This window comes from Mesorhizobium sp. M1399, assembly GCF_040317735.1.
In the GTDB taxonomy this organism is placed as follows: Bacteria; Pseudomonadota; Alphaproteobacteria; order Rhizobiales; family Rhizobiaceae; genus Mesorhizobium.
Genome location: NZ_JAMYKZ010000005.1, coordinates 336,555 through 390,884, shown reverse-complemented (window position 1 = coordinate 390,884; position 54,330 = coordinate 336,555). Strand labels below are relative to the sequence as shown.

The following is a 54,330-nucleotide window of genomic DNA, read 5'->3' as shown; positions in this document are numbered from 1 at the left end:
CCCGGGCGCGTTCGAGATAGCGCGGTGTCGCCAGCCCGCGGATTTCCGGAGCGGCTTCATTGAATACGCCCTCGTGGCGAAACAGGCTGACAAGCGCCAGGAAGGCGCGGCCGGGATGGTCGACGCCGATGAACGAGGCGTGGGCGATGATGTTGAGCGATTGCTTGCCGCGATATTCGGGATGGGCGCGCCAGCCGATATCGGCAAGCAGGCAGGCGGCGTGGCGGTAGCGCGCCTCATCCCTGGTTTCGTCGATGCCGAAGGCAGCGAAGGCCTTACCGGTCCATTCGACAAGCTCATGCGCGTGGTCGACCGATCGCGAGCGCAGGCGGGCAAGCTCTTCCGCCGCCGAGATCAGCGGATCGGCTTTCTGTTCGGCCTTGTCGAGCAGCGAATAGAGAAAGCCCTCGCGCACGCCCAGCGCCGACACGATGATCTTCGACGGCTGCATCGCCGCCATGATCTCCTGCAGCACGATGGCGCCGTAGGGCAGCAGCGAGCGGCGGTTCTTGGAGACGCCCTCGATGCCCTTGACCTTATCGATCTCGGCTTTGGCGACCTGCCGGAGGAAGCTCGCGGCGCTTTCGATGCCGATCTCGTAATGGTGCATGACGCCGAGCGGGTAGTTGGTCATTTCCATGTGCAGACGGGCGAGGTTTCGCCAGGTGCCGCCGACCGTGTAGAAGGCCCTGCCCTGTCCGCCCTTCAGCAATTTCGCCCGCGCCAGTTGCTCGCGCGTGATCTTTGCCGCCTGGGTCAGCGAGTTCTTCGCCATGTCCTGCAGGCGCAAGCCGCCCAACGGCAGGGTGATGCCGTCACCGATCGCCTCGCCGTCGATATCGATCAGTTCGAGGCTGCCGCCGCCAAGATCGCCGGCGATGCCGTTGGCCGGGTGGAAACCGGAGATGACGCCGAGCGCCGAATAATGGGCTTCCTCGCGGCCGCTCAGCACCTGGATCTCGGTCTTGAGTACATCCTCGGCGCGGTGGATGAAGTCGGGGCCGTTGACCGCCTCACGGGCGGCGGCGGTCGCCAACACATACATGCGCTCGGCGCCGGCCTGGTCGGAGAGCGCGCGGAAACGGCGGAACTCTTCCATCGAGCGCGTCACCGCCTCGGGATCGAGCTTTCCGGTCGAAACGATGCCGCGGCCGAGGCCGGCGAGCATCTTTTCGTTGAACAGCAAGGTCGGCGAGCGCGCCAGCCCTTCATAGATGACAAGACGGATCGAGTTCGACCCGATATCGATGATGGACAGCGGTCGGCGGTCCTGAAGCCGGCCCTGGGACGCTGAAATCATCAGCCCGTCGCTGCGTTCTGTTTCTTGCGGCGCTTGAACTGCGCGATGCGCTTGGGCGCATGCGACTTCAACGCATCGCCCCGTCCGGACAGGCTCGGATTGGTCATGAAATATTCCTGCGCGTTGAACGGTTCCTCGCCCTCCTCCAGCACAACGCGCCGGGAGGTTCCGTCAGCCAATACGTCGAAACTTTGCTGGTTGTCCATGATGTTGCCGAGCATGATCTGGCCGAGCACCTGTTCATGCACAGTTGGATTGGTGATCGGCACCATGGTCTCGACCCGGCGGTCGAGATTGCGCGGCATCAAATCGGCCGAGGAGATGTAGACGATCGCCCCGTCCGAGGGCAGGCCGTGGCCGTTGCCGAAGCAATAGATGCGGCTGTGCTCGAGGAAGCGGCCGACGATCGACTTCACCCTTATGTTCTCCGACAGGCCCGGCACCTGCGGTCTCAGGCAGCAGATGCCGCGCACGACGAGATCGATCTCGACGCCGGCGCGGCTGGCATCGTAGAGCGCATCGATGATGATCGGATCGACCAGCGCATTCATCTTCATCCAGATGCGAGCCGGCCTGCCATCCAGCGCGTGGCCGATCTCGTCCGAAATATGCTTGAGGATGCGGTTGCGCAGCGTGAACGGCGATATGGCCAGCCGCATCTGCTCGGCCGGCTCGGCATAGCCGGTGATGAAATTGAACAATTGCGCGACATCGCGCGCGATCGTCGGATCGGTGGTGAAGAAGGACAGGTCGGTGTAGATGCGCGCGGTGACCGGGTGGTAATTGCCGGTGCCGAGATGCACGTAATTGCGTAGCCTGCCATCCTCGCGCCGCACCACCAGCGACATTTTCGCGTGGGTCTTCAGCTCGAGAAAGCCGAAGACGACCTGGACTCCGGCGCGCTCGAGGTCGCGCGCCCAGCGGATGTTGGCCTCCTCGTCGAAGCGCGCCTTGAGCTCGACCAGCGCCGTCACCGACTTGCCGGCCTCGGCGGCGTCGACCAAAGCCCGCACGATCGGGCTGTCGTTGGAGGTGCGGTAGAGCGTCTGCTTGATCGCCACCACTTCCTGATCGGCCATCGCCTGGCGCAGGAACTGCACCACCACGTCGAAGGATTCGTAGGGGTGGTGGACGATGATGTCCTTCTCGCGGATGGCGGCAAAGCAATCGCCACCATGCTCGCGGATGCGCTCCGGGAAGCGCGGATTGTAGGGCGTGAACTTCAGATCGTCGCGAGCGACGGCGACGATCTCCGAGATCTGGCTAAGCGCCAGCGGCCCGGTAAGCACGCTGATGCGGCTGGCCGAGACGCCAAGCTCGCCGGCGACGAAGTCGCGCAATTCGGACGGCATCAGCCTGTCGAACTCGATCCGGATGACCGAGCCGCGGCGGCGACGCTTCAGCGCCGTCTCGAACAGCCGCACCAGATCTTCGGATTCTTCCTCGACCTCGATATCGCTGTCGCGGATGATGCGGAACGTGCCGGAGCCCTTGACCTCGTAGCCGGGGAACAGCTTGCCGATGTAGAGACTGACCGCCTCTTCGAGCGGAACGAAGCGGACGTGATGCTTGCGATCCGGCAAGCGGATGAAGCGCCTCAGCGCTACCGGCAGGCGCAAAAGCGCGCTCATTTCCTCGCCGTTCTTGCGGTGGCGCAATTGCAGCGCCATCGAGAAACCGAGATTGGGAATGAACGGAAACGGATGCGCTGGGTCGATCGACAGCGGCGTCAGGACCGGAAACACCTGCTCCTGGAAATGGTCCTCGAGCCAGGTCTTCTCGTCCTTGGTCAGCGCATCGCGGGTGATGCTCTCGATGCCTTCCTTGTTGAGCTGCAGCATCAGCGCCGAAAGGCTGTTCTGCTGGTCCTCCTGCAGGCGCTCGACCTCGCGCAACAGCTGTTCGAGCTGCTGCTCGGGGGTGCGCCCGTCCGGGCTCTTCAGCACGATGCCCTCGCGCACCTGGCCGGCAAGACCGGCGACGCGGACCATGAAGAACTCGTCGAGATTGGCCGCCGATATCGACAGGAAGCGAACGCGCTCGAGCAGCGGATGATTGGCGTTCAGCGATTCCTCGAGCACGCGCCGATTGAATTGCAGCCAGGAAAACTCGCGGTTGACGAAGCGGTCAGGATTGCCGCCTTCGCGGCTCGCAGCCTCGATGGTGATGAATTCGTTCTGGACCGGCTTCAGTTCGTTCATAGTTCCTGCTCTTCTCACACCCGTCCGCGGATTACGGTGTTAACCGGCTTAACTTATCCTCTGACAGGCTTTTGCGACAGTTTCATTTCATCGATCTTGCAAAGAGACGGGTTATGATCCAGATGCAATCGACAAGATCAGGAGACGACGATGGCAGGCGGTTCCATTCCCCATTTCCAGAACGATGCGGGCTATCCGGCAATCGACATCGGCGTCAAGGAATTCATGTGCACCGGCGCCAATCCGCCTTTCGACCATCCGCATGTATTTCTCGACATGGGCGACGACAATGAAAAGGTCTGCCCCTACTGCTCGACGCTCTATCGCTATTCGCCGAAGCTGAAGGCATTGGAAACGGTGCCGCCGGGCTGCCTTTATATCGACCAGGCCGCCTGATTCTCCTGCGACAAGCCTGATGCAGGAAACGCAGTCCCGGCAGGTCGTCATCGCCGGGGCGGGCGTTGCCGGGCTGACCGCGGCACTGGCCTTCGCCGAGCGCGGCTATCGGATAAAACTGTTCGAACAGGCGCAGCACCTCGAGGCTGCCGGCGCCGGCATCCAGTTGTCGCCCAACGCGACACGCATTCTTCGACAACTCGGCGTACTCGATCGGCTGCTGCCGACGGCGGTGCGGCCGGAGGCGGTTGTGCTCAAGGATGCCGCCACGCTGGGCGAGCTGGCGCGCGTACCGCTTGGCCCGGCCGCCGAAACGCGCTGGGGGGCACCCTATCTCGTCGCCCACCGCGCCGATCTGCAGTCAGCGCTGATGCAGCGGGTTTCGGAGCAGCCCGGGATCGAACTGGTCGCTGGCGCGCGGGTGACCGACATCGCAGCCGGACCGAAAGCTGTTGCCGTCACTGCATCGGCTGATGGCGAAACGGTCGAGGCTGGCTGTCTGCTGATCGGCGCGGATGGCGTCTGGTCGTCGGTGCGAGAACAACTGGCCCGCAAAGCGGCCGAATTCGGTAGTAGCCGGTTTTCAGGTGAGCTGGCGTGGCGCGCCACCGTCGGTGCCGACAGCCCTGCTGGCCAAGCCTTTGCAGCGATCGGTGCGCCCGATTGCGTTACCGCATTCCTCTATCCCGGCTTCCATATGGTCGCCTATCCGGTCAGCCGTGGCACTGCCTTCAACCTCGCCGCCTTCACCAGGGGCGAGCGCATCGCCGAGGGCTGGTCGGGGCATGCCAACCCCGCCATCCTCGTCAGCGCCATGCGCGGTACCGCGCCGGCGCTGGTCCGTCTGGCGAGCGAGGCGGCGCCGTGGACGGCATGGCCGATCCACACCGTCGAGCAGCGGCGGTGGACGACACCGGAAGGCGTCGCGCTGATCGGCGATGCGGCGCATGCGATGACGCCCTTTGCCGCACAGGGCGCGGCGATGGCGATCGAGGACGCGGCGACGCTTGCCGGCTTCGTTGCCACCTCGCCTGCCGATCTCAGCGGCGCGCTTGCCGCTTGGGAACAGGCGCGGCGGCCGCGCGTCGCCCAGGTCGCCCGCCGCGGCGCGGTCAACCGCCTCGCCTGGCACGCGGCCGGGCCGGTGGCGATGGCCCGCAACCTGTTCCTGGCGATGCGCTCACCCGAAAAGCTCGCCGCCGATCTTGATTGGCTTTATGGCTAGCGGGCGCGCGAGTCTGGGGATCGGCGATAAAAAGCTCGATAGGCCGGCGGGACAGCGCCCCCCTCTGTCCTGCCGGACATCTCCCCCACAAGGAGGGAGATTGGCAGTTTCGGCGCCTTGCTAGGTCCTGCAACGTTAGAGATTGGCGAAAGGAGGGCTCGAAGGATCGCGGCGTTGATCAGCCGGAACCCTCTTCAATTGTGAAGCCGCATCGACAGGCCGAGCGAGGCTGGCAGCGGGTTCCACCAGCCGGTGCGCAGCCCGGCCGTGCGCAGTGCCGCCGCCGTCCAGGTGTTGCAGCCGATCAGCGCGTTGAAATGGCCATTGGCTTCGAAGAAACGATCGAAGCGGGAATAGGCCGCATTCTCGATCGGAATGGCCCCGTTCGGCCCCCGCTGGAAGCTTGCTGCAATGAAATCGAGCAGCGCCGCAAAGCGTTCCTCACTTACGTCGAAGCCGGCGACGTCGGGATGCGGCTCGGCGATTTCGCCTGAAATGTCGACATGCATCACCGAAGCATCGACGGTCAGCGCCTTCATCACCGGCACTGCCTTCAGTTCCGACCAGGTCGGCGTCTCGAGATAGAAGGCGCGGCCTCCCCAGCCGAAGACGATGTAGCGGACCTCCGCCATGTCGGCCGGAATGCCGGCATCGACCAGGAAGTGGAAGCGCCGGCGCACGTCGTCGTCGACCGGGATGGCGATGTCGGTGTGGATCGGGTTTTTCAGCACCAGGATGCGGTGGCTTGCGCCGATCGGATCGGCAGCGGCCGCCGGCCAGAGCGGGCGCGGCAGCAGCGTGCCCAGCGCCACCGCAAGGACTGCTGTAACGACCAGCAGGCCAAGAAAACGGGCAAGCTTCTTCATGGGGAAGGCATAGACCAAGCAATGTTCAAGGTGAAGCCTCTCCGGAAATTGCACAGCTGACTTAGAGCTTGACCCGTATCCTCCCCGGGAGGATATGCTGGAGGCATGTCAGATCACCTCCACGCCTCACATCCTTCCATCGTAAAGCGCCTGAAGCGCGCGCAAGGCCACCTTGCGGCGGTGCTGGCCATGATCGAGGCGCATCGCCCTTGCGTTGATCTGGCGCAGCAGCTTCATGCCGTCGAAAGGGCCATCAGCAGCGCCAAGCGCGAGCTGATCAACGATCACATCGAGCATTGCCTCACGGACAGCGTGGAAACCGGCGGCAACTCGCTGGCGGAACTCAAGCAGCTGGCGAAGTATCTATGAATGCCATCGTAGCCCGCATTCTGGACTGGCTCGGGTTCGGCTCGCACGCCGCACATCATCACGGCGATCACGGTTCGCACGGTCACACCCACGGCGTCATCGATGCGACAATTGCTACCACCGACCGGGGCATCTGGGCAATCAAATGGTCGTTCGTAATCCTGGCCATCACCGCGGCGTTGCAGATGGTCGTGGTTGTGCTGTCGGGGAGCGTGGCATTGCTGGCCGACACGATCCATAACATCGGCGATGCGACAACGGCGATCCCGCTATGGATTGCGTTCGTGCTGGCGCGGCGCAAGCCGTCGCGGACCTTTACCTATGGCTTGGGCCGGGTCGAGGATCTGGCCGGCATCATCATCGTGCTCATCATCCTGTTCAGCGCTGTTGTCGCCGCCTACCAAGCCATCGACAGGCTGATCAATCCACAAGTAGTGACACACCTCGGCTGGCTGACGGCGGCGGGCATTGTCGGCTTCCTCGGCAACGAGGCGGTTGCCGTGTTCCGTATCCGCGTCGGCCGCGAAATCAACAGCGCGGCACTCATTGCCGACGGCTACCACGCCCGCACCGACGGACTTACCAGCCTTGCCGTGGTCATCGGAGCCATCGGCGTCTGGCTCGGCTTTTCCTTGGCCGACCCGATCGTCGGCCTGCTGATCACGATTGCGATCTTCGGTATCGTGTGGCAATCGGCCCGTTCGGTGCTGACCCGCATGCTGGACGGAATCGAACCCGGTGTGATGGATGAAATCCGACATGCCGCCGAGCATGTTGCGGGCGCGCATATTGTCGATGCTAAGGCGCGCTGGGTCGGTCATAGATTGCACGCCGACATCGCAATTGCCGCGGACGAAACCTTACCGCTGTCGGCGGCGAACAAGATCGCGGCAGCGCTGAAAGACGAACTGTCCCAGCATATGCCAGCCCTGGCTGAGGCGAATGTCCGGTTTTCAACGGAACGTGGAGAGAACGACCATCCGCACCCTCACGAGCACACGCATGACCACGGCCACATGCACTGACGCTCGCCGATTTTCTGCTAGTCTCGTCCGATGTTCCAGACGCTCGTCGAATTTCAGCGCACGATCTATCTGACGCTCGGCGAGCAGATCAAGCTGCTTGCGGCCGGAGGCAATTGGCTGGCATTCATGGCCTTCCTGCCGATGGGCGTCGTGTTCGGGGCTGCCCATGCGCTGACGCCGGGTCATAGCAAGGCGGTCCTGGCGACCTATCTTGCCGGTTCGGATGCGAAGGTCTCGCGCGGCCTGCTCGTGTCTATCACGCTATCGTTCACGCATGTGACGATTGCCGTTCTGATTGCGGCTCTCTCGCTGCCACTGGTCTCCATAGCATTGGGCAGCGTTGGCCGCGCTCCGCTCCTGGAGCATATCAGTCGTGGGCTGCTCGGCCTCATTGGCGTCTGGATGCTCTGGCGCGCTTTGAGCCACAGCCATCACCACAGGCACGAAGGCGAGGCTGTCGGCGTGATGGCAGGCCTGATCCCCTGCCCGCTGACGCTTTTCGCGATGACTTTCGCGATCTCCAGGGGTGTTCCGGCAGCGGGCGTCCTGTTTGCCATCACCGTGATGGTCGGCGTGGCGCTGACGCTGTCCTGCGTCGCGGTATTGTCGATCGTGTTTCGGGAACGGCTTGTACAGTTTTTCGCGCGCCAGCCACGGCTGTTCGAAACCATCTCCCGGGCCATCGAGGGCGCTGCCGGTCTCGCCCTTGCCGGCGTCGCTGTCTGGCAGATCACATCAGCTTAAGAGAAAACATGGTTTCAGCCACTGCATGGCGTCCGGGCCGGTGCAGCGGTTGGAACGAGCCAAGCCGACGCCGGTCATGTCACATCGATCACGACCATCAGCCCGCCGCCGCCCTTCTCCTCGACATTGTTGTTCGTGGTGTGATGCGGGATGTGGCAATGGATCAGCCATTTGCCCGGACGCTGCGCCTTCCAGATCACGTCGTAGCGCTGACCCGGCCCGACATTGACCGTATCGGCAAGGAAACGACCCGAGGCAGGGATCGTCTCGCCGTCGCGGGCAACGACCTCGAACGGTCCGCCATGGATATGCATCGGATGGATGAAGCCGTTATTGGTGCCGATGAACCGCACCTTGAGCGTCTCGCCGACCTTCATCGGGATCGTCTCGGTCGAGGGATAGGCCTTGCCGTTGATGGTGAAGAAATTCGGCATGCCGCCGTCCATCGGCATCGACGGGTACGTCAGCCCTTCCCGCACCAGCCATTCCTGAAGCTCGATGACGTAATCATGGTCGGCCGCGACCTCATCGGCGGGATTGGCGGGATCGATGATCAGCGCACCGTAGAGGCCGAGCGCCTGGGTCCGGTCCGGCTTGGCGTGGGGGTGGTAGAAATAGGTTCCGTGCTGGGTTGCGGTGAATTCGTATGAATAGGATTGGCCGGGCTCGATCGGCGCCTGCGTGATTTCGGCTGGCCCATCCATCTGGTTCGGCAGGATCAGGCCATGCCAATGCACCGTCGTTTCCTCAGGCAGGCCGTTGGTGACGTTGATCCTGATCCGGTCGCCCTGGCGAATATGAATTCGCGGGCCGGGAATCTGGCCATTATAGGCATAGGCGTCGACCGCAACGTTAGGCAGGATTTGCCAGCGGACCACCGAAGGCCTGAGCTCGAACACCTTGATGCCGTTCTCCATTCGAAAAGGCAGGTCCTGGTCACCCTTTGCCGTCAGATCATAAGAGGCGGCCACAAGGCGAGGATCGGTGGCGGCCATGTCGCGCATCGCGTCGGCCGGCGTGTCGCGGTCCATGATCATGCCTTGCGGCATGATCACCCCGCCGACATCGCGCGCCGACAAGGTTAGGTTCAGCCAGTTCGCCGGCGCGATCATGCCGATGGCGAGGGCCAGCAGGGAGACCATGCTGAGGGCGGCGACTTGCGGGGTCGTGGCATCCGTCTCCATGTGATGACCGGCGCCGCCTTTGCCTTTGTGGGAAGCCATATCGTGGTGCTGCCTGTGATGGCCGCTGGCGTCGGCCTGCTGCATTTGCATCTGCGCGTGTTGCCTCGTGGCAGGCTGCTGCCGACCATTGATGCCGGCTGCCTGCGCGCGCTGCGTCATCAACCCGTGCTTCAGCCCCCGGGCGACCAGCCAGACGTTGGCCGGGTAGGCAAGCGCAAAACCGGCGATGACGCCGATCGACATCACGCCCCAGAATAAGAGCTCCGTCGGTTCCATTGCGCGCATGTCGCGGCCCATCATCAGAAAACTCATGACCGGCGCCATGCCGGCCATCATGAAGTTCATCGAGATGAATTCGGGCAGGAAGCTCTTGCGCACGTTCTCCCAATAGGTGCCGCCCATCATCGATTTCATGAACAGCGACTGGAAGATGAACAGGCCGAAGGCAAAGCCGGCGAGATATTCGACGATCAGGTCGATCCACATCGGCAGGCCGAGCGCCGCCGTGACGGCGGCGGCAAGAATGATGCCGGTGGCATCGCCGGCGACGCAGTGGATGGTGGAGCCGACGCCCTGCTTCCAGAGCGGCTGAGTGAAGAGTTCATGCTCGCCCGGCCGGGGCTCCTTGTCGGCGAGCACGTAGAGTAGCAGGCCGAGCGGACCCATGTAGAGGGTAACCAGGATGAAGCCCCATTTCATCACCACCGGCTCGGGGTTGTTGCGATATTGGTCGAAGCCGACATAAAGCGTCGAAGCCAGCGCCAGCGCGAACCAGACGACGAGGAAATAGTCGATCGGTTGGATGAGCATCAGGATGAGCCCTTAACCTGCCGCCGCACGCGCCCACGCGGCTTGTTATACAACTCCTAATGGCAATGAACGCAGCCGGCGCGCTTATGATCCGTGCCGGCCTTAGTTACCAGGTTGCAAGGTGACCACTCGAGCGGCCTGAAGCACGCTTGCTATCTTCTCGCGCCGCGCACGGTCAGCGCTCGTCGAATACGCGTAAGGCCCTGAGCAAGGCAGCGAGCCCGGTCCGCCGGCCTTGTCACGAACCGGCGTACAGGATCAGTGCAGGATCTGCGACAGGAACAGTTTCGTGCGTTCGTGGCGCGGGTGGTCGAAGAACTCGGCCGGCGTGTTCTGCTCGACGATCTGGCCTTGGTCCATGAAGATCACCCGGTTGGCGACTTTGCGCGCAAAGCCCATTTCATGGGTGACGCAGAGCATGGTCATGCCTTCCTCGGCCAGCCCGACCATCGTCTCCAGCACTTCCTTGATCATTTCCGGGTCGAGCGCCGAGGTCGGCTCGTCGAACAGCATGATACGCGGGTTCATGCACAGCGAGCGGGCGATCGCCACGCGCTGTTGCTGGCCGCCGGAAAGCTGACCGGGATATTTGTTGGCCTGTTCCGGGATCTTGACGCGCGTGAGGAAATGCATGGCGATTTCCTCGGCCTGCTTCCGCGGCATCTTGCGCACCCAGATCGGCGCCAGCGTGCAATTCTCGAGGATGGTCAGATGCGGAAACAGGTTGAAGTGCTGGAACACCATGCCGACTTCGCGGCGCACCTCGTCGATCTTCTTCAGATCGTTGGTCAGTTCCTTGCCGTCGACTATGATCTTGCCCTTCTGGTGTTCCTCCAGCCGGTTGATGCAGCGGATCATCGTCGATTTGCCGGAGCCCGACGGGCCGCAGATGACGATGCGCTCGCCGCGCATCACCTTCAGATTGATGTCTTTCAGCACATGGAATTCGCCGTACCATTTGTGCATGGCGATGATGTCGATGGCGACATCGGTGGTGGAAATATGCATCTTGGCGGCATTGACCTTGATCTCTTCCGCGCTGACGGCGTTTTCTATGGCCATGACAAGGTCCCCTTTTTAGCGTTTGTGGCCGGTGTCGAGACGGCGTTCCGTGTACATTGAATAGCGCGACATGCCGAAGCAGAACAGCCAGAAGATGAAGGCCGCGAACACCAGGCCGGACCTGGCCGTCTGCGGCGTTGCCCAGCTGGCGTCGGAGAAGTTCTGCTTGACGATGCCGAGGAGGTCGAACATCGAGATGACGATGACCAGGCTGGTGTCCTTGAACATGCCGATGAAGGTGTTGACGATGCCGGGAATGACCAGCTTCAGCGCCTGCGGCATGACGACCAGACCCATCTTCTGCCAGTAGCTGAGGCCGAGCGAATCGGCGCCCTCATACTGGCCTTTGGGGATCGCCTGCAGGCCGCCGCGCACCACTTCGGCCATGTAGGCGGCGGCAAACAGCGACACGCCGATCAGCGCGCGCAGGAACTTGTCGAAGCTGACGCCGGCCGGCAGGAACAGCGGCAGCATCACGCTGGCAAAGAACAGCACCGTAATCAGCGGGATGCCGCGTACCGTCTCGATGAAGATCACGCACAGCAGCTTGACGATCGGCATGTTCGAGCGCCGGCCGAGCGCCAGCACGATGCCGACCGGAAGCGACACAGCGATGCCCACGAAGGACAGGCTGAGTGTCACCAGCAGTCCACCCCAAAGCGGGGTTTCGACATAGGGCAGGCCGAACATGCCGCCGAGCAGCAGAACGAAGGCGACGACCGGCAGTGCAAAAAAGAGAAGAATGGCATTCAGCCCCTTGCGCGGTACGCGCGGAATGAGCAGTGGCACCAGCAGCGCCACGAACAGGATGGCGACCAGGATCGGGCGCCAACGCTCTTCCAGGGGATAGCGGCCGAACATGAACTGGCCGAACTTGGCGTTGACAAAGGCCCAGCAGGCGCCGGTCCAGCCGTCCGGCTGGATGCCGCCCTGCGCCACGGTGGCGCAGACCGTGCGGTCCGGTCCCGTCCACTGGGCGTTGATGAAAGCCCAATTGACGATCTGCGGCAGGATCATGGCAACCAGCACGATGCCGATGATGGTCAGGATGGTGTCGCCGGTCGACGCGATCAGATTCTTGCGGACCCAGGCGCCGAGGCCGCGCTCGCTCGACGGCGCCGGCTGCGCCAGCGCCATCTCCGTCCGCACCCAGGACATATCGTGCTCTTGCATGGCCTTATCTCTCCACCAGCGCCATCCTGGCGTTCACCACGTTCATAACCGCCGACGTGATCAGGCTGAGCGCCAGGTACACCGCCATCATGATCACCACGCCTTCGACTGCCTGCCCGGTCTGGTTCAAGACCGTGCCGGCCGTCGCCGTCAGGTCCGGATAGCCGATGGCGATGGCGAGTGAGGAATTCTTGGTCAGGTTGAGATACTGGCTGGTCAGCGGCGGAATAACGATGCGCATCGCCTGCGGCACGACGACAAGCCTGAGGATCGATCCCGAGCGCAGCCCGAGTGCAGCGGCCGCCTCGGTCTGGCCTGCGCTGACGCCCCTGATGCCGGCGCGCACGATCTCGGCGATAAAGGCGGCCGTATAGCACGACAACGCCAGATAGAGTGACAGGAACTCGGGCCTGACCTGAAAGCCACCGACGAGATTGAAGGTCGACTGCTTTGGAAATTCAAAGCTCAGCGGAAAGCCGCTCAGCGCGTAGGCCAGCAGCGGCAGGCCGACGATCAACGCTATGGATGTCCAGAACACCGGGAATGGCTGCCCCGTCGCCATCTGCCGCTGTCGCGCCTTGCGGGCGACGAACCAGGCCATGGCGATGCCGAGGAGCAGTGCGACCAGGATCAGCCAGGATCCCTCGCCCCACATAGCGCGGGGAAAATAGAAGCCGCGCTGGTTGAGAAAGGAGCCGAACGGCAAATTGATGCTGTCGCGCGGCGGCGGCAGCACGGCGAGCACGCCGGAATACCAGAAGAAGATGACCAGCAGCGGTGGGATGTTGCGGAACACCTCGACATAAACGGTGCAGATCTTCCTGATCAGCCAGTTATGCGACAGCCGGCCTATGCCGACGATGAAACCGATGATGGTGGCGGTGATGATGCCGACGACAGCAACGATCACGGTGTTGATAAAGCCAACCAGGATGGCACGGAAATAGGTCGAATCCGATGAATAAGCGATGGCGCTTTCGCTGATGTCGAAGCCGGCGCGGCCCTTGAGAAAGCCGAAGCCGGAAGCGATGTGCAGCCGCGTCAAATTGGCGATGACGTTGTGGGTGACCCACCAGACACCCGCTACCAGCAGGACGAGGACCAGTGCTTGAAAGAATATGCCGCGGACGCGAGGATCATTGATGAAGGAACCGCGGCTTGGCTCCTCGCGAAGAATTTCCTGCGATGCCATTAAACCACCACCCTTCTGGCGACCATCCCCTGGAAAGAGAAACCGGAAGGCAGGAAGCTGTCTTCCGGATCACATTTCGATCAGCGGATCGGCGGAGCGTATTGCAGGCCACCCTTGGTCCACAACGCGTTGATGCCGCGCGCGATCTTCAGCGGGCTGCCCGAACCGACATTGCGTTCGAACATTTCGCCGTAGTTGCCAACTGCTTTGACGATGTTGACGACCCAGTCGTTGGAGACGCCGAGATCGGTGCCGATCTTGGTGTCGGCTTCCTGGCCGAGCACGCGCTTGATCTCAGGATTGTCCGAGTTCTTCATCTCGTCGACATTAGCCTGGGTGATGCCCAGTTCCTCGGCCTGCAACAGCGCAAAGTAGGTCCACTTGACGATGTGGTACCACTGGTCGTCACCCTGGCGCACGGCCGGGCCGAGCGGTTCCTTGGAGATGATCTCTGGCAGCACGACATGGTCGGCCGGCGCGCTGAGCGTCAGGCGGATGCCGTAGAGACCCGACTGGTCGGTGGTGTAGACGTCGCAGCGGCCGGCGTCATAGGCGGCGTTGACCTCATCCAGCTTTTCGAAGACGACGGGGTTGTATTCCATCTTGTTCGCCTTGAAGTAGTCGGCGAGATTGAGCTCGGTCGTGGTGCCGCTCTGCACGCAGACCGCCGCGCCCGAAAGCTGCAGCGCCGAATTGACGCCCGGCAGTTTCTTGGCGTTGATCATGAAGCCCTGACCGTCATAATAGGTGACGCCGACGAAGTTCAGGCCAAGTGCCGTATCGCGGTTGATGGTCCAGGTGGTGTTGCGCGACAGGATGTCGACCTCGCCCGACTGCAGCGCGGTGAACCGCTCCTTGGCGCTGAGCGGCGTGAATTTGACTTTGGTGCCATCGCCGAAGACGGCGGCCGCCACGGCGCGGCAGAAATCCACATCGATGCCTTTCCATTCACCCTTGTCGTCCGGCGCCGCGAAGCCAGCAAGACCTGTGTTGGTGCCGCACTGGATGAAGCCTTTCGCCTTGACGTCGTCGAGCGTGCTCGCGGATGCGGCCGAAGCCGCGAATCCAAACGCGGCGGCGCCCAAAACGCCGATTGCAATGTGTTTCATGACCCACAGACCCTTTTCTGTTTTTTCCAGGCGAACCTGACTTTTTCCCGTGTGAACGCAGCTTCGTATCCCGGCCCATTACCGGAATCCCGCATCGTAACCGACGCGCTGTCTCCCATTCACGAACAACATCGAAGGCGATTATTCCTGTGAGGTCAAGGGAAATGACCAAATCCGAAAGACTTTGAAAACCAACTGGCTGAAATGCCTGAATCGCAGACAAACGCGCCCGCAAATCGGTCAACGCGCCAATAAAGCCGGCAAAATCCGATCGCGCCTTCCCGACCGCGACTTCCCGACCGCGCCGGGCGCCCTGCGGATCTACGGCGCATTGCTGAATTGGCATATTCAAGACCTTTGCCTGGCGAGTGCGGTGCGGTTGCGCGGCCAATGCCGCCGCACTATGGCTAACGACCTACTCACGGGACGAAATGCAATGGCAAAAGACGGCAGCGAGATGGGCATCAACACGCGGCTCGCCCATTCCGGCAACAACCCGCATGACTATTTCGGCTTCGTCAACCCGCCGGTGGTGCATGCCTCGACCGTGCTTTATCCCAACGCGGCGGCGATGGCTTCACGCAGCCAGAAATACACCTACGGAACGCGGGGCACGCCGACCACCGATGCGCTGAACAGCGCGATCGATGCGCTGGAAGGCTCTGCGGGCACGGTCGCGGTTCCATCGGGCCTGGCGGCGGTGACGCTGCCGCTGCTCGCCTTCCTGTCGGCCGGCGATCATCTGCTGATCGTCGATTCCGTCTATCACCCGACCCGCAATTTCGCCGACACGATGCTGAAGCGGCTGGGCATCGAGGTCGAGTATTACGAACCGCGCATCGGCGCCGGCATCGCGGCGCTGATCAAGCCCAACACCAGGGTGGTGTTCACCGAATCGCCGGCCTCCAACACTTTCGAGGTGCAGGACTTACCGGCCATCGCCAAGGCAGCGCATGCCGCCGGCGCCATCGTCATGATGGACAACACATGGGCGACGCCGCTCTACTTCCGCCCGCTCGACCATGGCGTCGACATCTCGATCCATGCGGCGACGAAATACCCGGCCGGCCATTCCGACGTGCTGCTCGGCACGGTCTCGGCCAACGCAGCCTGCTGGAAGCAGCTTTGCGAGACGTTCAACACGATGGGATGCTGCGCCGGGCCGGATGACGTCTACCAGGTGCTGCGCGGCCTGCGCACAATGGGCGTGCGGCTGGAGCACCATCAAAAGAGCGCGCTTGCCCTCGCCGGCTGGCTGGAGGGCCAGCCGGGCGTGGCGCAGGTGCTGCATCCGGGGCTGCCCAGCCATCCCGACCACGTTTTGTGGAAGCGCGATTTTTGCGGATCGAGCGGCATCTTCTCTATCGTCCTTGCAGGCGGCGGACAGAAGCAGCAGCACGCCTTCCTCGACGCGTTGAAGTTTTTTGGCCTCGGCTATTCCTGGGGCGGCTATGAGAGCCTTGCCGTGCCGGTATTCCTGGGCGACCGTACCGTCGCCAAGGGCCCGTATGACGGACCGCTGGTGCGCCTGCAGATCGGGCTCGAGGATGTCGAGGATTTGAAGGCCGACCTGGCGCGCGGGCTGGCGGCGGCCGCAGAGGCCTGAGCCAGCACCTTGCCAGACTGAGTCAGGAATCGGCGTAACAGCCTGGAAACACTGCGATCCTGAGCGGTGTCATGGCGACCGATCAGCCGATGAAGCGGCGTCTACAAAATAGAGACGCCGGCGTGGCGGAAGCGATAGAATAGCTTCTGCCGGCGCTTGATGCGGATCGAGGCTGGCCGGCGGATCGGTCGGGAACCTTTTGTCGGCCGATGCATCCAATATCCCGATGAGAAGCCTATCAGGAGATCGCCAATGCCGGCTGTGTTGACGGCAACGTCCGCCGCTTCCGGCGACATGCAGCTTGTCGGCCGCGCGCTGGCACGCGATGGCGATGCATTCCGCACCATCATCAAGACGCACAACCAGAGGCTCTACCGCATCGCCCGCGGCGTTGTGCGCAACGACAGCGAGGCCGAGGACATCGTCCAGGAGGCCTATGTCAGGGCGTTTGCCCACCTCGAGGCCTTTCGTGGCGATGCCTCGCTCGCCACGTGGCTGTCGCGTATCGTCATCAACGAAGCGCTCGGCCGCTTGCGCAAAAGGCGGCGAATGGTGGCGATACCTGAAAATCCGCAAGCCGAAATCATCCGGTTTCCCCTCAACCCGAGCGACGATCCGGAGCGGACGATGGCGCAACGGCAGATCCTTGAGCTTGTCGAACGGGCAACCGACAGTCTTCCCGATGTCTACCGGCTGGTGTTCGTGGCGCGAGTCATCGAGGGGCTGAGCATCGAGGAGACCGGCGAACTGCTTGGCGTGCGACCAGAAACCATCAAGACCCGGCTGCACCGCGCTCGTGCGCTGGTGCGCAAGGCGCTGGACGACCAGATCGGCCCGGTGCTGCTCGACGCGTTTCCGTTCGCGGGCCGGCGCTGTGAACGGCTGACCAATGCCGTGATGCAGCGGCTTGGTCTTTCCGGATAGGTCGCGTCGATTTTCGCGGGAACGTTTTCCGGCGACCTGCATCCAATGAGCATCACTGAAAACGAAGCCCGATGCAGCTCGGCGTCGGGGCGAAGGAGAGCATCATGTTTATTCGATCGACCACGGCACTGGCCGCATTTTTCCTGCTTAGCGCAGCGCCCTTGTCGCAAGCTGCCGACAAGCCGACCGATCCGCAGATCGCACATATCGCCTACACAGCGGGCGTGCTTGACGTCGAGGCGGCCAAGCAGGCGCTGCAGAAATCGAAAAACAAAGAGGTCGTAGATTTCGCCAAGGACATGGTGCGGGATCACGAGGCCGTCAACAAACAGGCTCTCGACCTGGTCAAGAAGCTCAAGGTCACGCCTGAGGACAATCCGACCAGCAAAGCGCTGACCAAGGCGGCGGCCGAGGAACGTGCCAAGCTTGCCAAGCTCAAGGGCGCGGCGTTCGACAAGGCCTATGTCGCCAGCGAGGTGGCCTACCACAAGCAGGTCAATGGCGCGCTCGAAACTCTGCTGATCCCGTCGGCCGGCAATGCCGAGCTGAAGAGCCTGCTGGAAACCGGCCTGAAAATATTCCAGGGCCACGAACAGCACGCCGAACACGTCGCCGGTATGCTGAAGTGAGGATCGGGCCAATGGTGTCGAGGCGGCATCTGTGGGTTGCGCTGGCGCTGACCATCGGCGCCGCACCTGCCAAGGCCGAAACCATTGAGGTGACGATCGACAAGGTTGTGTTTTCGCCCGGAAACATCGAGGCGAAGGTCGGCGACACGATCAAGTGGGTGAACAAGGACGTGTTCGCCCACACGGCAACCGTCAACGGCGGCTGGGAAGTGATGATCCCGCCGAAGCAGGCAGCAAGCCTGATGGTGAAGAAGGCCGAATCGGTCGATTATTTCTGCCGCTTCCATCCCAATATGAAGGGCCATGTGACGGTGACATCGCCCTGACTGGCTAATGCCTGTCGCGCAAAAGTGTGCAGCGGTTTTGCGATAACGACATGCATAAAACAAGAGCCTAAAGCGCGTCGCATGAGGCCGGTCGAACGCGACGTGCTTTTAGGCCGCCAGCCATGCCGTCCCGACAAGAAGCGTGACCAGCGTCAATGGCAGGCCAACCTTGAAGAAGGCGATGAAGCCCAGCGGCTTGCCGGAGACCCGCGCGTGCTCGGCAACGATCAGATTGGCGACCGAGCCGAGCAGCGTGAAATTGCCGGCCAGGGTCGAGCTCATGGCGACGACCAGCCAGGCACGCTCTGGATTCTCCAGGCCGGGTATGAACGGCCGCAGCGCCAGCACGGCCGGAACGTTGCTCATGATGTTGGACAGCACTGCGGTGAAGCCGGACAGCCGCCAGACATCATTCAGCCCAAGGTCCTTTGCCGAAGCGACGATGTCGGGCGTCAGCAATGTCTTTTCGGCACCGGCGACGACGATGAACAGCCCGGCGAACATGAACAGCAGCGGCCCGTCGATCTCGCGATAGATGCGCTCAGGCTTGATGGCGCGGGTCAGCAACAGAATCGCACCGCCAATCAGCGCCGCCTTGGCTACGGGAACGCCGGCAAAGAAAGCGACCGCCAAACCGATACAGACGACCACCGCCTTGAGCACCTGCCCCGGCAGCATGCGGCCGCGATAGACTTCGGGGCTGAGCTCGGCCTTGCGCGAAAATTCGGCGCGGTAGACGATGCGGATGATGACGATGACGGCGAAGAGGCCGAACGCCGCGACCGGTGCAAGTGCCGCCGAGAAGGCCGGATAGGAAATCCCCGACAGGGCGCCGATGACCATGTTCTGCGGATTGCCGGTGATGGTGGCGACACTGCCGCAATTCGAGGCCGTGGCGGTGGCGATCAGATAGGGAACCGGGTTGCGGTTGATGACGCGGGTGACATGGACGACGATCGGCGCCATGACCAGGCAGATGGCGTCGTTGACCAGGAATGCCGACAGGACGCCGGTCAACAGCGTCACCATCACCAGCAGCATGAATGGCGCATGCGCATGCTCAATGGCGAACCCGCCGAGCGCGCGAAAAGCGCCGGACACTTTCAGATGCGCCACGACGATCATCATGCCGAGCAAAAGCGTGATGGTGTCGAAGCTGATGGCGCGGTAGGCGTCCTCCATGCTGAGCGCGCCGATGGCGATCATCGCCGCACCGCCGAGCAGCGCGATGCCTGCCCGGTCGAGGCGTAGCCCTGGTATCGTGCCGATGGCGACGCCGGCATAGGTCAGGACCAGGATCAGCAATGCCGCCGCGCCCATCGCTGTCATGTGTTGGAAATCCTGTTCGCGACTGGCGAGTGAACCTGTCCGGAATGGACGCTGAAATATTGGCGATCCCGACAGGATTCGAACCTGTGACCATCGGCTTAGAAGGCCGGTGCTCTATCCAGCTGAGCTACGGGACCGCTGGCCGGCCGCATGACCGGCTGATTGTTGGCGCCGGCAGGGCCGGTATGAGATCAATGCGTCCAGGGCGTCCTGCGGTCATAGCGGAAATTCTCCGCATAGGAAATCTGGCGGCGTTTGATTTCCTTCGGCTCCTCGACGCGGAAAGACAGCCCTTCCTTCTCGGCATAGGCGACCGCCTCTTCCCTGGTGTCAAAGGTCAGCCTGATCTGGCTTCGCATGTCGCCGGACGTGGTGTAGCCCATCAGCGGATCGATCTTCTTGCGCTGCTCCGGATCGAATTCCAGCACCCAATAGCCGGTCTTGGCCTTGCCGGACTGCATCGCGGTTTTGGCTGGGCTGAAAATGCGGGCTGACATGACCACCTCATTGCTGGTTGCAAGCACACGACCTCGAAACCAGATTACTATTCTCTGGCCATGCACTAGCCCGTCATTACTGCGCAATGGCGCCGGCAGCAAGGCCGATGGCTTTTTACGCTTGCTTTGGCGGGCCGAAATCAATAGGCAACAGACCGTTCGGAGTGTAGCGCAGCCTGGTAGCGCATCTGGTTTGGGACCAGAGGGTCGGGAGTTCGAATCTCTCCACTCCGACCATTCATCAAGCAAATCTCGTCGGCAGCGCAAGCTGATCACGCTCGAGCGTGATCCGTCGCCGTATCATGCTCAGGCAACGGACGGACAGCACGAGCCTGCGCTGCCCGTCCGATATGGAAGATGTCAGCCCTGGATGAAGGCCAGCAGATCCGGATTGATGATCTCCGGATGGGTGGTGCACATGCCGTGCGGCAGGCCCTTGTAGATCTTGAGCGTGCCGTGCTTCACCAGCTTGGCCGCAAGCAGCGCGGAATCGGCGATCGGCACGATCTGGTCGTCGTCGCCATGCATGATCAGGACGGGAACCTCGATCTTTTTGAGATCGTCGGTGAAATCGGTCTCCGAGAATGCCTTGATGCAGTCGTAATGGGCCTTGGCTCCGCCCATCATGCCCTGGCGCCACCAATTGTCGACGGCGCCTTGCGAGATCTTGGCGCCGTCGCGGTTGAAGCCATAGAACGGGCCGGCCGGCACATCCCTGTAGAACTGGGCGCGATTAGCGGCCAGAGCCGCGCGAAAGCCGTCGAAGACTTCGATCGGCAAGCCGCCGGGGTTGCTGTCGGTCTTGACCATAATCGGCGGCACGGCGCCGATCAGCACCGCCTTGGCAACACGGCCTCCGCCGCCATAAAGCGCGACGTAACGCGCCACCTCGCCGCCACCGGTCGAGTGGCCGATGTGGATCGCATCCCTGAGATCGAGATGCGCCGCGAGCGCCGCAACATCGGCGGCGTAGGTGTCCATCTCATTGCCGGTCGCGGTCTGCGACGAGCGGCCGTGGCCGCGGCGGTCATGGGCGATGACGCGGTAGCCCTTTTCGACGAAGAACAGCATCTGGTTGTCCCAGTCGTCTGAGCTCAGCGGCCAGCCGTGATGGAACACGATCGGCTGGCCCTTGCCCCAATCCTTATAGAAAATCTCGGTGCCGTCATGGGTGGTGAATGTGCTCATCGTCCTACTCCTTGATGGAAAGCTGGGAGGTAACAGGGAAGCTTTTAGCCCCTTCAGCTGGACAAATTATAACAGTGCGGTCAGGGTGAGCATTGGCAAAACGGACATTCAACGTGGCAAAACTGACAAATGACGGCTGCGCGTGATCTGATCGAAATCGGCCTTGTCTTGTATCCCGGCGTGCAGGAAGCAGCCGTGCTCGGCCTGACCGATCTTTTCATGCTGGCAAACCGGCTGGCTGTCGAGCGGTCGCCGGAGGCGGCGAGGCTTCGCGTCAGCCATTGGCAATTGGACGCGGGCAATACCGTAATCCGCACCTTCGACAGCGACCCCGGCGCCGACAATGAACCGGCCATGGTCATCCTGCCGCCGACCCTGCTGCAGCCGATCCCTCGCGAGGCGGCCGCGCCCTATGCCGGCTGGCTCAGGGACCGTCATGCGGCAGGCGCGACGCTCGGTTCGGTCTGTGCCGGCGCCTTCGTGCTTGCCGAGACCGGCCTGTTGTCCGGTCGCGCCGCGACAACGCACTGGGCCTATCGCGACGCGCTGGCGCTACGCTTTCCAGACATCTTGCTCGACGCCGACAGGCTGGTCATCGACGATGGCGACATCATCACCGCGGGCGGCTACATGGCCTGGACCGACCTCGGCCTCAAGCTCGTGGACAGGGTGCTCGGGTCAACCGTCATGATGGACACGGCGCGTTTCATGCTGGTCGATCCGCCGGGCCGCGAGCAACGTTTTTACAGCCCGTTTGCGCCGCGATTGACCCATGACGACGAAGCGATCCTCAAGGTGCAGCATTGGCTGCAGGCGAACGGCGCGCGCGACGTGACGCTCGGCGCCATGGCCGAGCATGCGGGGCTGGAGGAGCGGACCTTTCTGCGACGCTTCCGAAACGCCACTGGCCTCAGGCCGACCGAATATTGTCAGCACCTGCGGGTCGGCAAGGCGCGCGAGATGCTGGAAACCACGATACGATCGATCGACCAGATCGCCTGGGAGGTCGGCTATGACGATCCCGGCTCCTTCCGCAAGGTATTCGCCAGGATAACCGGCCTGGTGCCCGGCGATTATCGCCGGCGCTTTGGCGTGGAATGAGCTGTGATTGCGGGTGGAGAGAGCTGAGGCCCGGCCGCCGCGCAATGGCGCTATCGATTCGATGCTGCCAAAGGCAAGCTCGCCGGGAAGAGAACCCCAACCACCCCATCTCCCGGCGAGCCTACTTACCTGATTGATACGCAATCAGGACCGGGATCAGCCGGCAAGCTCTTTGTTGCAAGACAGATGCCAGTCTTTCTTCTCGAAATGGGACACAGACGGGAATGAGCTCCCTGATGTTCACGCCGAGGCTTTTTGCCTGATGTGCCGGATCAGTCGAATTCCTGAAATTAGCAGCAATGCGCCTCCGACTTCCACGACCAGGATCACGGCCGAGCCCCAGGGAATAGCTGGCCAAAACTCCGAAAAGGCTTGCCTGAGCCAGGTGCTATGAGCAGGCTCCTCGCCGTAGGTCCTGAGCATCAAGTCCGCGTAATCGAAGATCTCTTGGACCACGATCGCCGACCAGAACAGCGATGAGACAAGCCATATCAGTGCGATTCGTCTGACGATCGGGCTCATTCCAATACCTACTGTCAAAAAGATCGACTTGATTAGCACACCCGCCAAACGAGATCATCCCGCTATATCTCGAACTCGCCCTGCCCTTCATCCATGGCGCTGACCGTCTCGGCTGCGAGCGCTCGCGTTATCGGCGTCTTGCGCTCGAGCGCGGTGCGGTCGAGCCGTTCGACCACCCGCATGGCGGTGGCCAGCGAGCGTTCGATGCGGCGCACCAGGTATTGCACGACATGCGGCTCGACCTCGACCTGGCGGTCGGCGAACAGTTTTGTGATGACGCCGGCCAGCAAGAGATCGTCGGGCTCGTGGATCTCGACGGTAGCCGCCGCCTTGAGCCGCGACGCCAGGTCGGGCAGCCTGACGCCCCAGGCGGAGGGAAAGCGGCGCGCCGTCAACAGTAAGGTCGAGCCGGCGCCGCGCACCGCATTGATCAGGTGGAACAGGCCGTGCTCGTCGACCGGGCCGGCGTCGACATCGTCGATCAGGGCCGGATGCGCGCCGAGATTTTCGATACAGTCGCCGATGCGGGCGGCCTCCACTTTCACCGCGTCGGCGCGGGTCCGCCAGATCGAGGCCAGATGGGTTTTTCCCGAGCCGGCCGGCCCAGCCAGCACGACAACCGGCGACGGCCAGTCCGGCCAGCGGTCGACAAGCGCCGCGGCCTGGCTGTTGGTGGCGGAGACGACGAGCTCGTCACGCGAATAGCCGGTGCCGTGGCCTAGATCGAGCGGCAATTGGCGCGGCGGATCGATCTTGTTGTCCGGCATCTGGCTCAACCGCGCGCGCCCCCGCGGCGCCGAACCGGCAGCGGCGGCACCGGCTCGTCGGCATGGCCCTTGTAGAGCGGCGATTCGAGATAGCGCGCGATGGCGAAACGCACCAGAACGGCAACGGCGGCGGAAGCCGGAACGGCGATCAGCAGGCCGACGAAGCCGAACAGCGCGCCGAAGGCAAACAGCGCAAACATCAGCCATACCGGATGCAGGCCGACGCTTTTGCCGACTAACCGCGGCTGCAGGATGTTGCCCTCGATGAACTGGCCGACGAAGAACACGCCTGCCACTGCCGCGATCATGGTCCAGTCCGGCCAGAACTGGACGAAGGCAACGCCGACAGCCAGCACCAGCCCGGTCAGCGAGCCGACATAGGGGATGAACGAGATCAGCCCGGCGAACAGGCCGATGAGGATGCCGAAATTCAGGCCCGTCAGCGTCAGGCCGGTGGCATACATGGCGCCGAGCACCAGGCAGAGCGTACCCTGGCCGCGCACGAAGCCGGCGGTCGCGGTGTTGATGTCCCTGGCGATCGCCCGGACCGTCTTGACATAGTCGCGCGGCACCCAGCCGTCGACGATTGCCACCATGCGGTCCCAGTCGAGCAGCATGTAGAAGGCGACGACCGGCGTCACCACGAACAGGCTGACAACCGAGACCAGCGCCACGCCGGAGCTCCAGATCGAGGTGAAGACCGTAGTCAGGAGACCGAAGCCGGAGGTCAGCAGCGAGTTCAGCCCTTCGCGCAGGCCATTGGCGTCGACGCCGAATTTCTCTTCCAGCCATTTCGGGTCGAAACTGGTGATCAGGCTCTGCAGCCGGGTCAGATAGTCCGGCAGCTTGCTGGCGAAATCAGCCATCTGCGAGGCGAGCACCGGAACCAGGATGACGACGGCCAGCACCAGGACGACGATAAAGGCGATGAGGATGACCACCGTCGCCATCAGCCTGGACAGGCCGAGACGCTCCAGCCGGTCGGCGACAGGGTCGAGGAAATAGGCGAGCACCATGCCGGCGACGAAGGGCAGAAGGATGCCGCTGAAGACATAGAGGAAGACGGCGAGGATGATGGCGCTGACCAGCCAGAAGCGGATCTGGCGGCGAAACGACGCCGATGCCGCAGCCTCCGCTGCCGCGGCTTCGGCCTCGGCGTCGATCGACCGTTCGTCGGGTCCCTGGTGTTCAGGTGCCCCGCGTTCAGGTGCCGGGTGTGGAGCCTTCGCCATAGCCGCTCATATGCCTCAGCCAAGCCACGAGATAGGCCGCGGCCGAAGCCACGGTCAAGACCCCGGACAGCAATATGAGGGCCGGCCTCAGCGGATCGAGACGGATGTCAAAGGCGAGTTCGCCCAACACCACTGCCGCCAGCACGATCTGGATCGCGGTGTTGGCCTTCGACACCAGGAGCGGCTTCATCTCAACCGGATGCGCCATGACGGTGGACAAAAGCACGGCGCAGACGATCAGCGCGTCGCGCGACACCATGGTGATGACCAGCCATAGCGGCAACTCGCCGCTGATGCCCATGACCACGAAGACGGAGACCAGCAGCAGCTTGTCGGCCATCGGGTCGAGATAGGCGCCGAGCCTGGAAAACTGATTGAAATGGCGGGCGATGAAGCCGTCGACGCCGTCGGAAATGCCGGCAATGAGGAAGCCGGCAAAGGCCCAGTCCCAGCGTTCCTGCAGCATGGCCAGCACCACGGCCGGCACCAGCACGAAGCGCATGATCGTGATCATGTTGGGGATGGTCAAACGCATTATCCCGTCGCTCTTGTTTGTCGATACATGATGGAGATGGAGGGTCACGGCAAGTGAGAAGCGACAAAAGTTGGGCCGTGCACGGGTTTGTCGAGAGCGCACTGGCCGCGAAGCTATTTTGGAACAAGCGGCGCAGTGGCTGGACTCTTCGGCAACCATCAAGGCACCATGGCGCAACAAAGAGGGAGTGGAACCTTGTCTTTGGCCGTTGGCGAAGCGCGTAAGTATCTCGATACGTTCATGATGGGACATGGCTTTCGCCGCATCCGGAAAGGCGTCTTCGAAGTCGACCGGAGCGACGATATTAGCCTGATTCTCGAAGAAGCCTTTACTGCAAGCTCTGGCGATGTTCATGTGAACATGCTCGTTTACCTGGACTTTCTTACCGTCAGGCCGTTGCTTGAAAGGCTGTACGGCAAAAAATGGATCTGGCCCGGACTGTCGCAGTTTCATCCCGAAACGATATTTAACAATGAGCTGAAAGCTTATGGTCGTTACTTCGAGAACCTTGACCAGACGAGCATAGATAGGTTGCTGGGGAAATATGTCGAGCTGGCGCGACGGATCAGGGCTCAGAATCCGGACCTCGCCAGTTACGTCGCCGGACATAGCGAGCTGCTCGACAAACCTTACGAATTCACACAGCCCTTCGCCGTTCGGATCCTCGCGCTGATTGCCTGCGAAATCGAACTTGGGCACTACGAGCGGGTGAGGCAGGCTGTGCACTGGATTCGAACGAACAATAGCGGAATAGCGCTGAGCGGCTACGCCAAGGCACAACTCGACCGCGTCGACATGGTTCTGGCGGAACGAGAGGGACGTCCATAAGGGCGGCAGCTTGGGCGACTGTCCACTCTTTTGTCGAGCCAAGACAGTCTGATCCCGCCGTCATCCTTGCGAGGTGCGGCCGTTCATGCGAAGAGCCCGGGAAAGCAATAGCTTATTTTCCCTACTGCTGAATGACGATGGCGCAGAGAATCACAATCGCTTGGCGAGTAACGCTTTGCTATCTGGACGGACTGACAGAAAGTCTGCTGGCTTTCGCATCTTTCGGAGCCCCGCACCGCAACATAGCGACGCAAGATCTTCTGTGGGCCTTCGCTCTTGAGCTGGCCGTGGGCGTGGTCGTCTCTTGGCCCCTCTGGCTGACGGCTGCGGTCGTGGCGTTTCTGTTCGCGAGGTCGGTCGTTGCAAATCCAGGTCTGTGGGCTGCCGCGGCGGCTTTGGTCGCCGCCGGCTTCTCGTATGGAATCCTGCCCTTCGACGGTGAAATCAGGTCTCTTGCCACCGTCGGTGGCCTCGCCGCAATTCTGGCGGGGATTTCTTTTTACTGTTGGAGTATATCGCGCCCGGTTCCGCCGGTATCCAACTGAAAACACCATCATCGCGCGCTTGCCTTGCGGGGCAAAACCGTTCATGCGAAGAGCCCGCAAGCGAATGAAACCAGCGACAGGCAAGCGCAACAGATGAGCAGGCGCCGGAAATGAGCAAGCGCAAGAACGGGCTCACCTATGCCGAAGCGGGCGTCGACATCGATGCCGGCAATCTCATGGTCGAGAAGATCAAGCCGCTGGTGCGTGCGACCCGCCGGCCGGGCGCCGATGGCGAGATCGGCGGCTTCGGCGGCCTGTTCGACCTAAAGGCCGCCGGCTTCACCGATCCGGTGCTGGTCGCCGCCAATGACGGCGTCGGCACCAAGCTGAAGATCGCCATCGACGCCGGCAAGCACGATACGATCGGCATCGACCTCGTCGCCATGTGCGTCAACGACATCGTCGTGCAAGGCGCCGAGCCGCTGTTCTTCCTCGACTATTTCGCCACCGGCAAGCTCGATCCCGACCAGGGTGCTTCGATCGTCGGTGGTATCGCCGCCGGCTGCCGGCAGGCCGGCTGCGCGCTGATCGGTGGCGAGACGGCGGAAATGCCGGGCATGTATCACGACAAGGACTACGACCTTGCCGGCTTTGCAGTTGGTGCCGCCGAACGCGGCCAGCTGTTGCCGACCGACGACATCGTCGAGGGCGACGTGCTGCTCGGCCTTGCCTCGTCGGGCCTGCATTCGAACGGCTTTTCGCTGGTCCGCCGCATCGTCGCGATAAGCGGCCTTGGCTGGGGCGATCCGGCGCCGTTCAATGACGAGGCGACACTGGCCGAGGCGCTGCTCGAGCCGACGCGCATCTACGTCAAGTCGATCCTCAAGGCGATCCGCAACACGCATGGCATCAAGGCGCTGGCCCATATCACCGGCGGCGGCTTTCCCGAAAACATCCCGCGCGTTCTGCCCAAGGATTTTTCGGCCGAGCTCGATCTCGGCGCCATCGAGGTGCCACCGGTGTTTTCGTGGCTGGCCAAGACCGGCGGCGTCGCGCCGGAAGAGATGATGCGCACCTTCAATTGCGGCATCGGCATGATCCTGGTCGTCGCCTCCGGTCAGGCGGCGCAGGTCGCCGCCGTTCTGCAGGAGGCCGGCGAGACGGTGACGCCGATCGGCCAGATCGTGCCGCGCCGCGATGCCGGCGTCATCTATCGGGGCTCGATCGGCCTATGACCAGAAAACGCACCGTAGTGCTTATTTCGGGGCGCGGCTCCAACATGACGGCGCTGATCGCGGCCGCCGGCAGCCCGGCCTATCCGGCCGAGATCGTCGGCGTCATCTCCGATCGCGCCAATGCCGCCGGCCTCGGCATCGCCGCGGCTCGCGGCATCGCCACCAAGGTGATTTCGCGCTCCGATTATGCCAGCAAGGAAGCGCATGACGGGGCGATCGATGCGGCCCTCTTGTCGTTCGGCGCCGAAATCGTCGCGCTGGCCGGCTATATGCGCATCCTCGGCGCGCGTTTCGTCGAGAAGTGGCAGGGCCGGATGGTCAATATCCACCCTGCCCTGCTGCCTGCCTTCAAGGGGCTGGATACGCACGCGCGAGCCATCCGCGCAGGCATGCGCATCCATGGCTGCACAGTGCATTTCGTCACGCTCGACATGGATGACGGGCCGATCATCGCCCAGGCCGCAGTGCCGGTGATGGTCGGCGACAATGAGGACACGCTGGCCGCGCGCGTGCTCAAGGCCGAGCACCAGCTCTATCCGCTGGCGCTGGGCCTGGTCGCCGAAGGCAAGGCGCGGATGGAAGGCGGCCGCACGGTGTTTTCGCGCTTCGCCGACGATGCCGACAACGCCACGTCGGTGGTGATCGCGCCCGACCCGCTGCGTGAAGAGACCGATCTTGAGCACCTGGCGCGGATAACGCCGTGATTGCTTTTCAATCGGCTGGGTCGTGAACCCCACAAATTAGCCGTGCGGTGGGCTGCGAAAGCCTGCTGTGTCTCGATAGCGGCCAGATTTTCGGCAGCACAGCGCAAGGACGCGATGTGCCAAAGGCAGACGCCAGTGATATTGATTTCGGGTATAACGAGGTATGACGTCCGTGCCCGAAACGACAGACTATGACACCATCGCCGGGCGTTACTCGGCGATGATCGATGAGCGGCCCTGGAATGCTCTCTACGAGCGCCCGACGACCTTGCATCTCCTGCCACCGGTCGACAATATCGATGTTCTTGATGCCGGTTGCGGTCACGGCTGGTACGCCGATTGGCTGATGTGCCACGGTGCTCGCGTGGTTGCTGTCGACCGTAGCGCCGCAATGGTTGCTCTCGCGCAAAAGCGCGTCGCAGGTCGCGCCCGCGTGATCCAGGGCGACGTGAGCAATCTGCAAGGTATCCTCGGCGACGAGACTTTTGACCTCGTGCTATCTTCGCTCGTCCTCCATTACCTAGCGGACCTACCAGCCGTTTTTTCTGAATATGCGCGGCTGCTTCGACCAACTGGCACGCTGGTATTTTCGACGCATCACCCAGTTCACGATCAAGTCAGCATTCTCGATCCTGGATATTTGAATGCCGAACTGATCGAGGAGGAATGGGGATGGCTCGGGCAGAAAATGCGCTACTATCGAAGGCCGCTACGCGATCTGACTGACCCTCTTGCGGATGCTGGATTTGTCATTGAGCGGATGTGCGAGCCGACGCCAAGTGAGGAACTGAGACTGAAGGACCCAAAGGGATATGATCGACTTTGCCGCCTCCCGGCGTTCATTTTCGTGCGCGCCCGGAAGGGCAGCTCATAGACGATGCGACGTCGCCGACAGCACAGGTAAGTCATAGGAGACAGCTTGATGGCGACCGTCGAAAAAGTCAGCGAGGTGCTACCCGAATGCGGGCTTGGCCAGCCCTTGCGCATAGCCGAAGCGGAGCGATTACGGAAAGCCTGGGCGGAGGGGCTGGAGAGTGGTCCGTCCGCCCCGTTCGACATCGAGGATATAAAACAAAAAGCCCGCAGCAGGTTCGGCAACGCCATCAAAAACCAGCGGAATGGCTGACATCCGGATCGTTGACGGCAAATTATCTCGTGCTTTATTGACTGGCCGAACAATGCGTCGAGATTGTCCGCGTCGTGCATGGCGCACGCGATGTTTCGGCCTTATTTTGAAACCATGATGCAATTGCTGCTCCTGCGTCACGCTAAGTCGAGCTGGGACGATCCTGGCCTCATCGATTTCGACCGGCCGCTGTCCGGGCGCGGGCGGAAAGCAGCGCCGCTGGTCGGGCGCGAACTGACCCGGCGCGGCTGGCTGCCGGAGCTGGCGCTGGTGTCGCCGGCGCTGCGCACCCGCGACACATGGCGGCTGGTTTCGGCGGAATTGCCGGCGAAGGTGCAGGCCAAATTTGCCCAGGCGCTCTACGAGGCAGCGGCGGCGGACATCCTCGCCAAGGTGCGGCAAGTAAAGGCGGAGACCGGAACGCTGCTGGTGCTTGGCCACAATCCCGGGTTGGAGGAGTTCGCGCGCGGGCTTGCCGGGGCTGGATCGGATGAAGCGGCGCTGAAAAAGCTGGCGGAAAAATTCCCGACCGCGGCCCTGGCTCGGTTCGACGTCGATGGCGATTGGGCCGGTCTCACCTTCGGCAGCGCCCGACTGACGCACTGCATTTGGCCGAAGGATCTGCGTTAGGGATTTACCAACAGGCCGGGGGAAAAACCGCCGATCCCTCGACCGACCGAGCTTCGCACAAACAAGAGCGGCGGGCCAAGCCCGCCGTTCTTTGTGCTCCCGGGGTTTGAGGAACTAGCGGCCCCAGTTGCCCCGGCCAGATTGGGGCACTACGGGCTGATCCGTGCCGAATCGGGTCGTCGCCCCGGTGTCGACGGCGTTGTGCTCAGCCGCCAGCGGCTTGCGGATGGAACCGGTAAACCCGCTGTCGATAGCGCCGACAGGCGCATTGCCAACAGGCGCGGCCGGCTGGTTGGCACCGTCCGAACCATAGTGGTCGCTGCCGGCAAAGGCGCTGCCCGTGGCGGTGAGGACGATAGCGGCGATGGTAAGAGCAATCTTGGTCATTTCGGGTACTCCAGTGTGCTGGTCATTCGTGAGTTGTCGTTGCTTTCGACGCATTCGAGATGAGAGCGCTGCCCGCGCCGACGAATACGCATCGGCTTTTTCCGACGTGCACGTTGCTGGACGATTTCAGCAACCGAGATTGTGGCTACAGATGAAACCTGCAATTCAAAGTATTCGATTGGCGCAGGATTCGATCCAGCGCTCGTCCCGGCTGATACGCGAAAGCAAGAGTAGCGGGCCGAGCCCGCCGCTCTTTGTGTTCCGGGGCTGTGATAATCAGCGGCCCCAGATGCCTGGGCCGGATTCAGGCGCCACCGACTCGGAAGTCGTCTTGGCACCGGTATGCTCGGAAGTAACCGGCTTGCGGATCGAGCCGGTGAACGTGTTGTCAACGTTGGCAGCAGGAGCGGCCGGCTGGTTGACGTTGTCCGAGCCATAATGGTCGCTGCCCGCAAAAGCGGTGCCGGTGGCAACGAGGATGGCGGCGGCGGTAAGAGCGATCTTGGTCATTTCAGGTACTCCGGTAGTTCTTTGGTCTGTCCGTCAAGTGGCGTGCCTTGGGAAGAATTCGCGTCGCTCGGACCGCCCCGAGATGGGTCCGCAAGCTTGTCGTTTCCAATCACAAAAATTTTGTACGGGTGCGCCAAATTGGCCGCTTGAAATTCGACATGCGGCTCCTTTCGCCACAATGTTCTTATTTCTTTTCAATTGGTTATGCGGTTATTGGTGATTTTCAGCACGAACATTCTGTGAGCCGGCGTTCACCCATTCCTGTATCCTCTGTCAACAGAACCGAACCGTTCGGTTCTAACTATTTTACGTTTGGCTGGATCAGCGCTTCAGAGCCTCGATCGACATGCCTGCCGACCGATCAATGCCCAGTAAAAATCACGCTGCCAGCTCAGCGCCAGCGGTGTCATGCTTGGGCCGCGCGCTGGCCAGAAGCACGACGGGGCAGTTGCAGGCGGCTAAAACAGCGCCGGCGGTTTCGCCGAAGAACAGGTCCTCACCCGGACGTTGGGTGACACCCATCACGACGATCGCCGCGCCTTTGGCCGCCTCCCTAGTGATCGCCTTGTCGGGTGTGACGCGGGTATGGAACGCGGTGTCGATATGCAGGCCGTAGCGGCCCGCCAAGTCGGCGATGTCTTTCAGCATGGCCTCTTCGCGGCTATGCGACACGGATGTCGACCTGCGCCCCTTGGCTGCTTTTTGCGAGACGTAGAGAACCTTGATCCGCGCCCGGTTTGGACGGGCCAGCGCCAGCGCCAAGTCGGCGGCGCGGCGCGCCACCTGGGTACCGTTGACGGGGACGAGAATGCTGGTGCCGGCCTTCAGCGTTGGCATCTTTTCGGCAGCATTGCCGCCGTTCAGGACCAGGCAAAGCGGGCCGTCAAATCCTGCGGCAATGTCGTTGAGGGCCGGCGCGAAGGCGCCATCGGCGGTCAGCACATTGTCAAGGCCGACCAGCAACAGGCCGTATCCCTTGCGGGCCTCTTCGGCGATCGTCTCACCGGTGGCTTCCAACTCGGTGCGGGCCGTCAGGTGGACTTTGCCGACAAGCGTATCTTCGATCCGTTTTACCGCCTGGGCGCTTTTCTTTGCACCCTTCTTGATTTCCTGCAGGGCGCGCTCCTGTCCCTTGCTGTCGCTCGGCCTGTCAATTCGGCCGTCTTTCGGCTGAAGCAAGGTGGTGGGCAGGCGAAGCAAGGTAGTGGGCATGCCGCTGCCTCCGCCGACCAGTCCGGCGAGATGGGCAGTGAACTTGCCAATCCTGCTGTCGTCGACCAGCACCAGCAGCCGCTCCAGCCTGGAAATGAAGCCGTATTCGTCCAACGCCTCGCGCTCGACACGCTGCTGCTCGTCGTGCCCAACCGGCAGCCGGCCGAGCGCCCAGCGCAGCATCGGCGGCATGGCCAGCGTGGTGATCACGGCCATGGTGACGATCATGGTGAAGAGATTGTGCGACAGGATGTTCATCGACAGGCCGATGCTGGCGACGATCACCTCGGTCGAGCCGCGCGCGTTCATGGCGCTGCCCACGGCGATTGCTCCCTTGAACGACATGGCGGCGAGCCTAGCGCCGATGAACGCGCCGCCAAACTTGCCGATGCTGGCGATAACCACCAGAGCGCCCGTCAGCATGGCAAGCGTCGGATCGGCAAGCACTGTGAGATCGGCGGAAAGCCCCGCCATGCCGAAGAAGATCGGCATGAACAGCGCGGTGATGACGCCGCGCAGCTGGCCTTCGATATGGCTGGAGAGGATGGGCGATTCCCCGACAAGGATACCGGCGACGAACGCACCCAGCACCGTATGCACGCCTATCATATTGGTGATCAGCGCCATCACGCCCATGATGATGAGGATCATGGTGATCACAGCGAACTCGCTGTGGAATTGATCGTTGGTCCAGCGGATCAAGGTGAAGACAAGACGGCGGCCAATGGTGAAGGAGAACACCATGAACAGTGCCACCGCGGCGATGGTGGTCACCAGCGGCGCGAACTGCAGCCTGCCATTGGTGGCGATGCCGAAGGTTACGGCGATGATAAGCCAGCCGATCGTGTCCTCGATGATCGCCGAGGAAATAATCACCTGTCCGAGGTTGCGGCGCATGAAGTTCATCTCGCGCACCACCATGGCGACGATCTTGACCGACGAGATCGACAGCGCGGTGCCCAGGAACAGCCCGGCGACGGTGCGTTGCGTGGCGTCAGACAGCAATGCGTCCGGCAGGAACTGCGCCAGCGCGAAACCGCAGATGAAGGGCACCACGACGCCGGTCGCCGAAATGGAAAAACAGGCCGCGCCAACCCGGCGCACCAGCCGCAGGTCCGTCTCCATGCCGGTCAGCAAAAGCAGCATCAGGATGCCGAGCTGTGAGACGGCGTCGATCATGCCCTTTTGCGCAGGATCGCTGGGAAAGATCAGGTGCTGAGCCGATGGCCATAGCCAGCCGAACAGCGAAGGACCGAGCAGGATGCCGCCGATCAGTTGGCCCATGATTGCCGGCTGGCCATAGCGCTGCAGCACTTCGCCCAGGCCGCGCCCGACAAGCAGCAGCAGGACGATCTCGGCAACGAAAGCGCCTTCGCCCGAACCGCCCATTCCCGAAGCCTTGGTTCCGGCAACAAGCGTCTCCGCCGCCCGGGCCGCTCCTGCGGGGACGAATGCACAAACCAACAGCGCCAGGCTGGAACGTGTCGGAGCCTGCCAAGCCATGAAACCCCCATCGCCCAATGCACCTGCCCCACAACGCGCGACAGGCCGTTGCGTTGCTAGACAGGGCATTGCTAGACGTGGACGTCACCGAAGGAGAGTTCGCCGTCGTCGCTCTCCGTCAGGTAGGCTGCCATCAGCAGGCCGGCATAGAGGACGGCGACCAGCACGACGATGGCGCCACCAGGAACTGGACCCAGCGCAGCACTGGCGACGGCCTCACGCATCGACCCGACGAAGCCGATGCGGACGCCTTCGTTTAAGAGGCTGGGGGTCGACAGTTTGAGGATCCAGGCCAGCAGCAGGATCAGCAGCATGTAGATGTAATTCCGACGCAGGCGGCGCGCCAAAGCCACGCGTTGCGAAATCAGGAATTTTGGTGCGCGCAGGCTCTCGCCGACGATCAACAGCCAATCGGACGCAAAATCCGGCTGCGGTGAGAATACCTGTGCGAAATAGTGCCGTTCGAACTGGCGCACGCGAGCCCGATAGAAGTCGAAGAAGCGGTATCGCCGCGCCTCGATCCACAGCAGCAGCAGAACAAGCAGCATGGCAAACAGCAGCACGCCATGGTGAGCGCTGGCTGTCGAAAGCGAGACGGACAGCATCGCCGCGACAACCGTTATCGCCCAATTGCTCGTCCGGTCCAGGCGGTCGCGCCACCCAGCCATGCGCGCAATCTCGGCGCGATGGAAGTGGGACATCGTGGTTACGAGTTCGCCGGACGAAAGCGTTCGCCCGATGGGGTCCGGCGCCGCCAACGCTTCTGCCATGACCATGCCTCCACCCGCCATGCGAAAACGGCCGGATGGAGATATCGTTCCGACGCTCAATCCGCCGGGCGCAGCCAGACCTTGTTGTCGTGGAAGGCGGCGCCGCCATAGGGCGCCGGCGCATCGGCGCCGGTCAGCACGTTGATGCCCTCGCCGCGCTCATGGGCGCTGTTCGGCCAGATGCCTTCGGCGACGACCACGCCGCGCTTGATGCCGTCGAACAGTTTTGCGTGCAGCACCACCTCGCCACGCTGGTTGCCGACTTCGATGCGGCCGCCGTCGGCGACGCCGAGTGCCGCCGCATCATCGGGATGCAAGAGCAGCTCCGGCCGGCGCTCTTTTGCCTGCGACACCGGCGTTTCGGTGAAGGTCGAATTGAGGAAATTGCGCGCCGGCGAGGTGGTCAGCCGGAACGGGTGCGCCTCGTCCGCCACCTCGATCAGATCGACATGGTCGGGGAATTCCGGCAGGCTCGCCACCGGCCCGAACAGGCCCATGCTTTTCGGTGGCCGATTGGGCGACGCCTGGCCCGTCCAGTCGGCGCGAAAATGAAACTTCTTGTCGGCATGGCCGAAGCCGTCGAGGTAATGCGCGGCATCGAAATCCGGCTGCAAATCGACCCATTTCTGCTCTTTCAGGCTCGAAAAGCTGCCCAGCCCGCGCTTGCCCAGAATGACGTCGATATGCTGCTGCTCGGTCATGCCGAAGCCCGGGCGATCGGCGACACCGAGTCTTTTGCCGAGTTCCTCGATGACGAAATGGTTGGTGCGCGGACCTTCCGGCGGGTCGATCAGCTTCGGCCCGAGCGTGATGTGCTGGTTGCCGCCGCCCTTGTAGACGTCGTCATGCTCGAGAAACATCGTCGCCGGCAGCACCACATCGGCGAGCTTGGCGGTGTCGGTCATGAACTGCTCGTGCACGCAGGAGAACAGATCGTCGCGCAAAAAACCCTGCTTCACCAGCCGCTGCTCCGGCGCGACATTGACCGGATTGGTGTTCTGGATCAGCAGCGCCGTCACCGGCGGGCCGCCATAGAGCGCATCCTCAGCCCCGGTCAGCACCGGGCCGATGCGCGAATGGTCGAGATGACGGATCGCGGGGTCGCGCATCCGCGTGCCTTCGAGCAGTTCCTGATTGAGCTTGAAGATGCCCGAATTGGTATGGAAGGCGCCGCCGCCTTCATATTGCCAGCAGCCGGCGACCGCGGCGATCGAGGCTGCGGCGTGCATGTTGACCGAACCGTTGCGCTGGCGCGAAAACCCGTAGCCGAGGCGGAAGTAGGTCTTGTTCGTCGTGCCGACGAGACGGGCGAAGGTCTCGATTTCGTCGACAGAAAGCCCGGTGATATCAGCGGCCCATTGCGGCGTCCTCGTTTGAAGATGCGCTTCCAGACCATGCGGGTCGTCGGTGTATTTTTCCAAATAAGCGCGGTCGGCCATGCCGTCACGGAACAGCACGTGCATCACCGCGCAGGCCAGCGCGCCGTCGGTGCCGGGCTTCAGCACTAGGCCGAGATCGGCCTGCTTCATCGTCGCGTTCTCGTAAACATCGATGACGACGATCTTGGCTGCGCGTTCCTTGCGCGCCTTGATGGCGTGGGTCATGACGTTGACCTGCGTGACCACGGCGTTGGTGCCCCAGATCACCACGCAGTCGGATTTGCCCATCTCGCGCGGATCGGGGCCGCGCAGTGCGCCTGCCCCCATCATCCAGCCGGTCCAGGCCAGATTGGTGCAGATCGAACCGAAGAAGCCGGAGTATTTCTTGGCATGCCTGAGCCGCTCGATGCCGTCGCGCTGCACCAGACCCATCGTGCCGGCATAGTAATAGGGCCAGACCGTCTCCGAGCCGAATTTTGCCTCCGCCGCGATGAACTTTTCGGCGACAAGGTCGAGTGCGGCCTCCCAGCTCGCTTCCTTCCAGGCGCCCTCGCCCTTGGCGCCCGCCCGGATCAGCGGTTTCAGCAGGCGGTCGGGATGATGGACGCGGTCGGCGTAGCGGGCGACCTTGGCGCAGATGACGCCGGCCGTGTAGCTGTTGGCCTTGGCGCCATGGACGCGGCCGATACGCCTGGCGTCAAGCAACTCGACCTCGAGCGCGCAGGTTGAGGGACAATCATGCGGACAGGCCGAATGGCCGATTTTGAGCTTGGCGTGCTGATTCATGGGAGCAAACTAGCCGGTTGTGATAGCGGCGTGTAGGGCCAGTTACACGCCATCAATGCGCTTGAACAAGGCGTTGTAGGCACCGCATTTCGGGCAATGTATGTGGCGCTCGACATGCGATGATCCGGCTCCGGCGTCGATGACCAGCAGATTGCCGTCTCCACACTCAGGACATTTTACGACAGCTCCGGAATTGACGGCCAAAACCTTGGCAGCTTCGATCCACAGTTTTGCCGACATCGTCCTACTCCGCCGTGCCTTCCTCGTACTCCGCCGACATCGACAGCCATTTCTCCTCGTGGCCGGCCAGCTGTTGCGCGAGTTGTGAGCGTTCCTTGGCCAGCCTTGTCGCGGTCGAGGGGTCCTTTTCGTAGACGGCCGGATTGGCGAGTTCGTCCTCGATCAGGTCGATGCGCTTGCGGAGGCGGTCCATCAGCGCTTCGGTGGCGCGGATTTCCTTGGCCAGCGGCTCGAAAGCGGCGCGGCGCGCGGCTGCATCGCGGCGGCGGTCGGCCTTCGAGGCTTTGTCCGCCTCGCGCTTGCCGCGGCGGTCGCCGGAGACGCCGGTGACCAGCGTCTTGTAGTCCTCGAGGTCGCCGTCATACGGGTTAACCGCGCCCTCCTTGACCAGCCACAGCCGGTCGGCGGTCGCCTCGAGCAGATGGCGGTCGTGCGAGATCAGGATGACGGCGCCGGGAAAATCGTTCAGCGCATGGATCAGCGATTCACGGCTGTCGATGTCGAGATGGTTGGTCGGCTCGTCGAGGATGAACAGGTTCGGCCCCTCGAAGGCCGACAGGCCCATCAGGAGCCGCGCCTTTTCGCCGCCGGACAGGTCTTTGGCGGCGGTGTTCATCTTTTCGGTGGTCAGGCCGAACTGCGCGACGCGGCCGCGCACCTTGGATTCCGGCGCGTCCGGCATCAGCCGGCGGACATGCTCATAGGCGTTTTCGTCGGGCCTGAGGTCGTCGAGCTGGTGCTGGGCGAAGATTGCCACCTTCAGCCCGGGCGCCACGGTCATGCCGCCGGTCTCCGGCTTCAGCCGGCCGGCCAACAGCTTGGCGAAGGTCGACTTGCCGTTGCCGTTGGCGCCGAGCAGCGCGATGCGGTCGTCGGCATCGACGCGCAGCGTCATCTTCTTCAGGATCGGCGCACCCTCGGTATAGCCGACATTGACGTTGTTCAGCGCGATGATCGGCGAGGCCACCGTCTTCACCGGCTCCGGAAAGGAGAACGGCCGAACCGTGTCGTTCACAATCGCGGCGATCGGCTTCATCTTCTCCAGCGCCTTGATGCGCGACTGCGCCTGCCTCGCCTTCGACGCCTTGGCGCGGAAGCGCTCGACGAAGGATTCCATGTGCTTGCGCGCGGCTTCCTGCTTCACGCGGCCCTTCTCCTGCAATTCGCGCTGCTCGGTATATTGGCGCTCGAACTGATCGTAGCCGCCGCGCCAGAACGTCAGCTTCTTCTGGTCGAGATGGACGATCGAATTGACGGCTCGGTTGAGCAGGTCGCGGTCGTGCGAAATCAGCAGCACAGTGTGCGGGTATTTCGACACGTAGTTTTCCAGCCACAGCGTGCCTTCGAGATCAAGATAATTGGTCGGCTCGTCGAGCAGCAGCAGATCGGGCTCGGCAAACAGCACCGCGGCCAGCGCGACGCGCATGCGCCAGCCGCCGGAGAAGGACGAGGCCGGGCGCCGTTGTGCGGCGTCGTCGAAGCCGAGGCCGGCGAGAATGGTGGCGGCGCGTGACTCGGCCGAGTGCGCATCGATATCGGCCAGCCGCATATGGATATCGGCGATGCGGTGCGGATCGGTCGCCGTCTTTTCCTCTTCGAGCAGCGCACTCCGTTCAAGGTCGGCCTTGAGCACGATCTCGATCAGCGGCTCCTCGGTGCCCGGCGCTTCCTGAGCGACCTGGCCGATGCGTGTGTTCTTGGGCAGACTGATCGAGCCGGTCTCGGAGGCGAGGTCGCCGGTGATCGCCTTGAACAAGGTCGTCTTGCCGGTGCCGTTGCGGCCGACAAGGCCAGCCTTGCTGCCGGCCGGCAAGGTCAGCGAGGCATGGTCGAGAAGCAGGCGTCCGGCCATGCGGAGCGAAAGGTCGTTGATGATCAGCATGGCCGCGCTTTTGCACGGGACAACCATGCTTCGCAAGGGCTTGAGCCCCGGTTCGCCGCATAAGGCGCGAAAACCGGCAAGCAGGTGACGTCGACCCCCGCGCACCGCGACTTCCCGCAAAACGCAAAAAGAACCCGCTATCCTGAGGGGGGACAAGGAAAGCGGGTTCTTTCGTGAACGGCGGCCTTGGGAGCGTCCGATCGACACCCAAACACGCAGCAGCCGGGTTTGTTCCATGGGATAGACAAACCATGTGATGAACAAACGCCGGCGTGGCGGCAGGTTTGTCCACAGGGCGTGCCGTTTGTACGCTATCGGACCATGACGCTGCGGAAAGACTCGGCTATTCTTGGATGTGCGGCGGGCCTGATCTCCGCCTGGCCGGCGTCATCAGCTTCCTCCCAAGCGGCGCCGGCCACCCTTTTTTGACCGGCGCCGACGCCATTTGAAGCGGTCATTGTTTCGGCGGCGTGCCGGGCTGATCGCCGCCGGTCGTCGACTTCGGCACCGGATTCTTGTCGACCTGCGGATTCTGCTCGACCGTATCGCCAGGGGCCTTGGTCGGCTGGATGTTGTTGTCGCAACCCGCAACGGTCAGCGCTGCCACAAGCAGCAGGATTGAGCGCTTTTTCATCGCAGTCTCCTCTCGCCCGACAACGAGGCGTCGGCGATTTGGTTGCGCGATCGGTGTCGTTCCCGCATTCGCCGAGCAGTCGGGGAACAAAATGCCGCGTCTCCGGTTGCTCCAGAATCAATGGAGGAAGCCATGATCCGTCTGCTTATCGCCGGGGCAATCGTCTATGTTGCCTATCGCGTCGCCAAGAAAGTGATCGACGAGGTGCCCGACGATTTCGATCCGCTGCTGCTGCCGCCACCAGAAGACGATCGCGAGGCGCTGCGGCGGCAATCGGCAAGGATGGGCGTCGAGCCCGGGCGTTAGTCAACGGGCCTGCCCGCAAGGCTTCTTCGTTCACGAGCCCCATTCCGGCTCCGCAAACCGTTGCGAACAAAGCGGAAACGATGCTTGATGGGCGATGAACCTCGCCGCCCGTGATTCGTCCTTCCAGCCGGCCTATCTGGCAAAGCTCAACGCCGAGCAGCGGCTTGCCGTCGAACACGGCGACGGCAAGATCGCGGGGCCATTGCTGGTGATTGCCGGCGCCGGCTCCGGCAAGACCAACACGCTGGCGCACCGGGTCGCGCATCTGATCGTTAGGGGTGCCGATCCGCGCCGCATCCTTTTGATGACATTTTCGCGCCGTGCCGCGGCGGAAATGGCCAAGCGGGTCGAGCGCATCGCCGGCGAGGTGCTGGGCCGCGATGCTTCCGTCATCACCGATGCGCTGAGCTGGGCCGGCACGTTCCACGGTATCGGCGCCAGGCTGCTGCGTGATTATGCGCTGGAGATCGGTCTCGATCCCGCCTTCACCATCCATGACCGCGAGGATTCCGCCGACCTGATGAACCTCGCCCGCCACGAGCTTGGGTTTTCGAAGACCGAAGCCCGCTTCCCGACCAAGGGCACCTGCCTTGCGATCTATTCGCGTGCCGTCAATGCACAGGCGCCGCTCGGCGAGGTGCTGGGTTCGGTGTTCCCGTGGTGCGCCGGCTGGGCCGAACAGCTGAAACAATTATTCGCCAGATATGTCGAGGCCAAGCAGGCGCAGAACGTGCTCGATTACGACGATCTGCTGCTCTACTGGGCGCAGATGGCCGGCGAGCCGGAAATCGCCGCGCATCTGGGTGCACGTTTCGACCATGTGCTGGTCGATGAATACCAGGACACCAACCGGCTGCAGGCCTCGATCCTGACGGCCCTCAAGCCCGACGGATCGGGGCTGACGGTGGTCGGCGACGACGCGCAGTCGATCTATTCATTCCGCGCCGCGGAAGTGCGCAATATCCTGGATTTTCCCAAGCAGTTCGCGCAGCCGGCCGAGGTCGTCATGCTGGAGCGCAACTACCGCTCGACCGAGACGATCCTGGCGGCGGCCAATGCGGTGATCGGCGAAGCGTCGGAACGTTTCACCAAAAATCTCTGGTCGGAGCGCAAATCGGCGGAAAAGCCGAAGCTGGTGAGCGTGCGCGACGAGATCGAGCAGGCGAGCTATGTCTGCCAGGCGATACTCACCGAGCGCGAGGCCGGTACCGTTCTCAAAGCGCAGGCCGTGCTGTTTCGCGCCTCGCACCATAGCGGCCCGCTGGAGATCGAACTGACGCGCCGCAACATCCCCTTCGTCAAATTCGGCGGGCTGAAATTCCTCGATGCCGCCCACGTCAAGGACGTGCTGGCCGTGCTGCGCTTTGCCGAAAACCCGCGCGACCGCGTCGCCGGCTTTCGCGTGCTGCAACTTCTGCCCGGCATCGGCCCTTCGGCCGCCAATGCGATCGTCGAGACCATGGCGACGTCGCTCGACGAGACGATGGGGCTTGCGCGCTACCGGCCGCCGCAACGGGCCGCCGACGACTGGCCGGGCTTTGTCGCGCTCTATTGCGGCCTGCGCGCCGGCGCAAAGAAATGGCCGGCCGACATCGAGCAGGTCAGGCTCTGGTACGAGCCGCATCTGGAACGCATCCACGAGGATGCGACGACGCGCCGGGCCGATCTCCTGCAGCTCGAGCAGATCGCCTCCGGCTATGGATCGCGCGAGCGCTTCCTCACCGAGCTGACGCTCGATCCGCCGGACGCGACCAGCGACGAAGCCGGACCTCCGCACCGCGACGAGGATTATCTGATCCTGTCGACCATCCATTCGGCCAAGGGCCAGGAGTGGAAGAACGTCTTCGTGCTCAACACCGTCGACGGCTGCATCCCGATCGACCTAGGGGTCGGCAGCAAGGAGGACGTCGACGAGGAGCGGCGGCTGCTCTACGTGGCCATGACGCGGGCCAAGGATAGCCTGCATTTGGTGATGCCGCAGCGTTTTTTCGTCCACGGCCAGGCGGCGCGCGGCGACCGCCATGTCTATGCCTCGCGCACGCGCTTCATCCCGCGCCCGATCCTTGGTGCCTTCGAGCAGGTGGCGTGGGCCAGCGTCCAGGCAAGGGACGATCCGCGCCGCCAGCCGCAGGTGCGCGTCGATCTCGGCGCCCGCATGCGCGGCATGTGGAAATAGGCACCCGCCTCGGCGCGCTGCTCACCCGGGCGAGCGAAAAAAACAAATCACGGCAACATGGAACCTCGCGCCGTGATCCGCGTTTCTGCCCGACCCCCAGACCGGAGAACGGCGTCCGCCGTGACCTCCGCCCATTCGAGAGGCCAGAATGCACGACAGGACGTTTTCCACACCGGTCGCCCTAACCGTTGGCGCCGGCTACAAGCGGACGATCGCTTCGTTCTCCGAGATGCACGAGTTCCTGACCGAGTTCCCGCCTTCGCGCCGGCGGCTGAGCTATGGCGCCGCGGTAAAGGCCTGCGAGGCGGCACGCGCCGGCGAGATCTCGGCCGAAGCGGCACGCGACGCCCTGATCACCTTCGCCGTGACGGCCGGCATCCTCTGGCCGGCCGCCCAGCCGGCAGTCTCGGTCAAGCCGGTCGTCCGGGGCCTCGGCGGCTACGCCGCCTGACGCAACCTCTTCGTCATCATGGCCGGCCGGAGATGCGGTCCGTTGTCGGTGGTTTTAGGTCGGCAGATCCTAAATCAGCTGCCTTCTGATGCTCATCCGGGTCACCGCAGTCACAAGAATGGCGCCGATCATGAAATAGATGGTCGCGACAATGTCGCCCTGGTGGAAATAATAGCCGGAGTTGAGAAGCGCCAGGACCACGGCGAAGAACGCCACAAGGCGCAAGGGTTCATTGGGCATGCGTGCCAATTCTCGCTGTTGCTGCTGAATGCTGCTGAAGCGGCCGCCCTCACGACCATGCGCTCCATAAAATGTTTTGGCGCTTTTTGCAATCTCGGCAGGTCGTCCGCTATCGACCATCCGCTTCACCAGCCGCCCCAGGTTCAGGCGAATGCCCTGCCCTCCTCGCTGCGCTGGAACATCGTCAGGTCCAGTCCGAGGCTTGGCTTGCCCAGAACGGTCAGGATCGCATGCGCCTGGCCGCGGTGGTGGGTCTGGTGGTTGAAGAAGTGGTCGAGCGCCGGCGCCAGCCGCTGCGAGACGGTGCGCATATCCGAGACGGTCATGTAGGAGAAGCGGCCCGACAGCGCCTTGTCGCTCAAGCCGGCAACCCAGTCGATGATCCGTTTGTCCTCGGCCTCGCGCGCCAGCCGCAAGCCTGGCAAGGCGCGGTGCAGGATCGTGTCGAGCCTTGCCGGCGCGTCGCCCTCGCCGGTGAAGCGTTTCATCCAGATACGGTCGGCTGCCAGGAGGTGGTTGAGCGTTCCCATCATCGAGCCGAAGAAGACGCCGACATTGCGGTCGAACTCTTCCTCGTCGAGATCGGCGGCGGCATCGTAGATGCGGCCATTGGCCCATTGATTGTAGGCCGCAAACATCCTGAAATGCTGTTTCATTCTTCTCTCGACCTGCGAGACCCTGTTTCGCGTGGGTCTGTTTCGGGCATAGTTAGACTGCAAGGACGCTGCCGCCAATGACCATTCTGCTCTACGACCTTGTCGGACGCGACGCCGCCCGCCCATTCAGCCCACATTGCTGGAAGGCGGCGATGGCGCTGGCCCACAAAGGGCTCGACATCACCAGCGTGCCGACCCGTTTTCTCGAAGTGCCGAAGGTGGAAGGCGGCGTCTCGAAGCTCGTTCCGGTGATCCGCGACGGCGAGACGGTGGTCGCCGATTCCTTCGCTATCGCGCTCTATCTCGAGGAGGCCTATCCCGAGCGGCCGACATTGTTTTCCGGCGACGGCGGCAAGGCGACGGCGCGCTTCATCGAACGTTGGTCGCAGCTGACCATCCATCCCTACGTCACCACCGCTGCGATATTGGACCTGCACGCCATGCAGGACGAGGCGAACGCCGCCTATTTCCGGCAGAACCGCGAGCAGCGCTTCGGCAAGCGCCTGGAGGCGGTATACACCACCCGCGACGCTGGGCTCGCCAGCTTCCGGGCCTCGCTGGAGCCGCTCCGCTCGATGCTTGGCTATCAGCCCTTCATCGGCGGCCCGTCGCCGCTATTTGCCGACTACATCGTTTTCGGCGCGCTGCAATGGGCATCGCCACGCCCTACCGGCTGCTCGACGACAGCGACGTCGTGGCGCAATGGTTCGAACGATGCCTCGATCTGCATGGCGGCCTCGGCCGCACGGTCGCGGCGGCGGCGATCGCCCCGCTCGATAGTTGAAATCGGCAGTTTCATCGGCAACGCCACATTTTGTTCTTGCTTTGTGCCGGCAGCTATGCTACTAATTTGGGTATGGTGCTGATTCGTACCGACGACCCGCCCGGCTTGCCGAGGCGGGTTTTGTTTTGCCGGTCGAGGTCCAACTGCGTTGCCGGCAGGGACGTTGTCCGGCCTTAACTGAAAGTTGCCAGCCGGCGAAATGCGACAATGCGGGTAGACGAAGTGTCGCTCGAAGCGCCTCATCCGTGCCTGGATCGAAGCAAACAAGACGAACATCCGGCGAACCGGGCAATCACAACAAAGGCAGCGCGCCATGACCGCAAACCCAGAGTTCCCGGCCGACTTTCGCGCCGGGCTCGCCAATCTTTTCCTGTGGCGGCGCGACGTCAGGCGGTTCAAGCCGACGCCGCTCCCCGAAGGGGCGCTGGAGCGGCTGCTCGAGCTTGCCAGCGCCGCGCCTTCCGTCGGGCTGAGCCAGCCCTGGCGCTTCGTCGTCGTCGAGAGCGAAGCATGCCGCGCTGCCGTCAGGGCCTGCTTCGAGCGCTGCAACGCGGAGGCACTCGCAAATTTTTGCGGCGAACGCGCCGCGCTCTATGGGCGCCTGAAGCTTGCCGGCCTGAATGAGGCGCCCTGCCAGCTTGCGGTTTTCGCCGACCGCGCAACCGAGCAAGGGCATGGGCTCGGCCGCCTGACCATGCCAGCCACCATAGACTATTCCGCTGTCATGGCAGTCCACACGATGTGGCTGGCGGCGCGCGCCGAAGGAATAGGCATGGGCTGGGTCTCGATCCTCGATCCGGCCGAGGTGGCGACGATCCTGGACGTGCCGGCGGAGTGGACGCTGATCGGCTATTTCTGTGTCGGCTATCCAAGCGAGGAACACAGCGTGCCGGAACTGGAACGGCAAGGTTGGGAAGTCCGGCGCGCTTCGATCGTGATAAAACGGTAGTGCAACGGCGGCGCTGCCATTCTTTTTGCAGGAAAGCCATTCTCTTTGCAGGGGAGAATGACTCCTCCGCTGCAGGGCAGAATGGATATCATGGATGTTTCGCCGATCGTCAGCATCGCCAACAAGAGACCAAGGCAAAGCCAGTCGTGACGGCCTTGATCTGAGGAAGGGCATAGAATGTTTCGCTGCGAGGTGCAGGCCGAGATCTGGGTCTATCCGGGCAAGGGCGGCTGGCCTTTCGTGACGCTACCGCCGGAACCTGGAGCATGGATCAAGACGGCGATGGTGGGGATGGCAAGGCCCTGGGGCTCGCTTGGCGTGGAAGCCGTCATCGGCCAGACCAGATGGCGGACATCGCTGTTTCCCGACAAGAAATCCGGCAGCCTGCTCTTGCCGATCAAGACGGCGGTGCGGGTCCGCGAAGGCCTTAGGGCTGGCGACACGGCCAACCTGACGATCGAGATAGAGCTATGACACATTGGGTCTGGCTGACGGCGACGCGCTGTGCGCCCACCTCCCCTTGGCAAGCCGGCGGGCGGCTTGTATAGAGCCCGCCACCCTCAATTCCACTCTCCATCACAAGGACGATCCCATGGCGCTCGAACGCACCTTTTCCATGATCAAGCCGGACGCGACCCGTCGCAATCTCACCGGCGCCATCACCAAGATACTGGAAGATGCCGGCCTGCGCGTCGTCGCTTCGCGCCGGGTGTGGATGAGCCGCCGCGAGGCAGAAGGTTTCTATGCCGTCCACAAGGAGCGTCCGTTCTTCGGCGAGCTGGTCGAGTCCATGTCGTCGGGCCCGACCATCGTGCAGGTGCTGGAAGGCGAGAACGCCATTGCCAAGAACCGCGAAGTGATGGGCGCCACCAATCCGGCAAGCGCCGCCGAAGGCACCATCCGCAAGCTGCACGCGCTGTCGATCGGCGAGAATTCCGTGCATGGTTCCGATGCGCCGGAAACCGCCGCGCAGGAGATCAAATACTGGTTCTCGGACACCGAGATCGTCGGCTAAGCCGGCATCCCGAACCCATCAAAGAGGCCGGCGCAACGCCGGCCTTTTTCGTTAGCAGACATTTCAGGTTCAGGCTCCTCGACGGGTCATGGGTGCGTTAAGCTCGAGGGCACGGATCAAACGCGGTCGCGACAACGGAGCCGACCAGGCCATGACCAGCACCATTCCCGGCTTGTTTCAGGGCACCGAGATGCCGACCGGCGGCTGGTGGGAGGCGTTGTGGCCCGACCCTGCCGGGGTGTTGACGGCGGTGGGAATGAAGCACGGCATGGATGTGGTCGATCTCTGCTGCGGCGACGGCTGGTTCACGCTGCCAATGGCCAGGGTCGTTCGTCAGGTCATCGCCATCGACATCGATGCCGATCTGCTCGAAGTCGCCCGGCGGCGGCTGGCCGACGGAGGCGCGAGCAATTGCGAGTTTGTGGCGGGCGACGCCTATGAGCTTGCCAGGCTGGTGCCCCGGCCCGTCGACTTCGTCTTCATGGCCAACGCTTTCCATGGCGTTCCGGACCGGCCGCGCCTTGCCCGCGCCGTGCGGGCGACGCTTGGCAGGGCCGGTCGTTTTGCCATCGTCAACTGGCACCAGCAGCCGCGCGAGCAGACCACGGTTCTGGGCGAGCCACGCGGACCGAAGACCGAGCTGAGGCTGTCACCCGGACAGACCACCGCGGCGGCGGAAGCAAGCGGGTTCAAGCTCGCCGAACTGATGGATATACCGCCCTACCACTACGGCGCGGTATTCAAACTCGCGACAAATTGAGAATGCCTGGTGTATGCGGTCGTCGCCCGATAGATCTCGCCCGCCGCCCCCTAGCGGCGGGTTCTGCCAGTCTATTTCGCCTGGCGTTCCTTCACGTTCGCATGTTCGTTCGCCGCTTCCGTGTCGGTGGCCGGCGTCTGTGTATCGTGACCTGTGAACGGGCTACCCTGCCCGGGCGCGAGATCGCCGCTATGACCAGCCTTGTTGGTCTGGAAAGGCTGGCTGTCAGGACTGAGACCATGTTGAAGGGCATCGAACAGATGGTCGTCCGCCTTGGCAAGGCCGGTGAAGGCAAGGAGCGATGCACCGGTGGCGGCAAGGATAAGCGCGTGCGTTTTCATGTCTGGACTCCTTTGAGTTAAGGCCAGAACGAGCCGCAGCCATTCTGGCGGCATCAACGAAGGGACAAACATCCCTTTTGCCTTACCCGCCATCGTATGAGGACGTAACGCGCGCTCTGTCCGGTTTATTCCGGCTGAAACACAACGTGATCGACATGCGGCCGATCAGGCGACCGAATAGCCGCCATCGGCGAGCAGGCCGTGGCCGGAGACGAACGAGGCGTCATCGGAAGCAAGGAAGGCCACGACCGTCGCTATCTCTTCCGGCGAGCCAGCCTTTGACGCGCCGCTTCGGCCTGACGTCTGCGCCGCCACCACAGGTGTGATCGTTTCGGAACGGTCCAAGGCCTGTTGAGAATCAGGGCAGGCCGAGCCGGTGCAGGCCTCACCTGAATATCGACAAGTCTCAACTCGCAGCATTGAACCGCAGGATGACGCGGTCATCCTTGTCGGCGATGATGAGCTTGCCGGCGTCGATATGGTACGACGCTGCCTTGGCCAGCGCCTCGAACAGCGCCTTTTCCTCGGCCATGGTCTCGGACGCGCAGGCCTTGAAGGTCGAACCGATGTCACTGATGGTAATCGTCGAACCATCGACTTTGGCGGTAGCGAAATAGACGTTGCAAGGGCCGCTGCCGCCGGCCTTGCCGGCTTCGCTGATCCGGAATGTCGCCCGCGGCTCGGCAATCACGCCGATGCCGTCGATATATTCGACCAGCCAGCTTTGGCCGAACACGGAAGCTGTCGCCGGCTCGGCGCTCGGCGCCGCCATTTTCAGCATGATGGTCTGTGGCGCGTCGCTGAGCGGGTCGACCTGGTGGCGCGCACCTGTGACGAACAGCAGCCGGTCGTCGACAGTGATGCGCGCCTGCAGAGCGTAGGTCATATCAGGCCGGATCACCTGCGGATCGAAGCTGATCTCGAACTTGATCGGCACCTGGCCGGCCGGCACCACCTTGCGCTCACCGATGATTGCGGCCGGCGCGTCGGCCAGCGACACGTCGGCAAGCTGCACGGAAAGCACGGCATTAGGCGGCAGGGCGATGCGCTCGCGATACATCACCTCGCCCTTGAGGGTCTTTTCGGCAGCCGCGGAATGATCCGGAACGGCCAGGATGCCGAGGGCCAGCGGCGCCAGCCCGAAGATGAAGAACTCGGCAATCTTGTCCAGCATGATCCTGCTCCCCTTCCGGCCAAGGGTCTCGCAGGATTGCGGTCAATAAATGGCCGGCAGGGTATGGGAACGGCCGTCGGGATTTTATTCGGACGGCGGCTGCTTCCAGCGGCTCGCCGCCTTGTCGTCGGCCTCCTTGGCGTCGACCCAGCCGCCCTCCGAACCGTCGCTATGGTGTTCCTTCTTCCAGAACGGCGCCCGTGATTTCAAATAGTCCATCAGGAAATTCGCGGCCTCGAACGCCGCCTGCCGGTGGGCGGAAGCCGCCACCACCAGCACGATGTTTTCGCCGGGCGCGATCTTGCCGTGGCGATGGATGGCAGTGAGGCCCTGCAGTGGCCAACGCTCGATTGCCTCGCCGGCGATGCGGGAAATCTCGGCTTCGGCCATACCGGGATAATGTTCGAGCTCAAGCGCGGAGAGTCTGCCTTGCTCGTCGCGGCAAAGGCCGGAGAAGGTCACCACAGCGCCGATGTCGTTGCGACCCTGGGTCAGCCTGGCGATCTCGGCGGCGACATCGAAGTCCTCCGCCTGGATGCGCACCACAGGCACCACCGCGGACATGGTTCAGCCACCGGTCATCGGCGGGAACAGCGCGATCTCGCGCGCGCCGGCGATCTTCTCGCGGTGCTCGACATGTTCCTGGTTGATGGCGACGCGGATCACATCAGGATATTGCAGCGCGTTCTCGTATTCCTCGCCGCGTGATTTCAGCCAGCGCAACAGGTCGGCGACGGTTTCAATGCCGTCCGGCAGTTCGACGTCTTCCTCCGGTCTGCCGATCCGCTCGCGCACCCAGGCGAAATAGATGAGCTTGGTCGACATGTTACTCGTCCATGATGTGCTTGAGGCCGGCGCGGAAATAGTCGTAGCCGGTGTAGAGCGTGACCAGGGCTGCGATCCACAGCAGCACCAGCCCGGTCTGGGTGGTCAGTGGAAAGATCTTGTCGCCGGCGGGGCCTGCAAGCAGGAAGGCAATGGCGACCATCTGGATGGTGGTCTTCCATTTGGCCAGTTGCGTCACCGGCACCGAGACCTTCAGGGCCGCCAGATATTCGCGCAGACCCGAGACCAGGATCTCGCGGCACAGGATGATGATCGCCGCCCACAGCGACCAGCCGGCGATGCCGGCATGGCGGTCGGTGTCGGCGGCGAGCAGCAGCAGGCAAGTGGCGACCAGCAGCTTGTCGGCGATCGGGTCGAGCATCTTGCCGATATTGGAGGTCTGCTGCCAGGCGCGCGCCAGATAGCCGTCGAAGTAATCGGTGATCGAGGCGAGCAGGAAAATGATGAGCGCCGACCAGCGGGCGAAGTCGCTCGATTTCAGATGCCCTTCCAGGAAGAAGCACAGCACGACCAACGGCACCGCCAGAATGCGGGCATAGGTGAGCATGTTAGGCAGGTTGAACGCGCGCTGGGCCATGTTTGGGAACTCTTTCTGCCTGCTTAGTCAAATCAGAAGCGAATGTGGGGGGTCAACAGGCCAGAATCGATTAGCCAGCCGAAATATCGGCAATAGATCTTAGCTCTCGTGAAAATGATTGTAGACCAATTTCGCCACCTGCTCGGAAATGCCGTCAACCTTGACCAGATCCTCAACGGCGGCGCGGCTGACCGCCTTGGCCGTGCCGAAATGCATCAGCAGCGCGCGCTTGCGGCCGGGGCCGATGCCGCTGATCTCGTCGAGCGGGCTCTTGACCATCTCCTTCTTGCGGCGGGCGCGGTGCGAACCGATGGCGAAGCGATGGACCTCGTCGCGCAGCCGCTGGACGAAATAGAGCACCGGATCGCGTACGGGCAGCGAGAATGAGTCCCTGCCCTTGACGAAGAAGCGTTCGCGGCCGGCGTCACGGTCCTGACCCTTGGCGATGCCGATGGCCACGACGCGGTTCTCGATGCCGAGATCGGACAGGATCTTGCGCACCGCCGTCATCTGGCCTTGGCCGCCGTCGATGAGGATGACGTCGGGCCAGGCCGGAAAGCCGCCGGCGTCCTCGACATCGTCGCCCGGTCCGGTAGCGCTCGCCTCGTCCGCACTCTCGGTTTGCGGGGCATCGCCATGTTCCTTCAACAGCCGCGAGAAGCGCCGCTGCATCACCTCGCGCATCATGCCGAAATCGTCGCCCGGCGTGATCTCGGTCGAGCGGATGTTGAACTTTCGATACTGGTTCTTCACAAACCCTTCCGGCCCGGCGACGACCATGGCGCCGACGGCGTTGGTGCCCATGATGTGCGAGTTATCATAGACCTCGATGCGCACCGGCGGCTTTTCCAGGCCGAAGGTCTCGGCAAAGCCGGTGAGCAGCCGCGCCTGGGTCGAGGTCTCGGCGAGCCGTCGGCCGAGCGCTTCGCGCGCGTTCTGCAGCGCGTTGTCGGTCAGGTCCTTCTTCTCGCCGCGCTGCGGCACCGAGATCGACACCTTGCGGCCGGCGCGCGTGGAGAGCGCCTCCGCCAGCAATTCCTGGTCCTCGACGCCATACGACAACAGGATGGTGCGTGGCGTCGGCTTGTCGTCGTAGAACTGCGCCAGGAACGAACCCAGCACCTCGCCAGCTTCGAGCGCCGGATCGGCCTTGGGAAAATAGGCGCGGTTGCCCCAGTTCTGGCCGGTGCGGAAGAAGAACACCTGGATGCAGACCTGGCCGCCCTCCTGATGAATGGCGAAGACGTCGGCCTCGTCGACAGTCTGCGGATTGATGCCTTGATGGCTCTGCACATGCGACAGCGCCGCCAGCCGGTCGCGATAGATGGCGGCGCGTTCGAAATCGAGGTTCTCCGAAGCCTGCTGCATGGCAGCGGAGATCTCCGTCTTCACCTTCTGGCTGCGGCCGGAGAGAAAATCCTTCGCCTCGGCGACAAGCCTTGCATAGTCGCCATGCGAGATCTCGCCGGTGCACGGGCCGGCACAGCGCTTGATCTGGAACAAAAGGCAAGGCCGGGTGCGGTTCTCGTAGAAGGAGTTGGTGCAGCTCCTGAGCAGGAAGGCGCGCTGCAGCGAATTGATGGTGCGGCCGACGGCGCCGGCTGAGGCAAAGGGGCCGAAATAGTCGCCCTTGCGCGAGCGCGCGCCGCGATGCTTGTAGATGCCGGGGGAGACATGGTCGCCGGTCAACAGGATATAGGGAAACGACTTGTCGTCGCGCATCAGCACGTTGAAGCGCGGCCGCAAGCGCTTGATGAGGTTGGCTTCAAGCAGCAGCGCTTCGATCTCGGTGCGGGTGACGACGAACTCCATCGTCGACGTCTCGCGCACCATGCGGCCGATGCGGCTGGTGTGGAACCGACCTTGCGCGTAGTTGGTGACCCGCTTCTTCAGGCTGCGTGCCTTGCCGACATAGAGCACGTCGCCGGCGGCATTCATCATGCGGTAGACGCCGGGCGCGTTGGGCAGCCGCTTGACCAGCGTCTGGATCACCTCGGCGCCGACCATGCCGTCGGCATCGCCGGCATGCGGCGTCCAGTCGATGGCGGTGAAGGTGACGTCCGGACCAGCGGCTGCAGGCTCGACGACCTCCTCGGCTGCCTCGTCCTCGAGGTCGATTTCGGGCGGCAGGTCGTCGGCGCCGCCGCGCGTTTTTTGTTTCTGGTCCATGGGGCTCATTCCGTCATGCCTGTCACATCGGGCGTCTGCCATGCAAGATGCTGGCCGCCGTCAAGCGCGATCATCTGGCCGGTGACCGAGCGTGCCGCCCAGAGGTAACGGATGGTGTCACCGAATTCGGGCAATTCCGGGCCGCGCTTCAGGATCAGGCCGGCAATCTGCGCGTCGAAATCGCTGTCGTGCTGGCGCGTGTTCTTCAAGGTCGGGCCCGGACCGATGGCGTTGACGCGGATGCGGGGACCCAGCGCCTGCGCCATCATCTCGGTCGCTGCCCACAAGGTCGACTTCGACAGCGCATAGGAGAAATAACGCGGCGTCGGCCGCCAGACGCGCTGGTCGATCATGTTGACGATCAACCCCTCACTGCTCTGCGGCAAGGCCCGGGCGAAAGTCTGCGCCAACAGAGCCGGCGCCTTGACATGCACGGCGAAATGGCGATCCCAGGCCGGCCAGTCGAAATCGTCAACACTGTCGTGCTCGAACAGCGAGGCGTTGTTGACCAGCAGCGACACCGGTCCGAGCGCCGCCGCCGCGCGGCCGACAAGGTTGCCGACGGCGTCCATGTCGGTCAGGTCGGCAGCAACCACAGCGGCCCTGCCGTCTCGACCAAAATGACCACTGTTGATCCCGGCCGCCAGTGCCTCCGCCTCGGCCAGCGAGCGATTACAGTGAATGGCGACGGCAAAACCGTGCGCAGCAAGATCCTCGACGATCGCCCTGCCGATCCGCTTCGCCCCGCCTGTCACCAGTGCCGTCGCGGCGACCTTGCTCATCTGTCAATCCTCAATCTGATGCCGATTCCGACCTGCCGGGACCGGGCCGGCAAAATATGGCCTGCCAAGTGTTAAATCCCATTTCCACCTGGGGCAGGATTGTGGCAAAGTGGCCCGGTCGGCATTCTGGCTCGACCGGAATCCGGGCCAGCCCGACCGCAATATAGGGCGCGGGAGCCCTTGCACCAAGCCGTATGCAGTGCAGCACGGCGAACCTGCTGACATCTCGCTGTTGCGAAGATGCAACGTCAAGGTTCTGCCTCATTCGTGCCAGGGAATGACCCAAGTTCAGGTTCGCTTCAGCCGCATTTCGACACGACATTTGGAACCGTTGAACGCCGGATCCGTTTCACCCCCCGGACGGGTTGAGGGCGCTCATGAAAAAACAAGCCTGTGTCCTGTGGCTTAAGGAGTAAAGAACAATGCAAGCCAATCTTAAATTTGCGCGACCGCTCGCGGTGGCGTTTGGGCTGTTCGCCCTCGGCGGAACCGCCTATGCCGCGGACGTGGTTCAGGAAGAGCCGCCGGCACCTGCCCCGATCGCCGAACTTCCGGTCGCATCCTGGGCCGGCCCCTATGCCGGTGTGAGCGTCGGCTACGGCTTCGCCGGCCATGCCGATGCCAAAACCGTTGGTGTCGACATCGATACCAAGGGCTTCGTCGGCGGCGTCTTCGGCGGCTACAACTGGCAGCAGGAGAACTTCGTCTACGGTGCCGAAGCCGATATCGGCTATAACGGCGTCAAGGGCGACGATGCCGGCATCGAGGCCAAGGGCGGCGTCGAAGGCTCGCTGCGCGCTCGCCTCGGCTACGCTGTTACCCCGGAAATCCTGCTCTACGGCACCGCCGGTGGCGCGCTGAAGAACCAGAAGGTGGAAGCCGCCGGCTTCAGCGACACCAACACCATGCTCGGCTGGACGGCCGGCGTCGGCACCGACATCAAGATTACCGACAATGTGTTCGGCCGTGTCGAGTACCGCTACACCGATTTCGGCGACAAGAACTTCGACGGTATCGGCAAGGTCAAGTCGACCGACAATCGCGTCACTTTCGGCGTCGGTATGAAGTTCTAAGTCGTCCAAGCCACGACACGAAAAAGCCGGGCCTCGCGCCCGGCTTTTTTTGTGCCCGGTGCCCATCCTGTCGGCATGGGCACGCGTGATCTCGAGGTCAGCGTTGAGCCAGCATCCGGTCGACCAGGACCAGAACTTCGGCTGCTGCGATGAAACCGAGGGCGATAGTGGCGGCATTCGACATGACTGCGACCCAGCCATTGGCGGACACATCTATGAACGGGTAAGCGTATTTCCCTTCAGCGACACCACGAGCCAGGGCATAAGCGAGATAGGCCAGGGGATAGAGCGCCCATAGAAGCGGATCGCGCCACGAGAGCCTCCCCTTTCGCGTGAATAGAAGCCAGAACAATAAGACAAGGACAGGATTGAGTTGGTGGAGCAGAAAGGTTGCTTCGGCGGTCGCGC

59 protein-coding genes, 2 tRNA genes and 1 pseudogene (2 of these 62 running past the window's edge) are annotated in these 54,330 nt (G+C 62.9%); 26 read left to right on the top strand and 36 right to left on the bottom strand.

Features of this window, described 5'->3' with window-relative positions:
* Both ppx and NKH05_RS11305 read right to left on the bottom strand, forming a co-directional pair.
* Window positions 1–1,300: the 5' portion of an exopolyphosphatase gene (gene ppx / locus NKH05_RS11310; protein ID WP_353025395.1), read on the bottom strand. The gene continues 233 nt to the left of window position 1, outside the view; 1,300 of the gene's 1,533 nt are visible here — the first part of the coding sequence; the start codon lies at window positions 1,298–1,300; its stop codon lies off the left edge, out of view.
* On the bottom strand, window positions 1,300–3,501 hold the full coding sequence (locus tag NKH05_RS11305) for an RNA degradosome polyphosphate kinase (RefSeq protein WP_352495566.1): 2,202 nt from the start codon (window positions 3,499–3,501) through the stop codon (window positions 1,300–1,302). Before NKH05_RS11305 ends, ppx begins: the two co-directional genes overlap by 1 nt.
* Before the next feature lie 150 nt (window positions 3,502–3,651).
* Here NKH05_RS11305 and NKH05_RS11300 point away from each other — a divergent pair, with 150 nt between their 5' ends.
* Together NKH05_RS11300 and NKH05_RS11295 are read left to right on the top strand one after the other, a co-directional pair.
* Complete coding sequence (locus NKH05_RS11300; RefSeq protein WP_023722726.1) at window positions 3,652–3,897, top strand: zinc-finger domain-containing protein; 246 nt, start codon at window positions 3,652–3,654, stop codon at window positions 3,895–3,897.
* Between the two features lie 19 nt (window positions 3,898–3,916).
* Window positions 3,917–5,122, top strand: a complete 1,206-nt coding sequence (locus NKH05_RS11295; RefSeq protein ID WP_352495567.1) for an FAD-dependent monooxygenase — start codon at window positions 3,917–3,919, stop codon at window positions 5,120–5,122.
* 194 nt (window positions 5,123–5,316) lie between these two features.
* Here NKH05_RS11295 and NKH05_RS11290 read toward each other — a convergent pair whose 3' ends face one another.
* Window positions 5,317–5,988, bottom strand: coding sequence for a TIGR02117 family protein (locus NKH05_RS11290; protein WP_352495568.1), 672 nt, complete (start codon window positions 5,986–5,988; stop codon window positions 5,317–5,319).
* 105 nt (window positions 5,989–6,093) lie between these two features.
* Here NKH05_RS11290 and NKH05_RS11285 point away from each other — a divergent pair, with 105 nt between their 5' ends.
* From NKH05_RS11285 to NKH05_RS11275, 3 genes are read left to right on the top strand one after another with little or no spacing between them, the layout of a single operon-like run.
* Window positions 6,094–6,357, top strand: a complete 264-nt coding sequence (locus NKH05_RS11285; RefSeq protein ID WP_023677629.1) for a metal-sensing transcriptional repressor — start codon at window positions 6,094–6,096, stop codon at window positions 6,355–6,357.
* A complete protein-coding gene (locus NKH05_RS11280; protein ID WP_502895887.1) occupies window positions 6,354–7,382 on the top strand; it encodes a cation diffusion facilitator family transporter in 1,029 nt (342 codons plus the stop codon). The genes NKH05_RS11285 and NKH05_RS11280 overlap by 4 nt, the downstream gene beginning before the upstream one ends.
* 30 nt (window positions 7,383–7,412) lie before the next feature.
* Window positions 7,413–8,126 (top strand): HoxN/HupN/NixA family nickel/cobalt transporter, encoded by a 714-nt coding sequence (locus NKH05_RS11275; protein WP_352481766.1) that lies wholly within the window; start codon window positions 7,413–7,415, stop codon window positions 8,124–8,126.
* Between the two features lie 74 nt (window positions 8,127–8,200).
* Here the strand turns inward: NKH05_RS11275 and NKH05_RS11270 are convergent, their stop codons facing one another.
* From NKH05_RS11270 to NKH05_RS11250, 5 genes are all read right to left on the bottom strand, one after another.
* Window positions 8,201–10,120 (bottom strand): multicopper oxidase domain-containing protein, encoded by a 1,920-nt coding sequence (locus tag NKH05_RS11270; protein WP_352495569.1) that lies wholly within the window; start codon window positions 10,118–10,120, stop codon window positions 8,201–8,203.
* A 258-nt stretch (window positions 10,121–10,378) separates the two neighbouring features.
* Window positions 10,379–11,128 carry an amino acid ABC transporter ATP-binding protein gene (locus NKH05_RS11265; RefSeq protein WP_031194215.1) on the bottom strand — a complete coding sequence of 250 codons (750 nt, stop codon included), beginning with the start codon at window positions 11,126–11,128 and terminating at the stop codon, window positions 10,379–10,381.
* 69 nt (window positions 11,129–11,197) lie between these two features.
* Window positions 11,198–12,355 carry an amino acid ABC transporter permease gene (locus tag NKH05_RS11260; RefSeq protein WP_352481769.1) on the bottom strand — a complete coding sequence of 386 codons (1,158 nt, stop codon included), beginning with the start codon at window positions 12,353–12,355 and terminating at the stop codon, window positions 11,198–11,200.
* 4 nt (window positions 12,356–12,359) lie between these two features.
* Window positions 12,360–13,547 (bottom strand): amino acid ABC transporter permease, encoded by a 1,188-nt coding sequence (locus tag NKH05_RS11255; RefSeq protein WP_023719748.1) that lies wholly within the window; start codon window positions 13,545–13,547, stop codon window positions 12,360–12,362.
* Between the two features lie 80 nt (window positions 13,548–13,627).
* A complete protein-coding gene (locus NKH05_RS11250; RefSeq protein WP_023719749.1) occupies window positions 13,628–14,656 on the bottom strand; it encodes an amino acid ABC transporter substrate-binding protein in 1,029 nt (342 codons plus the stop codon).
* A 436-nt stretch (window positions 14,657–15,092) separates the two neighbouring features.
* Between NKH05_RS11250 and NKH05_RS11245 the strand changes: the two genes are divergently transcribed.
* The 4 genes from NKH05_RS11245 to NKH05_RS11230 all read left to right on the top strand — a co-directional run bounded on the left by NKH05_RS11245 (window position 15,093) and on the right by NKH05_RS11230 (window position 18,141).
* Window positions 15,093–16,262, top strand: coding sequence for a cystathionine beta-lyase (locus NKH05_RS11245; RefSeq protein WP_352588592.1), 1,170 nt, complete (start codon window positions 15,093–15,095; stop codon window positions 16,260–16,262).
* 252 nt (window positions 16,263–16,514) lie between these two features.
* On the top strand, window positions 16,515–17,186 hold the full coding sequence (locus NKH05_RS11240) for an RNA polymerase sigma factor (protein WP_023719752.1): 672 nt from the start codon (window positions 16,515–16,517) through the stop codon (window positions 17,184–17,186).
* Window positions 17,187–17,290: 104 nt separating this feature from the next.
* On the top strand, window positions 17,291–17,815 hold the full coding sequence (locus tag NKH05_RS11235; protein ID WP_023719753.1) for a DUF4142 domain-containing protein: 525 nt from the start codon (window positions 17,291–17,293) through the stop codon (window positions 17,813–17,815).
* Between the two features lie 11 nt (window positions 17,816–17,826).
* Window positions 17,827–18,141 carry a cupredoxin domain-containing protein gene (locus NKH05_RS11230; protein ID WP_352481771.1) on the top strand — a complete coding sequence of 105 codons (315 nt, stop codon included), beginning with the start codon at window positions 17,827–17,829 and terminating at the stop codon, window positions 18,139–18,141.
* A gap of 108 nt (window positions 18,142–18,249) precedes the next feature.
* On the opposite strand, the gene NKH05_RS11225 is transcribed toward NKH05_RS11230, so the two are convergent.
* The 3 genes from NKH05_RS11225 to NKH05_RS11215 form a co-directional block, all read right to left on the bottom strand.
* The gene (locus tag NKH05_RS11225) at window positions 18,250–19,470 is read right to left on the bottom strand and encodes an anion transporter (protein WP_352495570.1); all 1,221 of its coding nucleotides are present in this window, start codon (window positions 19,468–19,470) and stop codon (window positions 18,250–18,252) included.
* 60 nt (window positions 19,471–19,530) lie between these two features.
* Window positions 19,531–19,607: transfer RNA gene (locus NKH05_RS11220), tRNA-Arg, on the bottom strand.
* 54 nt (window positions 19,608–19,661) lie between these two features.
* Window positions 19,662–19,967 (bottom strand): ETC complex I subunit, encoded by a 306-nt coding sequence (locus tag NKH05_RS11215; protein ID WP_352515784.1) that lies wholly within the window; start codon window positions 19,965–19,967, stop codon window positions 19,662–19,664.
* Window positions 19,968–20,127: 160 nt separating this feature from the next.
* On the opposite strand from NKH05_RS11215, the gene NKH05_RS11210 reads away from it, so the two are divergent.
* A tRNA-Pro gene (locus tag NKH05_RS11210) sits at window positions 20,128–20,204 on the top strand.
* Between the two features lie 123 nt (window positions 20,205–20,327).
* Here NKH05_RS11210 and NKH05_RS11205 read toward each other — a convergent pair.
* The gene (locus tag NKH05_RS11205) at window positions 20,328–21,155 is read right to left on the bottom strand and encodes an alpha/beta fold hydrolase (RefSeq protein WP_352495572.1); all 828 of its coding nucleotides are present in this window, start codon (window positions 21,153–21,155) and stop codon (window positions 20,328–20,330) included.
* Window positions 21,156–21,284: 129 nt separating this feature from the next.
* Between NKH05_RS11205 and NKH05_RS11200 the strand changes: the two genes are divergently transcribed.
* Window positions 21,285–22,256 (top strand): GlxA family transcriptional regulator, encoded by a 972-nt coding sequence (locus NKH05_RS11200; protein WP_352495573.1) that lies wholly within the window; start codon window positions 21,285–21,287, stop codon window positions 22,254–22,256.
* Window positions 22,257–22,496: 240 nt separating this feature from the next.
* Here the strand turns inward: NKH05_RS11200 and NKH05_RS11195 are convergent, their stop codons facing one another.
* The 4 genes from NKH05_RS11195 to NKH05_RS11180 form a co-directional block, all read right to left on the bottom strand.
* Entirely contained in the window at window positions 22,497–22,778 is a 282-nt protein-coding gene (locus NKH05_RS11195; RefSeq protein WP_352495574.1) for a hypothetical protein, read from the bottom strand.
* A 62-nt stretch (window positions 22,779–22,840) separates the two neighbouring features.
* On the bottom strand, window positions 22,841–23,545 hold the full coding sequence (gene hdaA, locus NKH05_RS11190; protein ID WP_023719758.1) for a DnaA regulatory inactivator HdaA: 705 nt from the start codon (window positions 23,543–23,545) through the stop codon (window positions 22,841–22,843).
* A 5-nt stretch (window positions 23,546–23,550) separates the two neighbouring features.
* A complete protein-coding gene (locus NKH05_RS11185) occupies window positions 23,551–24,777 on the bottom strand; it encodes an AI-2E family transporter (protein ID WP_023719759.1) in 1,227 nt (408 codons plus the stop codon).
* Complete coding sequence (locus NKH05_RS11180; RefSeq protein ID WP_023719760.1) at window positions 24,749–25,306, bottom strand: CDP-alcohol phosphatidyltransferase family protein; 558 nt, start codon at window positions 25,304–25,306, stop codon at window positions 24,749–24,751. The genes NKH05_RS11185 and NKH05_RS11180 overlap by 29 nt, the downstream gene beginning before the upstream one ends.
* Before the next feature lie 141 nt (window positions 25,307–25,447).
* On the opposite strand from NKH05_RS11180, the gene NKH05_RS11175 reads away from it, so the two are divergent.
* Window positions 25,448–26,140: a hypothetical protein gene (locus NKH05_RS11175; RefSeq protein WP_023719761.1), complete on the top strand. Its 693-nt coding sequence runs from the start codon at window positions 25,448–25,450 to the stop codon at window positions 26,138–26,140.
* Between the two features lie 83 nt (window positions 26,141–26,223).
* Here NKH05_RS11175 and NKH05_RS11170 read toward each other — a convergent pair whose 3' ends face one another.
* Window positions 26,224–26,730, bottom strand: coding sequence for a hypothetical protein (locus NKH05_RS11170; RefSeq protein ID WP_353025390.1), 507 nt, complete (start codon window positions 26,728–26,730; stop codon window positions 26,224–26,226).
* A gap of 65 nt (window positions 26,731–26,795) precedes the next feature.
* On the opposite strand from NKH05_RS11170, the gene purM reads away from it, so the two are divergent.
* The 5 genes from purM to NKH05_RS11145 all read left to right on the top strand — a co-directional run bounded on the left by purM (window position 26,796) and on the right by NKH05_RS11145 (window position 30,320).
* Window positions 26,796–27,860, top strand: a complete 1,065-nt coding sequence (gene purM, locus NKH05_RS11165) for a phosphoribosylformylglycinamidine cyclo-ligase (protein ID WP_023719763.1) — start codon at window positions 26,796–26,798, stop codon at window positions 27,858–27,860.
* Window positions 27,857–28,564, top strand: a complete 708-nt coding sequence (purN, locus tag NKH05_RS11160) for a phosphoribosylglycinamide formyltransferase (RefSeq protein ID WP_023719764.1) — start codon at window positions 27,857–27,859, stop codon at window positions 28,562–28,564. The genes purM and purN overlap by 4 nt, the downstream gene beginning before the upstream one ends.
* A 172-nt stretch (window positions 28,565–28,736) precedes the next feature.
* Window positions 28,737–29,438: a class I SAM-dependent methyltransferase gene (locus tag NKH05_RS11155; protein WP_198030504.1), complete on the top strand. Its 702-nt coding sequence runs from the start codon at window positions 28,737–28,739 to the stop codon at window positions 29,436–29,438.
* A 48-nt stretch (window positions 29,439–29,486) separates the two neighbouring features.
* Window positions 29,487–29,690, top strand: a complete 204-nt coding sequence (locus NKH05_RS11150) for a hypothetical protein (RefSeq protein WP_352495577.1) — start codon at window positions 29,487–29,489, stop codon at window positions 29,688–29,690.
* A gap of 114 nt (window positions 29,691–29,804) precedes the next feature.
* Complete coding sequence (locus NKH05_RS11145) at window positions 29,805–30,320, top strand: SixA phosphatase family protein (protein WP_023719766.1); 516 nt, start codon at window positions 29,805–29,807, stop codon at window positions 30,318–30,320.
* A gap of 114 nt (window positions 30,321–30,434) precedes the next feature.
* On the opposite strand, the gene NKH05_RS11140 is transcribed toward NKH05_RS11145, so the two are convergent.
* The 8 genes from NKH05_RS11140 to NKH05_RS11105 form a co-directional block, all read right to left on the bottom strand.
* Window positions 30,435–30,707, bottom strand: coding sequence for a DUF680 domain-containing protein (locus tag NKH05_RS11140; RefSeq protein WP_023719767.1), 273 nt, complete (start codon window positions 30,705–30,707; stop codon window positions 30,435–30,437).
* Between the two features lie 276 nt (window positions 30,708–30,983).
* Complete coding sequence (locus NKH05_RS11135; protein WP_023719768.1) at window positions 30,984–31,217, bottom strand: DUF680 domain-containing protein; 234 nt, start codon at window positions 31,215–31,217, stop codon at window positions 30,984–30,986.
* 378 nt (window positions 31,218–31,595) lie between these two features.
* Window positions 31,596–33,818 (bottom strand): cation:proton antiporter domain-containing protein, encoded by a 2,223-nt coding sequence (locus NKH05_RS11130; RefSeq protein WP_502900376.1) that lies wholly within the window; start codon window positions 33,816–33,818, stop codon window positions 31,596–31,598.
* Window positions 33,819–34,003: 185 nt separating this feature from the next.
* Window positions 34,004–34,702 carry a DUF2270 domain-containing protein gene (locus NKH05_RS11125; RefSeq protein ID WP_023719770.1) on the bottom strand — a complete coding sequence of 233 codons (699 nt, stop codon included), beginning with the start codon at window positions 34,700–34,702 and terminating at the stop codon, window positions 34,004–34,006.
* Window positions 34,703–34,758: 56 nt separating this feature from the next.
* Complete coding sequence (locus tag NKH05_RS11120; protein WP_352856498.1) at window positions 34,759–36,867, bottom strand: molybdopterin-containing oxidoreductase family protein; 2,109 nt, start codon at window positions 36,865–36,867, stop codon at window positions 34,759–34,761.
* Between the two features lie 42 nt (window positions 36,868–36,909).
* Entirely contained in the window at window positions 36,910–37,107 is a 198-nt protein-coding gene (locus NKH05_RS11115; protein WP_023719772.1) for a hypothetical protein, read from the bottom strand.
* 4 nt (window positions 37,108–37,111) lie between these two features.
* On the bottom strand, window positions 37,112–38,989 hold the full coding sequence (locus NKH05_RS11110) for an ABC-F family ATP-binding cassette domain-containing protein (protein ID WP_023719773.1): 1,878 nt from the start codon (window positions 38,987–38,989) through the stop codon (window positions 37,112–37,114).
* 454 nt (window positions 38,990–39,443) lie between these two features.
* Window positions 39,444–39,623 (bottom strand): membrane lipoprotein lipid attachment site-containing protein, encoded by a 180-nt coding sequence (locus tag NKH05_RS11105; RefSeq protein WP_023719775.1) that lies wholly within the window; start codon window positions 39,621–39,623, stop codon window positions 39,444–39,446.
* 132 nt (window positions 39,624–39,755) lie between these two features.
* Between NKH05_RS11105 and NKH05_RS11100 the strand changes: the two genes are divergently transcribed.
* The 3 genes from NKH05_RS11100 (at window position 39,756) to NKH05_RS11090 (ending at window position 42,556) form a co-directional block, all read left to right on the top strand.
* Window positions 39,756–39,929 carry a hypothetical protein gene (locus NKH05_RS11100; protein ID WP_023719776.1) on the top strand — a complete coding sequence of 58 codons (174 nt, stop codon included), beginning with the start codon at window positions 39,756–39,758 and terminating at the stop codon, window positions 39,927–39,929.
* Window positions 39,930–40,023: 94 nt separating this feature from the next.
* Window positions 40,024–42,105, top strand: coding sequence for an ATP-dependent helicase (locus NKH05_RS11095; protein ID WP_023719777.1), 2,082 nt, complete (start codon window positions 40,024–40,026; stop codon window positions 42,103–42,105).
* 148 nt (window positions 42,106–42,253) lie between these two features.
* Window positions 42,254–42,556, top strand: a complete 303-nt coding sequence (locus tag NKH05_RS11090; protein WP_023719778.1) for a DUF982 domain-containing protein — start codon at window positions 42,254–42,256, stop codon at window positions 42,554–42,556.
* 69 nt (window positions 42,557–42,625) lie between these two features.
* Here NKH05_RS11090 and NKH05_RS11085 read toward each other — a convergent pair whose 3' ends face one another.
* A complete protein-coding gene (locus NKH05_RS11085) occupies window positions 42,626–42,925 on the bottom strand; it encodes a hypothetical protein (protein ID WP_352856501.1) in 300 nt (99 codons plus the stop codon).
* 14 nt (window positions 42,926–42,939) lie between these two features.
* A complete protein-coding gene (locus NKH05_RS11080) occupies window positions 42,940–43,452 on the bottom strand; it encodes a DinB family protein (protein ID WP_352495582.1) in 513 nt (170 codons plus the stop codon).
* Window positions 43,453–43,529: 77 nt separating this feature from the next.
* Here NKH05_RS11080 and NKH05_RS11075 point away from each other — a divergent pair.
* The 5 genes and pseudogenes from NKH05_RS11075 (at window position 43,530) to NKH05_RS11055 (ending at window position 46,960) form a co-directional block, all read left to right on the top strand.
* Window positions 43,530–44,236: pseudogene (locus NKH05_RS11075) on the top strand (glutathione S-transferase family protein).
* Window positions 44,237–44,549: 313 nt separating this feature from the next.
* Window positions 44,550–45,185, top strand: a complete 636-nt coding sequence (gene bluB, locus NKH05_RS11070; RefSeq protein ID WP_352495584.1) for a 5,6-dimethylbenzimidazole synthase — start codon at window positions 44,550–44,552, stop codon at window positions 45,183–45,185.
* Between the two features lie 177 nt (window positions 45,186–45,362).
* A complete protein-coding gene (locus NKH05_RS11065) occupies window positions 45,363–45,659 on the top strand; it encodes a DUF1905 domain-containing protein (protein ID WP_352495585.1) in 297 nt (98 codons plus the stop codon).
* Window positions 45,660–45,777: 118 nt separating this feature from the next.
* Window positions 45,778–46,200, top strand: coding sequence for a nucleoside-diphosphate kinase (gene ndk / locus NKH05_RS11060; RefSeq protein WP_023719783.1), 423 nt, complete (start codon window positions 45,778–45,780; stop codon window positions 46,198–46,200).
* Between the two features lie 151 nt (window positions 46,201–46,351).
* Window positions 46,352–46,960 carry a class I SAM-dependent methyltransferase gene (locus NKH05_RS11055; RefSeq protein WP_352495586.1) on the top strand — a complete coding sequence of 203 codons (609 nt, stop codon included), beginning with the start codon at window positions 46,352–46,354 and terminating at the stop codon, window positions 46,958–46,960.
* 71 nt (window positions 46,961–47,031) lie between these two features.
* On the opposite strand, the gene NKH05_RS11050 is transcribed toward NKH05_RS11055, so the two are convergent.
* From NKH05_RS11050 to NKH05_RS11015, 8 genes are all read right to left on the bottom strand, one after another.
* The gene (locus NKH05_RS11050; RefSeq protein ID WP_023719785.1) at window positions 47,032–47,301 is read right to left on the bottom strand and encodes a hypothetical protein; all 270 of its coding nucleotides are present in this window, start codon (window positions 47,299–47,301) and stop codon (window positions 47,032–47,034) included.
* A gap of 165 nt (window positions 47,302–47,466) precedes the next feature.
* Complete coding sequence (locus tag NKH05_RS11045) at window positions 47,467–47,646, bottom strand: SDR family oxidoreductase (protein WP_023719786.1); 180 nt, start codon at window positions 47,644–47,646, stop codon at window positions 47,467–47,469.
* 61 nt (window positions 47,647–47,707) lie between these two features.
* On the bottom strand, window positions 47,708–48,475 hold the full coding sequence (locus NKH05_RS11040) for a YbaY family lipoprotein (RefSeq protein ID WP_352495587.1): 768 nt from the start codon (window positions 48,473–48,475) through the stop codon (window positions 47,708–47,710).
* An 84-nt stretch (window positions 48,476–48,559) separates the two neighbouring features.
* Window positions 48,560–49,039, bottom strand: a complete 480-nt coding sequence (locus tag NKH05_RS11035; protein ID WP_352495588.1) for a molybdenum cofactor biosynthesis protein MoaE — start codon at window positions 49,037–49,039, stop codon at window positions 48,560–48,562.
* Between the two features lie 3 nt (window positions 49,040–49,042).
* Window positions 49,043–49,300: a molybdopterin converting factor subunit 1 gene (gene moaD, locus NKH05_RS11030; RefSeq protein WP_352495589.1), complete on the bottom strand. Its 258-nt coding sequence runs from the start codon at window positions 49,298–49,300 to the stop codon at window positions 49,043–49,045.
* A 1-nt stretch (window position 49,301) separates the two neighbouring features.
* A complete protein-coding gene (gene pgsA / locus NKH05_RS11025) occupies window positions 49,302–49,898 on the bottom strand; it encodes a CDP-diacylglycerol--glycerol-3-phosphate 3-phosphatidyltransferase (RefSeq protein ID WP_127316551.1) in 597 nt (198 codons plus the stop codon).
* 99 nt (window positions 49,899–49,997) lie between these two features.
* Window positions 49,998–52,076 carry an excinuclease ABC subunit UvrC gene (gene uvrC / locus NKH05_RS11020; RefSeq protein ID WP_352495590.1) on the bottom strand — a complete coding sequence of 693 codons (2,079 nt, stop codon included), beginning with the start codon at window positions 52,074–52,076 and terminating at the stop codon, window positions 49,998–50,000.
* Window positions 52,073–52,849, bottom strand: a complete 777-nt coding sequence (locus NKH05_RS11015) for an SDR family oxidoreductase (RefSeq protein WP_023719796.1) — start codon at window positions 52,847–52,849, stop codon at window positions 52,073–52,075. The genes uvrC and NKH05_RS11015 overlap by 4 nt, the downstream gene beginning before the upstream one ends.
* Window positions 52,850–53,271: 422 nt before the next feature.
* On the opposite strand from NKH05_RS11015, the gene NKH05_RS11010 reads away from it, so the two are divergent.
* Complete coding sequence (locus NKH05_RS11010; RefSeq protein WP_023719797.1) at window positions 53,272–53,922, top strand: outer membrane protein; 651 nt, start codon at window positions 53,272–53,274, stop codon at window positions 53,920–53,922.
* Between the two features lie 97 nt (window positions 53,923–54,019).
* On the opposite strand, the gene NKH05_RS11005 is transcribed toward NKH05_RS11010, so the two are convergent.
* Window positions 54,020–54,330: the 3' portion of a Pr6Pr family membrane protein gene (locus NKH05_RS11005; RefSeq protein WP_353025386.1), read on the bottom strand. Its footprint extends 289 nt past the window's final position; 311 of the gene's 600 nt are visible here — the last part of the coding sequence; the start codon falls outside the window, past its right edge; its stop codon occupies window positions 54,020–54,022.

Coding starts and splice junctions, on each gene's coding strand:
- NKH05_RS11050 (WP_023719785.1), bottom strand. CDS start 47,301: ATGAAAACGCACGCGCTTATCCTTGCCGCCACCGGTGCATCGCTCCTT.
- NKH05_RS11235 (WP_023719753.1), top strand. CDS start 17,291: ATGTTTATTCGATCGACCACGGCACTGGCCGCATTTTTCCTGCTTAGC.
- NKH05_RS11105 (WP_023719775.1), bottom strand. CDS start 39,623: ATGAAAAAGCGCTCAATCCTGCTGCTTGTGGCAGCGCTGACCGTTGCG.
- NKH05_RS11205 (WP_352495572.1), bottom strand. CDS start 21,155: ATGAGCACATTCACCACCCATGACGGCACCGAGATTTTCTATAAGGAT.
- uvrC (WP_352495590.1), bottom strand. CDS start 52,076: ATGAGCCCCATGGACCAGAAACAAAAAACGCGCGGCGGCGCCGACGAC.
- NKH05_RS11200 (WP_352495573.1), top strand. CDS start 21,285: ATGACGGCTGCGCGTGATCTGATCGAAATCGGCCTTGTCTTGTATCCC.
- ndk (WP_023719783.1), top strand. CDS start 45,778: ATGGCGCTCGAACGCACCTTTTCCATGATCAAGCCGGACGCGACCCGT.
- moaD (WP_352495589.1), bottom strand. CDS start 49,300: ATGTCGACCAAGCTCATCTATTTCGCCTGGGTGCGCGAGCGGATCGGC.
- NKH05_RS11250 (WP_023719749.1), bottom strand. CDS start 14,656: ATGAAACACATTGCAATCGGCGTTTTGGGCGCCGCCGCGTTTGGATTC.
- NKH05_RS11115 (WP_023719772.1), bottom strand. CDS start 37,107: ATGTCGGCAAAACTGTGGATCGAAGCTGCCAAGGTTTTGGCCGTCAAT.
- NKH05_RS11110 (WP_023719773.1), bottom strand. CDS start 38,989: ATGCTGATCATCAACGACCTTTCGCTCCGCATGGCCGGACGCCTGCTT.
- NKH05_RS11090 (WP_023719778.1), top strand. CDS start 42,254: ATGCACGACAGGACGTTTTCCACACCGGTCGCCCTAACCGTTGGCGCC.
- NKH05_RS11100 (WP_023719776.1), top strand. CDS start 39,756: ATGATCCGTCTGCTTATCGCCGGGGCAATCGTCTATGTTGCCTATCGC.
- NKH05_RS11265 (WP_031194215.1), bottom strand. CDS start 11,128: ATGCATATTTCCACCACCGATGTCGCCATCGACATCATCGCCATGCAC.
- NKH05_RS11135 (WP_023719768.1), bottom strand. CDS start 31,217: ATGACCAAGATCGCTCTTACCGCCGCCGCCATCCTCGTTGCCACCGGC.
- NKH05_RS11080 (WP_352495582.1), bottom strand. CDS start 43,452: ATGAAACAGCATTTCAGGATGTTTGCGGCCTACAATCAATGGGCCAAT.
- NKH05_RS11260 (WP_352481769.1), bottom strand. CDS start 12,355: ATGCAAGAGCACGATATGTCCTGGGTGCGGACGGAGATGGCGCTGGCG.
- NKH05_RS11225 (WP_352495570.1), bottom strand. CDS start 19,470: ATGACAGCGATGGGCGCGGCGGCATTGCTGATCCTGGTCCTGACCTAT.
- NKH05_RS11270 (WP_352495569.1), bottom strand. CDS start 10,120: ATGCTCATCCAACCGATCGACTATTTCCTCGTCGTCTGGTTCGCGCTG.
- bluB (WP_352495584.1), top strand. CDS start 44,550: ATGACCGCAAACCCAGAGTTCCCGGCCGACTTTCGCGCCGGGCTCGCC.
- NKH05_RS11185 (WP_023719759.1), bottom strand. CDS start 24,777: ATGGCGAAGGCTCCACACCCGGCACCTGAACGCGGGGCACCTGAACAC.
- purM (WP_023719763.1), top strand. CDS start 26,796: ATGAGCAAGCGCAAGAACGGGCTCACCTATGCCGAAGCGGGCGTCGAC.
- NKH05_RS11125 (WP_023719770.1), bottom strand. CDS start 34,702: ATGGCAGAAGCGTTGGCGGCGCCGGACCCCATCGGGCGAACGCTTTCG.
- purN (WP_023719764.1), top strand. CDS start 27,857: ATGACCAGAAAACGCACCGTAGTGCTTATTTCGGGGCGCGGCTCCAAC.
- NKH05_RS11120 (WP_352856498.1), bottom strand. CDS start 36,867: ATGAATCAGCACGCCAAGCTCAAAATCGGCCATTCGGCCTGTCCGCAT.
- NKH05_RS11130 (WP_502900376.1), bottom strand. CDS start 33,818: ATGGGCGGTTCGGGCGAAGGCGCTTTCGTTGCCGAGATCGTCCTGCTG.
- NKH05_RS11215 (WP_352515784.1), bottom strand. CDS start 19,967: ATGTCAGCCCGCATTTTCAGCCCAGCCAAAACCGCGATGCAGTCCGGC.
- NKH05_RS11145 (WP_023719766.1), top strand. CDS start 29,805: ATGATGCAATTGCTGCTCCTGCGTCACGCTAAGTCGAGCTGGGACGAT.
- NKH05_RS11040 (WP_352495587.1), bottom strand. CDS start 48,475: ATGCTGGACAAGATTGCCGAGTTCTTCATCTTCGGGCTGGCGCCGCTG.
- NKH05_RS11275 (WP_352481766.1), top strand. CDS start 7,413: ATGTTCCAGACGCTCGTCGAATTTCAGCGCACGATCTATCTGACGCTC.
- NKH05_RS11035 (WP_352495588.1), bottom strand. CDS start 49,039: ATGTCCGCGGTGGTGCCTGTGGTGCGCATCCAGGCGGAGGACTTCGAT.
- NKH05_RS11230 (WP_352481771.1), top strand. CDS start 17,827: ATGGTGTCGAGGCGGCATCTGTGGGTTGCGCTGGCGCTGACCATCGGC.
- NKH05_RS11245 (WP_352588592.1), top strand. CDS start 15,093: ATGGCAAAAGACGGCAGCGAGATGGGCATCAACACGCGGCTCGCCCAT.
- NKH05_RS11240 (WP_023719752.1), top strand. CDS start 16,515: ATGCCGGCTGTGTTGACGGCAACGTCCGCCGCTTCCGGCGACATGCAG.
- NKH05_RS11255 (WP_023719748.1), bottom strand. CDS start 13,547: ATGGCATCGCAGGAAATTCTTCGCGAGGAGCCAAGCCGCGGTTCCTTC.
- NKH05_RS11150 (WP_352495577.1), top strand. CDS start 29,487: ATGGCGACCGTCGAAAAAGTCAGCGAGGTGCTACCCGAATGCGGGCTT.
- NKH05_RS11305 (WP_352495566.1), bottom strand. CDS start 3,501: ATGAACGAACTGAAGCCGGTCCAGAACGAATTCATCACCATCGAGGCT.
- NKH05_RS11015 (WP_023719796.1), bottom strand. CDS start 52,849: ATGAGCAAGGTCGCCGCGACGGCACTGGTGACAGGCGGGGCGAAGCGG.
- NKH05_RS11195 (WP_352495574.1), bottom strand. CDS start 22,778: ATGAGCCCGATCGTCAGACGAATCGCACTGATATGGCTTGTCTCATCG.
- NKH05_RS11010 (WP_023719797.1), top strand. CDS start 53,272: ATGCAAGCCAATCTTAAATTTGCGCGACCGCTCGCGGTGGCGTTTGGG.
- hdaA (WP_023719758.1), bottom strand. CDS start 23,545: ATGCCGGACAACAAGATCGATCCGCCGCGCCAATTGCCGCTCGATCTA.
- NKH05_RS11170 (WP_353025390.1), bottom strand. CDS start 26,730: ATGAACGGTTTTGCCCCGCAAGGCAAGCGCGCGATGATGGTGTTTTCA.
- NKH05_RS11295 (WP_352495567.1), top strand. CDS start 3,917: ATGCAGGAAACGCAGTCCCGGCAGGTCGTCATCGCCGGGGCGGGCGTT.
- NKH05_RS11285 (WP_023677629.1), top strand. CDS start 6,094: ATGTCAGATCACCTCCACGCCTCACATCCTTCCATCGTAAAGCGCCTG.
- NKH05_RS11095 (WP_023719777.1), top strand. CDS start 40,024: ATGAACCTCGCCGCCCGTGATTCGTCCTTCCAGCCGGCCTATCTGGCA.
- NKH05_RS11140 (WP_023719767.1), bottom strand. CDS start 30,707: ATGACCAAGATTGCTCTTACCATCGCCGCTATCGTCCTCACCGCCACG.
- NKH05_RS11300 (WP_023722726.1), top strand. CDS start 3,652: ATGGCAGGCGGTTCCATTCCCCATTTCCAGAACGATGCGGGCTATCCG.
- NKH05_RS11055 (WP_352495586.1), top strand. CDS start 46,352: ATGACCAGCACCATTCCCGGCTTGTTTCAGGGCACCGAGATGCCGACC.
- NKH05_RS11065 (WP_352495585.1), top strand. CDS start 45,363: ATGTTTCGCTGCGAGGTGCAGGCCGAGATCTGGGTCTATCCGGGCAAG.
- NKH05_RS11280 (WP_502895887.1), top strand. CDS start 6,354: ATGAATGCCATCGTAGCCCGCATTCTGGACTGGCTCGGGTTCGGCTCG.
- NKH05_RS11290 (WP_352495568.1), bottom strand. CDS start 5,988: ATGAAGAAGCTTGCCCGTTTTCTTGGCCTGCTGGTCGTTACAGCAGTC.
- pgsA (WP_127316551.1), bottom strand. CDS start 49,898: ATGGCCCAGCGCGCGTTCAACCTGCCTAACATGCTCACCTATGCCCGC.